This window comes from Bermanella marisrubri (genome assembly GCF_012295615.1).
GTDB classification, from domain to species: Bacteria; Pseudomonadota; Gammaproteobacteria; order Pseudomonadales; family Oceanobacteraceae; genus Bermanella; species Bermanella marisrubri.
In genome coordinates this window covers 1028700-1086370 of the sequence record NZ_CP051183.1, presented here as the reverse complement: position 1 = coordinate 1086370, position 57671 = coordinate 1028700, and the positions used below count along the sequence as shown (strand labels likewise).

49 protein-coding genes (2 of these 49 cut by a window edge) are annotated in these 57671 nt (G+C 44.1%); 25 read left to right on the top strand and 24 right to left on the bottom strand.

Annotated elements, in window-relative coordinates; all coding sequences use genetic code 11:
- Positions 1 to 1748 carry the 3' portion of a glycerol-3-phosphate 1-O-acyltransferase PlsB gene (plsB, locus tag HF888_RS04975; protein WP_165836993.1) on the top strand. It extends 742 nt beyond the left edge of the window, so only the last 1748 of its 2490 coding nucleotides appear in the window; its start codon lies beyond the left edge, outside the window; its stop codon occupies positions 1746 to 1748.
- A gap of 63 nt (positions 1749 to 1811) precedes the next feature.
- On the opposite strand, the gene HF888_RS04970 is transcribed toward plsB, so the two are convergent.
- Positions 1812 to 2159, bottom strand: coding sequence for a hypothetical protein (locus HF888_RS04970; protein ID WP_007016231.1), 348 nt, complete (start codon positions 2157 to 2159; stop codon positions 1812 to 1814).
- 283 nt (positions 2160 to 2442) lie between these two features.
- Here HF888_RS04970 and ppc point away from each other — a divergent pair, with 283 nt between their 5' ends.
- From ppc to HF888_RS04940, 6 genes are all read left to right on the top strand, one after another.
- Positions 2443 to 5076: a phosphoenolpyruvate carboxylase gene (gene ppc / locus HF888_RS04965; RefSeq protein ID WP_007016230.1), complete on the top strand. Its 2634-nt coding sequence runs from the start codon at positions 2443 to 2445 to the stop codon at positions 5074 to 5076.
- A 205-nt stretch (positions 5077 to 5281) separates the two neighbouring features.
- The gene (gene adk / locus HF888_RS04960; RefSeq protein ID WP_007016229.1) at positions 5282 to 5929 is read left to right on the top strand and encodes an adenylate kinase; all 648 of its coding nucleotides are present in this window, start codon (positions 5282 to 5284) and stop codon (positions 5927 to 5929) included.
- A gap of 605 nt (positions 5930 to 6534) precedes the next feature.
- Entirely contained in the window at positions 6535 to 7182 is a 648-nt protein-coding gene (locus HF888_RS04955) for a hypothetical protein (RefSeq protein WP_168367044.1), read from the top strand.
- 194 nt (positions 7183 to 7376) lie between these two features.
- Complete coding sequence (gene tsaB, locus HF888_RS04950) at positions 7377 to 8078, top strand: tRNA (adenosine(37)-N6)-threonylcarbamoyltransferase complex dimerization subunit type 1 TsaB (protein WP_007019124.1); 702 nt, start codon at positions 7377 to 7379, stop codon at positions 8076 to 8078.
- Between the two features lie 10 nt (positions 8079 to 8088).
- Positions 8089 to 8901, top strand: coding sequence for an undecaprenyl-diphosphate phosphatase (locus HF888_RS04945; protein ID WP_007019123.1), 813 nt, complete (start codon positions 8089 to 8091; stop codon positions 8899 to 8901).
- Positions 8901 to 9680 (top strand): class I SAM-dependent methyltransferase, encoded by a 780-nt coding sequence (locus tag HF888_RS04940; RefSeq protein ID WP_007019122.1) that lies wholly within the window; start codon positions 8901 to 8903, stop codon positions 9678 to 9680. The genes HF888_RS04945 and HF888_RS04940 overlap by 1 nt, the downstream gene beginning before the upstream one ends.
- Before the next feature lie 14 nt (positions 9681 to 9694).
- Here HF888_RS04940 and mazG read toward each other — a convergent pair whose 3' ends face one another.
- The 4 genes from mazG to cysM are packed head-to-tail and all read right to left on the bottom strand — an operon-like array spanning position 9695 to position 15038.
- The gene (gene mazG / locus HF888_RS04935) at positions 9695 to 10525 is read right to left on the bottom strand and encodes a nucleoside triphosphate pyrophosphohydrolase (RefSeq protein ID WP_007019121.1); all 831 of its coding nucleotides are present in this window, start codon (positions 10523 to 10525) and stop codon (positions 9695 to 9697) included.
- 8 nt (positions 10526 to 10533) lie between these two features.
- Positions 10534 to 12777, bottom strand: coding sequence for a GTP diphosphokinase (gene relA / locus HF888_RS04930; RefSeq protein WP_007019120.1), 2244 nt, complete (start codon positions 12775 to 12777; stop codon positions 10534 to 10536).
- Between the two features lie 9 nt (positions 12778 to 12786).
- The gene (gene rlmD / locus HF888_RS04925) at positions 12787 to 14133 is read right to left on the bottom strand and encodes a 23S rRNA (uracil(1939)-C(5))-methyltransferase RlmD (protein WP_007019119.1); all 1347 of its coding nucleotides are present in this window, start codon (positions 14131 to 14133) and stop codon (positions 12787 to 12789) included.
- 11 nt (positions 14134 to 14144) lie between these two features.
- Positions 14145 to 15038, bottom strand: a complete 894-nt coding sequence (gene cysM / locus HF888_RS04920) for a cysteine synthase CysM (RefSeq protein ID WP_007019118.1) — start codon at positions 15036 to 15038, stop codon at positions 14145 to 14147.
- Between the two features lie 175 nt (positions 15039 to 15213).
- Between cysM and HF888_RS04915 the strand changes: the two genes are divergently transcribed.
- A complete protein-coding gene (locus tag HF888_RS04915) occupies positions 15214 to 17892 on the top strand; it encodes a response regulator (protein WP_007019117.1) in 2679 nt (892 codons plus the stop codon).
- Here the strand turns inward: HF888_RS04915 and acpS are convergent.
- From acpS to rpoE, 12 genes are all read right to left on the bottom strand, one after another.
- Positions 17880 to 18263, bottom strand: coding sequence for a holo-ACP synthase (gene acpS, locus HF888_RS04910; protein ID WP_007019116.1), 384 nt, complete (start codon positions 18261 to 18263; stop codon positions 17880 to 17882). The genes HF888_RS04915 and acpS overlap by 13 nt on opposite strands.
- A gap of 1 nt (position 18264) precedes the next feature.
- Positions 18265 to 19005: a pyridoxine 5'-phosphate synthase gene (pdxJ, locus tag HF888_RS04905; protein WP_007019115.1), complete on the bottom strand. Its 741-nt coding sequence runs from the start codon at positions 19003 to 19005 to the stop codon at positions 18265 to 18267.
- A gap of 4 nt (positions 19006 to 19009) precedes the next feature.
- Positions 19010 to 19744, bottom strand: coding sequence for a DNA repair protein RecO (recO, locus tag HF888_RS04900; protein ID WP_007019114.1), 735 nt, complete (start codon positions 19742 to 19744; stop codon positions 19010 to 19012).
- 13 nt (positions 19745 to 19757) lie between these two features.
- The gene (era, locus tag HF888_RS04895; RefSeq protein WP_007019113.1) at positions 19758 to 20657 is read right to left on the bottom strand and encodes a GTPase Era; all 900 of its coding nucleotides are present in this window, start codon (positions 20655 to 20657) and stop codon (positions 19758 to 19760) included.
- The gene (gene rnc / locus HF888_RS04890; protein WP_007019112.1) at positions 20654 to 21334 is read right to left on the bottom strand and encodes a ribonuclease III; all 681 of its coding nucleotides are present in this window, start codon (positions 21332 to 21334) and stop codon (positions 20654 to 20656) included. The genes era and rnc overlap by 4 nt, the downstream gene beginning before the upstream one ends.
- The gene (locus HF888_RS04885) at positions 21327 to 21695 is read right to left on the bottom strand and encodes a DUF4845 domain-containing protein (RefSeq protein ID WP_007019111.1); all 369 of its coding nucleotides are present in this window, start codon (positions 21693 to 21695) and stop codon (positions 21327 to 21329) included. The genes rnc and HF888_RS04885 overlap by 8 nt, the downstream gene beginning before the upstream one ends.
- A 61-nt stretch (positions 21696 to 21756) precedes the next feature.
- Complete coding sequence (lepA, locus tag HF888_RS04880) at positions 21757 to 23559, bottom strand: translation elongation factor 4 (RefSeq protein ID WP_168367043.1); 1803 nt, start codon at positions 23557 to 23559, stop codon at positions 21757 to 21759.
- A 120-nt stretch (positions 23560 to 23679) separates the two neighbouring features.
- Complete coding sequence (locus tag HF888_RS04875; protein ID WP_007019091.1) at positions 23680 to 25068, bottom strand: DegQ family serine endoprotease; 1389 nt, start codon at positions 25066 to 25068, stop codon at positions 23680 to 23682.
- Between the two features lie 23 nt (positions 25069 to 25091).
- The gene (locus tag HF888_RS04870) at positions 25092 to 25559 is read right to left on the bottom strand and encodes a SoxR reducing system RseC family protein (protein ID WP_007019090.1); all 468 of its coding nucleotides are present in this window, start codon (positions 25557 to 25559) and stop codon (positions 25092 to 25094) included.
- 33 nt (positions 25560 to 25592) lie between these two features.
- Positions 25593 to 26612, bottom strand: a complete 1020-nt coding sequence (locus tag HF888_RS04865; protein ID WP_007019089.1) for a MucB/RseB C-terminal domain-containing protein — start codon at positions 26610 to 26612, stop codon at positions 25593 to 25595.
- A complete protein-coding gene (locus tag HF888_RS04860; RefSeq protein ID WP_007019088.1) occupies positions 26609 to 27187 on the bottom strand; it encodes a sigma-E factor negative regulatory protein in 579 nt (192 codons plus the stop codon). The genes HF888_RS04865 and HF888_RS04860 overlap by 4 nt, the downstream gene beginning before the upstream one ends.
- An 18-nt stretch (positions 27188 to 27205) precedes the next feature.
- Positions 27206 to 27790: an RNA polymerase sigma factor RpoE gene (gene rpoE / locus HF888_RS04855; RefSeq protein WP_007019087.1), complete on the bottom strand. Its 585-nt coding sequence runs from the start codon at positions 27788 to 27790 to the stop codon at positions 27206 to 27208.
- 229 nt (positions 27791 to 28019) lie between these two features.
- Between rpoE and nadB the strand changes: the two genes are divergently transcribed.
- Complete coding sequence (gene nadB / locus HF888_RS04850) at positions 28020 to 29597, top strand: L-aspartate oxidase (protein ID WP_007019086.1); 1578 nt, start codon at positions 28020 to 28022, stop codon at positions 29595 to 29597.
- Here the strand turns inward: nadB and HF888_RS04845 are convergent.
- Both HF888_RS04845 and HF888_RS04840 read right to left on the bottom strand, forming a co-directional pair.
- On the bottom strand, positions 29594 to 31645 hold the full coding sequence (locus tag HF888_RS04845) for a TonB-dependent receptor plug domain-containing protein (protein WP_007019085.1): 2052 nt from the start codon (positions 31643 to 31645) through the stop codon (positions 29594 to 29596). The genes nadB and HF888_RS04845 overlap by 4 nt on opposite strands.
- 180 nt (positions 31646 to 31825) lie before the next feature.
- Positions 31826 to 32836: a fasciclin domain-containing protein gene (locus HF888_RS04840; protein WP_007019084.1), complete on the bottom strand. Its 1011-nt coding sequence runs from the start codon at positions 32834 to 32836 to the stop codon at positions 31826 to 31828.
- Between the two features lie 299 nt (positions 32837 to 33135).
- On the opposite strand from HF888_RS04840, the gene HF888_RS04835 reads away from it, so the two are divergent.
- From HF888_RS04835 to HF888_RS04820, 4 genes are all read left to right on the top strand, one after another.
- A complete protein-coding gene (locus HF888_RS04835; protein WP_007019083.1) occupies positions 33136 to 33492 on the top strand; it encodes a hypothetical protein in 357 nt (118 codons plus the stop codon).
- 93 nt (positions 33493 to 33585) lie between these two features.
- Positions 33586 to 34599 carry a YjgN family protein gene (locus tag HF888_RS04830; protein ID WP_007019082.1) on the top strand — a complete coding sequence of 338 codons (1014 nt, stop codon included), beginning with the start codon at positions 33586 to 33588 and terminating at the stop codon, positions 34597 to 34599.
- Between the two features lie 5 nt (positions 34600 to 34604).
- A complete protein-coding gene (locus tag HF888_RS04825; RefSeq protein WP_007019081.1) occupies positions 34605 to 35687 on the top strand; it encodes a M48 family metallopeptidase in 1083 nt (360 codons plus the stop codon).
- Positions 35688 to 35843: 156 nt separating this feature from the next.
- Entirely contained in the window at positions 35844 to 36395 is a 552-nt protein-coding gene (locus tag HF888_RS04820) for a Tll0287-like domain-containing protein (RefSeq protein ID WP_007019080.1), read from the top strand.
- A gap of 92 nt (positions 36396 to 36487) precedes the next feature.
- On the opposite strand, the gene HF888_RS04815 is transcribed toward HF888_RS04820, so the two are convergent.
- Entirely contained in the window at positions 36488 to 37705 is a 1218-nt protein-coding gene (locus tag HF888_RS04815; RefSeq protein ID WP_007019079.1) for an argininosuccinate synthase, read from the bottom strand.
- A 152-nt stretch (positions 37706 to 37857) separates the two neighbouring features.
- Between HF888_RS04815 and HF888_RS04810 the strand changes: the two genes are divergently transcribed.
- From HF888_RS04810 to HF888_RS04790, 5 genes are all read left to right on the top strand, one after another.
- Positions 37858 to 38205, top strand: coding sequence for a hypothetical protein (locus tag HF888_RS04810; protein ID WP_007019078.1), 348 nt, complete (start codon positions 37858 to 37860; stop codon positions 38203 to 38205).
- Between the two features lie 93 nt (positions 38206 to 38298).
- On the top strand, positions 38299 to 39051 hold the full coding sequence (locus HF888_RS04805) for an SDR family NAD(P)-dependent oxidoreductase (RefSeq protein ID WP_007019077.1): 753 nt from the start codon (positions 38299 to 38301) through the stop codon (positions 39049 to 39051).
- A 142-nt stretch (positions 39052 to 39193) separates the two neighbouring features.
- A complete protein-coding gene (locus tag HF888_RS04800; RefSeq protein WP_007019076.1) occupies positions 39194 to 40348 on the top strand; it encodes an efflux RND transporter periplasmic adaptor subunit in 1155 nt (384 codons plus the stop codon).
- On the top strand, positions 40345 to 43497 hold the full coding sequence (locus HF888_RS04795) for an efflux RND transporter permease subunit (RefSeq protein WP_007019075.1): 3153 nt from the start codon (positions 40345 to 40347) through the stop codon (positions 43495 to 43497). The genes HF888_RS04800 and HF888_RS04795 overlap by 4 nt, the downstream gene beginning before the upstream one ends.
- Positions 43498 to 43656: 159 nt before the next feature.
- The gene (locus HF888_RS04790; protein WP_007019074.1) at positions 43657 to 44010 is read left to right on the top strand and encodes a hypothetical protein; all 354 of its coding nucleotides are present in this window, start codon (positions 43657 to 43659) and stop codon (positions 44008 to 44010) included.
- Here HF888_RS04790 and HF888_RS04785 read toward each other — a convergent pair.
- The 3 genes from HF888_RS04785 to HF888_RS04775 are packed head-to-tail and all read right to left on the bottom strand — an operon-like array spanning position 44003 to position 47897.
- Positions 44003 to 44659, bottom strand: a complete 657-nt coding sequence (locus tag HF888_RS04785) for an alpha/beta hydrolase (RefSeq protein ID WP_007019073.1) — start codon at positions 44657 to 44659, stop codon at positions 44003 to 44005. The genes HF888_RS04790 and HF888_RS04785 overlap by 8 nt on opposite strands.
- A gap of 49 nt (positions 44660 to 44708) precedes the next feature.
- Entirely contained in the window at positions 44709 to 47207 is a 2499-nt protein-coding gene (locus HF888_RS04780; protein ID WP_007019072.1) for an ABC transporter permease, read from the bottom strand.
- A gap of 9 nt (positions 47208 to 47216) precedes the next feature.
- The gene (locus tag HF888_RS04775; protein ID WP_007019071.1) at positions 47217 to 47897 is read right to left on the bottom strand and encodes an ABC transporter ATP-binding protein; all 681 of its coding nucleotides are present in this window, start codon (positions 47895 to 47897) and stop codon (positions 47217 to 47219) included.
- Positions 47898 to 48103: 206 nt separating this feature from the next.
- Between HF888_RS04775 and HF888_RS04770 the strand changes: the two genes are divergently transcribed.
- Positions 48104 to 49753 (top strand): FMN-binding glutamate synthase family protein, encoded by a 1650-nt coding sequence (locus HF888_RS04770; protein ID WP_007019070.1) that lies wholly within the window; start codon positions 48104 to 48106, stop codon positions 49751 to 49753.
- 55 nt (positions 49754 to 49808) lie between these two features.
- Here HF888_RS04770 and HF888_RS04765 read toward each other — a convergent pair whose 3' ends face one another.
- Entirely contained in the window at positions 49809 to 50354 is a 546-nt protein-coding gene (locus HF888_RS04765; protein ID WP_007019069.1) for a hypothetical protein, read from the bottom strand.
- Between the two features lie 276 nt (positions 50355 to 50630).
- On the opposite strand from HF888_RS04765, the gene HF888_RS04760 reads away from it, so the two are divergent.
- The 6 genes from HF888_RS04760 to HF888_RS04735 all read left to right on the top strand — a co-directional run.
- The gene (locus tag HF888_RS04760; RefSeq protein WP_007019068.1) at positions 50631 to 51320 is read left to right on the top strand and encodes a GntR family transcriptional regulator; all 690 of its coding nucleotides are present in this window, start codon (positions 50631 to 50633) and stop codon (positions 51318 to 51320) included.
- 11 nt (positions 51321 to 51331) lie between these two features.
- Entirely contained in the window at positions 51332 to 52219 is an 888-nt protein-coding gene (gene prpB / locus HF888_RS04755) for a methylisocitrate lyase (RefSeq protein ID WP_007019067.1), read from the top strand.
- 73 nt (positions 52220 to 52292) lie between these two features.
- Positions 52293 to 53417: a bifunctional 2-methylcitrate synthase/citrate synthase gene (gene prpC, locus HF888_RS04750; protein ID WP_007019066.1), complete on the top strand. Its 1125-nt coding sequence runs from the start codon at positions 52293 to 52295 to the stop codon at positions 53415 to 53417.
- A gap of 77 nt (positions 53418 to 53494) precedes the next feature.
- Entirely contained in the window at positions 53495 to 56077 is a 2583-nt protein-coding gene (gene acnD / locus HF888_RS04745) for a Fe/S-dependent 2-methylisocitrate dehydratase AcnD (RefSeq protein WP_007019065.1), read from the top strand.
- Positions 56078 to 56157: 80 nt separating this feature from the next.
- On the top strand, positions 56158 to 57336 hold the full coding sequence (prpF, locus tag HF888_RS04740) for a 2-methylaconitate cis-trans isomerase PrpF (protein WP_007019064.1): 1179 nt from the start codon (positions 56158 to 56160) through the stop codon (positions 57334 to 57336).
- Positions 57337 to 57535: 199 nt separating this feature from the next.
- A protein-coding gene (locus HF888_RS04735) for a PhzF family phenazine biosynthesis protein (protein WP_007019063.1) crosses the window boundary here: on the top strand, positions 57536 to 57671 show its beginning. Its footprint extends 644 nt past the window's final position; only the first 136 of its 780 coding nucleotides appear in the window; it begins with the start codon at positions 57536 to 57538; its stop codon lies off the right edge, out of view.

The following is a 57671-nucleotide window of genomic DNA, read 5'->3' as shown; positions in this document are numbered from 1 at the left end:
TTGAGAAGGAAATGCAAGACAAAGGCATTTCCCGAGAAAAAGCCAAGGCCCGCGCAATTAAATATGGCGATGAGATCGCTTCAAACCAAAGCCATAGTACTATCCGCTTTTTAGATATCTTGCTCACGTGGGTCTGGAACAAGCTCTACAACGGTGTCAATGTCCACAACCTTGATGGCTTGAAGAAAGTCTACAAAGATAATGAGATTATCTATGTGCCCTGCCACCGCAGCCACATTGATTATTTACTGTTGTCTTATGTGTTATTCAAAAACGGCATCGTACCACCTCAAATTGCCGCGGGTATTAACCTAAACCTACCAGTGGTTGGGCCAATACTGCGACGCGGTGGCGCTTTCTTCATGCGTCGCAGTTTCAAAGATAATCCACTTTATAGCGCCGTCTTCGATGAATATCTGCACGCCATATTTACTTCTGGCTACAGTACAGAGTATTTCGTGGAAGGTGGTCGGTCTCGAACGGGACGTACATTAAAACCACGAGCTGGCATGATCGCCATGACCGTGCGCAGCTTTCTTAGAGACAGTCATAAGCCAATTGTATTTATGCCAGTTTATATCGGTTATGAAAAAGTATTCGAGGGCGGTACTTATATTGGTGAACTTCGTGGCAAATCCAAGAAAAAAGAATCCTTATCTGGTGTATTTAAAACCATTAAAGATCTCAAGAAAAACTTTGGTAAGGTCAACCTAGCCTTTGGCGATCCTATTGATTTAAACAGCTACCTAGAGCAAGAAAATCCCGGCTGGAAACAACAGGATCATGGTGCTGACTATCGGCCAGATTGGGTACCTAAGGCAGTGAGCAACCTATCACTAGAGGTAGTCACGCAAATCAACAAAGCTGCTGTGTTGAACCCAATCAACATGGTTTCCTTGGCTCTACTTGCAACACCAAAGCAAAGTATGGATGAAAAGATCTTGAGCCAGACGCTGAATCTATACCGTGATTTGGCTCAAGACATGCCGTATAGCCACCTAACACAATTGCCAGAAGGTGATGGTCAGGATTGGATTCACTACGCTGAAGAAATGAATGCCATAGAGCGCTTGAAACACCCTCTGGGGGATATTATTCGGGTAGACGAAGAACAAGCGGTGATGCTGACGTATTATCGTAACAATGTGATCCATCTCTACGCGATTCCTTCTATGCTGGCATGTCTCTTCATTAACAACATGAAAATGAAGCGCCAGGATGCCATTCGCTTTGCCACCACCATTTACCCCTATTTAAAAGCCGAGCTATTTTTACATTGGCAAGAAGATGAGATTCAACCAGTGGTCGAACAATGGCTAGATCTATGTGTCGAGAAAGGTTATTTGAGCGCAGACGGTGAGTTTTTGGTGCGTCCGAGTGTCAGTTCCAATGACTACATCATTCTATCTGTATTGTCAGAGCAGGTGATACAGATACTAGAGCGCTACTATATCGCCATTGCTCTGTTGCAACGCTCGGGATCGGGCACGCTAACGAAAGATGAAATGGTACAAAACTGCTCGCTTATGGCTCAACGAATATCCATACTTCATGGTTTAAACGCACCTGAGTTCTTTGACAAAGCTCTTTTCAAAAATCTCATCGATGAATTATTGGAAAGACAAGTCTTAAGCCTAGATGACGAAAAAATCATTTTCGGTGACAGCATCAACATCATCGCAGAGGATGCCAGAATACTTCTCAATGCAGAATTACGCCGAAGCATCTTGCAGGTTACGCTGAACTAATGCACCACTAACAGACAAAAGTTAAACGAACGTTTGAAAAAAAACGGCCTTAGGGCCGTTTTTTTATTGGGTCTGTTGCTTGTGCTGTGATTTATCACTTTGCTTGGAGTATTGATGAAGCAACTTCAGGTATTTAGGCGTCAAACCAATATCTTCGTATAGCGGATCCCCCAATTCATCAAACGATACTACTTTCTTACCTGGTTTATAGGGCATTTGCCGCTCGACTTCATCTAACGCCGTTGTGATTAATTGCGATAGGATTTGATTTCGATCCATTCCAGGATAGAGGCCCACCAAAGCCTCCACTCTTGCAGCATCTTTTTTGGATAAGCCTAAGGTGAATTCAGTCTCGGACTGCTTGTCTGATCGAACCTTTTCCCACGACGCAATTAACTCTTTAACATTCATTATCAACCTCTACTTTTGTACAGACGGGCATGATCAAAAAAATTTCGATCCGCTGCCATTCAGCAGTAACTTCATCAATTTAAAGCACCACTAGACGGTCACCCTCCTCTCAATGAGTTTAGTCCAATGAGAATGAATTAACTTTGCAAAACTGTGTATTTTTGTATACACCACACCAAAATATTGGCATCGTTTCTGCTTGCAATAGATACTCATGCTCACTTTTTCCTATACTCTATAGTGGTATGATCGAATTTTCCTAATTCAACCCTAGGAGCCATAAATGAATACGTTGGATGACGCACTAAAAGAAAATGTTCGCCTACTTGGCAACTTGCTAGGGGATGTCATCGAGCAAGACTTGGGGCCTAATTTCATCGATAAGATTGTTACCATTCGCACACTTGCTAAAACGGCTAGAGCAAACAGCACGCAAGACGATGAACATTTTGGTGATGAACTTATACAATACCTAAATAACCTGCCTGATGATGAAGTTATTCCGATTACGCGCGCCTTCAATCAATTTTTAAATTTGGCCAATATTGCTGAACAATACCACGACGTGGTTCGACGCCGTCGACAAGACGAACATGATATGTTGCACAATCTGGATGAAGTTCTAGACGAGCTCAAGCAATCCAACAGCTCAACTGATCTTACTCATGCCATCGAGCAAATGGATATTCAATTAGTACTGACAGCACACCCCACTGAAGTGACCCGTCGAACACTGATTCAGAAATACGAGCATGTATTCAACAGTTTAAATCAACTGGATACTCAGCCCTATGAAGTCGAACGACATCAGATTTTGAACCGGCTAAAACAAATTATTACGCAAATTTGGTACACTGATGAAATTCGTCATCAGCGCCCAACGCCTGAAGACGAGGCCAAATGGGGATTTGCCGTTATAGAAGGCTCACTTTGGCAGGCTATTCCTAATTTTTATCGCCAATTGGATGAATTATTATTATCTAAAGATTTAGATCCTTTAAGTTTAGACATTGCCCCCATTCGTATTCATTCTTGGATGGGTGGAGATCGCGATGGCAACCCTAATGTTACTGCCAAAGTGACACAAAATGTGGTTTGGCTTGGACGCTGGATGGCAGCGGACCTTTACCTTCGAGATATTCATACTTTGGGTAGCGAATTATCCATGCAGCAGTGCAGTGAGTCCTTACGTAAAAAGGTGGGCGATGCCAATGAACCGTATCGAGCTTTATTGCATGAACTGCGCGAACAACTGAAGCAAACGCGAGCGTATGCAAAAATGCGCTTAGAGGGTAAAAAAGCCACTCGCCAAGGTATCTTTAGCGCAAATGATTTATTTTCTACATTAAAACATTGCTACGACTCTTTGATAGAGTGCAATATGCCGCTGGTAGCCAATGGCACTCTATTGGACACACTAAGACGTGTTAAAGCTTTTGGTATGACATTGTGCCCGTTAGATGTTCGCCAAGAAAGTGGTCGTCACGCACAGGTATTCAGTGAACTAACTGAATATTTAGAAATTGGCGACTATGCCCAATGGACTGAAGACCAAAAACAAGCTTTTTTAATAGCCGAGCTTGAAAATAAACGTCCGCTTCTGCCTCCTCATTGGCAGCCAAGCGCAGAAGTCCAAGAAGTTCTAGACACCGCCAGGGTTATCGCTCAAGAAGATGACGCATGCTTTTCCAATTATGTGATTTCCATGGCCACTAGCCCAAGTGACGTATTGGCAGTCGCGCTTATTTTAAAAATGTGTGGGCAACAGTCTCCTATGCCGATTGCTCCATTATTTGAAACACTCAGCGATTTAGATGGTGCGGCGCAAACCATCAATCGATTACTCTCGATCGACTGGTATCGAGCCTATAATGGCGGCAAACAAATGGTGATGATCGGTTACAGCGATAGCGCTAAAGATGCCGGACAGCTGGCGGCATCATGGGCCCAATACCGAGCTCAAGAAGAATTGGTCAAGGTATGTGATGAACATTCTACTGAATTAATGTTATTCCATGGCCGCGGCGGAACTGTCGGTCGAGGTGGCGGCCCCTCTTTGGGTGCTATTCTGTCTCAGCCTCCGGGAAGCGTTCGCGGACGTATTCGGGTTACCGAGCAAGGTGAGATGATTCGATTCAAGTTTGGTCACCCTGAATTAGCAGTGCGCTCATTGCAATTGTATGCTTCTGCAGTCTTAAAAGCCTCTTATCAACCGCCTCTTGCGCCGTCTGATCATTGGCGTGAGATTATGAACCAAATCAGTGATGAATCAGTTAAAAGCTATCGTCAAATAGTGAGAGAAAACCAAGAATTTGTCCCCTACTTTAGAGCGATAACACCAGAGCAAGAATTAGGCAAACTGGCTTTAGGCTCGCGCCCTGCAAAACGCAAAGCCAGTGGTGGCGTTGAAAGTTTACGCGCAATTCCTTGGATTTTCGCTTGGATGCAAATTCGATTAATGCTGCCCGCTTGGCTTGGCAGTGACGAAGCCCTAGATCATTACATGCGATCCGATTCTGGAAAAAAAGAACTGCAAAAAATGGCCAAGGAATGGCCTTTCTTTTCAACATTAACCGACATGCTTGAGATGGTGCTAAGCAAAACAGATAGTAACATCGCGCATTACTACGAACGCCGCCTAACCAATAAAGAACAACAAGGTTTGGGGCGTATTTTGCGCCAACGGTTACAGGTGGCCATTACTAACATCTGCCAAATTAAACAGGTCGACGAGTTGTTGGAAAACGCACCTATTATCGCTGAATCCATGGGTGTGAGAAATCCTTATACGGACCCATTACACTTCTTACAGGCAGAACTATTGAAACGAACCAGGGAACAAGAAACAGAAAATATCGACCATGCCTTAAAAGTAACCATGGCCGGCATTGCAGCCGGTATGCGGAACACAGGATAGACCTTAGTCTAAAGCTTGGTTTATCCCCCTTTGGAACCTCCCTGTAAAGCTTGCCGAAACCTGTTCGCTCAGGTAAGGTGAGCTTTTTTTGATCCTAAGTGTCTAATTTTTAACCTAAATCTCCACGGATATATGTCCCTATGGCCTAGTCATCATTTCTGGGCCATGGCGAGATAGATTCAAATGTAAATAAGGAAACACGTTCATGCGTATCATTTTGTTAGGTGCTCCTGGCGCGGGTAAAGGTACTCAAGCTCAATTTATTTGCGAAAAATACGAAATTCCACAAATTTCCACCGGTGACATGCTGCGTGCTGCAGTAAAAGCAGGTACAGAAGTCGGCAAACAAGTGGAACAAGTGATGCAATCTGGTGGCTTGGTGTCTGACGACCTAATCATTTCTCTAGTTAAAGAGCGTATTAAGGAAGATGACTGCGCTAACGGCTGCCTATTTGATGGTTTCCCTCGTACGATTCCACAAGCTCAAGCCATGATTGATGCTGGAGTAGATATCGATTATGTCGTTGAAATCGCAGTTGACGACGAAGAAATTGTAAAACGTATGAGTGGCCGTCGCGTTCATCCAGCGTCTGGCCGTACCTATCACATCGTTTACAATCCACCGAAAGTCGATGGAAAAGATGACGCCACTGGCGAAGATCTAGTTCAGCGTGAAGACGACGCAGAAGAAACCGTACGTAAGCGCCTTAAAATTTATCACGATCAAACCGCACCCTTGGTTGGCTTCTACAAAGAACTTAAAGATGAGAATGCACCAAAATATGTTCATATTCCTGGTGTTGGTGGATTAAACGATATCCGTGACAATATTTTTAAGGCCCTAGACAACTAAAACGCAAAAAACCTTGAAAATACGAAAGGCGATCAAATTGATCGCCTTTTTTTTGCAAAAAACGTCAATTTATAGACTTTTATTCCTTTCATTTCATATTTCAAGGCAAAACAATCCGAAAAACAGTCATACCTTAGTAATCAAAAAACTCTTATCCGAGTGAACGCTCTCAAAAATTAATCTTTGCTTGCTACGATCCACGAAATACACACCAAAAAACTAAAATTTGTTGTCAGTTACTCTATCAATAACATGAGAATGAAATATGTCATCTCAATAAAGGGTTTTGCATTCTTTTATGAAGCAATTTTCTTTTTCGAAATAACACGAAACAGCCTGCATTCCATTTCCGGTTTACCCACTTATTTTTATAAATTTGCAATTGCATCACTAAAAAATTTACACTGACGCTAACACGCAAAGTTGTAATTTTTTTGGTGATTCTCGTGAATAAAGGGAGTGTTTTACGCCAAATTGCGTGATTTCTTCATGATAAAGTGGTTTTTTTTAAAAAAATCCTTTATTTTTGGTCGTTAAGACGTTGCTCTTAACTTTTTTATGCTATTTTTCTATTGAATACCGTCCACAACCACAGGGAAAAAAGTATGGCTAGAGGTCGTAAAAAAACTGCAGCTAAAAAACGTGCAGCTAAAAAAACAACTGTTGCGGCAGTAGTATCGCCAGCAGTTAAGAAAGCTGAAAAAGCGAGTGAAAAGGCAAACGCCGCTGTTAAATCTGCCCAAACAAAAGTAGATGCAGCCAACAAGAAGTTAGCCGCCGCTCGTAAAAAGGCTCAATCAACTAAGACTGCTGCTGCCAAGCGTGCTGTTGAGACAGCTCGAAATGCAGTCGCTAAGCAGAAAGATTTACTGGCTAAGGCAAAAGACTCTGTTCGCGAAGCTAAGGCTCAGATGCAGAAAGCTAACATCGAAGCTAAGATGCAAGAAGCTAAAGCTAAAGCAGAAGAAACTGTCAAAGCATATGAATCTCAGCTAGCTGAGAAAGCAGACGCAGATCTAAGCAAAGCAGTTGCCGCATTTGAAACTAAATGGCGTGCAGCACGTGCGAAGAAAGACGCTGCCAAGGTAAAAGCTCGTGCTAAAAAAGCTGAGCAAAAGAACAAGCAAGCCGCAAAAAAAGCAAATGCTAAGCTAAAAGAGCTTGCCAAGCCTAAGGCTGCCAAGAAAACTGGCCGCAAAAAGACTGCAGCGAAGAAAAAGACAGCTCGTCGTAAGGCAGCCAAGAAGAAGTAATCCTTAGTTCATAAGAATTACTCAAAAAAAACCGAGGAAGTGGAAACGTTCTCGGTTTTTTTAGTTTCTCAACAAGCTTGTTGATTTATAACGACTTTTTCGTTGTGTGCCGTCACCAATTTTGCCCTTCATTGTGCCCTCCCCTGTGTATTCGTGATAAAATTACATTTCATTTAATTGTTGTGTTGTGAATTATGGCCATAATTCTTGCCATTGAAGCCGCTAGTGATTTTTGCAGTATCGCTCTTGATGATGGTACTGACTGTTTTCAGGAAGTACTTCCTGCTGCTCGTTCTCACAGTAAGCTGCTGTATCCCATGTTAAACCGACTGCTAAAAGAAGCCGGATATTCGCCAAAACAATTGGATGCTATTGCCTTTGCTAAGGGACCGGGTTCTTTTACTGGTCTTAGGATCGCTGCTGCAACAGCTCAAGGTATTGGTTTTGCGAACGACATACCTCTGCTGCCCGTTTCTACATTGCAAGCTATGGCGCAACAAGTGCACTCCTCTACTAATGCAGAGACATCCATTACATTAATGGATGCACGGATGAACGAATTCTATGGTGGTGAATACGCTTTAAAGGATGGCTTGATGTCACCTTTAATGGATGACTTCATTGCGTCGCTGAAAACGACACCAGAGCAATTAAATATGCAACCCGCAGATCGTTTGTGTTGTGCGCAGGATCTCTTGTCAGAACTGGACCCGGCATGGTCCAATATTGCTCTAGAAGCTCAACACCTGAATCTTGAAGCCAAGTACCTGCTTCCCAAAGCCAAAGCCATGTTTGCCAATCATGAAGGTTGTCAACCAGAGGATATTGAATTGGTTTACTTACGAGAACAGGACCATTGGAAAACCATCAAGCAGCAAAAAGAATTAAAACAATAGGCAGAACGATATGGAATGGTGGCAAGCGATCGTACTCGCAATTCTGCAGGGATTGACAGAGTTTTTACCCATATCAAGTTCTGCACATTTAATACTACCCTCACAATTATTAGGTTGGCCCGATCAAGGCTTGGCATTTGATGTGGCCGTACACGTGGGTACACTCATCGCAGTCATGAGTTATTTCCGAAAAGACATCAAACAAATACTCGTCGGTTTGTCTCAACAGCATATACACCACAAACCTAACAGTGATGCTCGTCTAGCTTGGTGGGTGGTCATAGCAACGATTCCTGCAGGGCTGCTGGGTATATGTTTTGATGGTTTAATTGAAGACTATTTACGTAATGCGCTTGTCATCGCCGCAACCACAATTATTTTCGGGCTTTTATTATGGTATGCCGATACACGCCAGCACTTGTTAAAACAAATCAATGACATGCCCGCAAAACATGCACTGTATATAGGTATAGCCCAAGCGTTAGCCCTCATTCCTGGCACCAGCCGTTCAGGTATTACAATTACCGCGGCCATGTTAATGGGATATTCTCGAAGTGCTGCTGCTCGCTTTAGCTTTTTAATATCTATGCCCTTGATTCTGCTGGCTGGAAGCTATAAATCGTATGAGTTACTCACTACCATTTCACCTATTCCTTGGTCCTTTATCTTCATGGGCGCACTGGTTAGCGCGATTAGCGCCTATATCTGTATCTATTTCTTCTTAAAACTCATTGAACAGCTTTCTATGAAGCCGTTCGTTATTTATCGCTTAATTTTAGGTTGTTTCCTCATCGCATTTGTTGCTTTAGGACTGGTTGAATAATGCAATATCCTATTGGTGTTATTTGCGCGGACGATACACTCATCAAAACGGCTAAGGAATACGCCAATGAATTAAACATTGGTGTTTTTCAACGGCCTAACCAAGATGGTTTATATCTGTTCTATGACATGGATGGATTAGCACTCAAGCAAGTGACCAAAAAACCCATGGGCGAACTTCGTATCGACTTTGCCGACGGCGGACTCACATGGAGACGCAATCATGGTGGTGGTAACGGTCAGGCTATTGCAAAAGCAATAGGTGTAAAACAAAAGGCACGTTTGTCCGTTCTAGACGCGACAGCAGGTACAGCCACAGACAGCTTTATTTTAGCTGCACTAGGTTGTAATGTGACCATGATTGAGCGCCATCCAGTGGTAGCATTACTACTTCAAGATGGACTAGAAAGAGCCGGACTCAATACCGACGTACGTGATATCACTCAGCGCATGTCGTTATTCAAAGGGGATGCTTTAGATTCTTTATCGCAACTGCAAGAGTCATTTGATGTGGTTTATCTGGACCCTATGTTCCCGCACAGTGAGAAAAAAAGCGCTCAGGTCAAAAAATCCATGCAATATTTTCGCGATATGGTGGGTAAAGATGAGGATGCTGATGGGTTGCTTGAGCCCGCTCTAGATCTCGCCCGCTATCGTGTGGTGGTTAAACGTCCACGTAAAAGTCCCTTCTTAAGCAATCGGCAGCCTACGATTAGCCATGAAGGAAAAGCCAATCGCTTTGATATATATGTAATTCAATCAATGAAAGACACTGAATAGGTGCCCACATAATATTAAAGGCCTCTTTTTTTGGCCTCATCCCACAATGCATCCATTTGCTGCAAACCCGCTTCACTTAATGTAATTCCTTGCTTCGCCAGCTCAGATTCAACAAATTGAAAACGTCGCGTAAACTTATTATTAGTACTACGTAAAGCTACTTCAGACTTAACCCCCAAATGACGACTTAAATTAGCCACGGCAAAAAACACGTCACCCAACTCGTCTTGTATATGCTCCTGCCGACCCGAATTAATTGCCTCACGAAGTTCTGAGATTTCTTCCTCTATTTTGTCTATAACAGGCATGGGGTCAGACCAATCGAATCCTTGAGTGGAAGCTCGCTTCTGAAGCTTTTCCGCGCGCTGCAATGCCGGTAACGCATGCGGAATATCATCTAAAACACTGGATTTGGATTGGGCCGCACTCAATTGAGCCTTTTCGTTACGCTCTTGCTGTTTGATCTTTTCCCAATTCGCCTTGATTTCAGCTTCGCCTAGTTCTGATTCACGATTCTCAGCATGCAAACTACCACTTGGAAAAACATGAGGATGGCGTCGAACCAACTTATCAACCAAGGTGTGAACAATATCTGTAAAAGCGAAATAATTTGATTCTTTACCAATTTGAGCGTAAAAAATAATTTGAAACAGCAAATCCCCCAGCTCTTCTTTCAAATGACCATAGTCTTTTGACTCGATAGCATCTACCACCTCATAAACCTCTTCTAAGGTATAAGGTACTATCGAGTCAAAGGTCTGCTTAATGTCCCAAGGGCAGCCCGTCTGAGGGTCACGCAGGCGCTCCATAAGATAAAGTAAATCGTCAACCGTGTACTGTGTCATATAAACCTTTAATGATGCTCACGACGAACATCAATGATATTTGGCAGCATCTGCAGTTTATTTAAGATCTTACCTAAACGCTGCAAGCTGTCGATTTCAATGGTCACTTTGAGATCCGCTGTTCCGTCATCTTGAGACAAGGTATTAAACGAAACTATATTTACCTCATCGTTGGCCAATGTCATACTGACATCTTTCACCAAACCTCTTCGATCGTAAGCTTTCAATACTACCTCGACCGGATACAAATTCTCGGGTTGCTGACCCCAGCTGACTTCAGTAATTCTGTTGCCGTGGTGGCGCTTTAAATTAAGCACATTAATACAATCGGCACGATGAATACTAATACCTCGACCCTGCGTCACATAACCTACAATAGGGTCACCAGGTACCGGCTGGCAACAAGGTGCAATACTCGTTAAAAGCTTGCCAACGCCATGAATGTAGACATCATCACTGCCTTCAATCTGCTGTGGCGTGCTAGTTTGGGGAAGTAGACTAAGTTGTGATTCCTTCTCTTGCTGTTGTGGTGCTATTTGACGCTGAGCATGACTGAGCACTTGGGAAACACGCAATGTTCCGGCCCCAACGGCGGCATACAGGTCTTCAACGCTGTGGAAATTACAATCTTGTGCTAATTCCTGTACGTTAATGTTGCGGAAACCAATGCGCTTCAGCTCTGGCAGTAATACGCCTTTTCCATCAATGATATTCTGATCACGTGCTTGCGACTTAAACCAAGCAGCGACTTTTGCCCTTGCACGACTGGTAGAGACATAACCGTTTTCAGGGTTTAACCAATCACGACTGGGATGTGCTTCTTTACTGGTTAATATCTCTACTTGATCTCCGGTTTTCACACGGTATGACAAAGGCACTATTCGTCCATTTATTTTCGCACCACGGCAACGATGACCAATCTCCGTATGCACTCTGTATGCAAAATCAATAGGGGTCGATTCCGGCGGTAAATCAACGACGTGGCCTTCAGGTGTGAAGACATAAACACGGTCAGGTGTGACATCTTGGCGAAGACTTCCCATCAATTCGCCCAAATCACCCAATTCATCATGCCACTCAAGTACTTGGCGTAGCCATGAGATCTTTTCCTCATAGCCGTTGTCTTTGCTACTGACGTCGGTGCCTTTATATAACCAGTGGGCGCACACACCTAATTCGGCATCTTCGTGCATATCGAATGTACGAATTTGTACTTCTAGCACCTTGCCCTCGGGGCCAATCACTGCTGTATGTAAGGAGCGATAACCGTTTTCTTTTGGGTTAGCGATGTAGTCATCAAATTCGTGGGGGATGTGTTTCCAGAAAGTGTGGGTTATACCCAATGCGGCATAACAATCTTTCACTTCTGGTACCAAAATACGTACCGCTCGAATGTCGTAAACTTGGCCAAAATCAATATTCTTGCGATTCATTTTTCGCCAAATACTATAGATATGCTTCGCTCGCCCTTGCACATCGCATTCAATCCCCGATGCTTCAATCGCGTTCTTCAATGTCTCAACCACATTGGCTACATATTCTTGGCGATCTAAACGCTTTTCATCGAGTAACTTTGCAATTTGTTTGTAGGCTTCGGGTTCTAGATAGCGAAAGCTAAGGTCCTCTAGCTCCCATTTTATGTGACCAATACCCAATCGATGAGCCAAAGGCGCATAAACATCGAAGACTTCTCTGGCCACCTTCATACGGCGCTCTTCTGGCGCATTTTTGACTACCCGAATAACACTCGTCCGTTCTGCAAGTTTGATCAATGCAACACGTACATCATCGATCATAGCCACCAGCATTTTGCGAATGTGCTCAACTTGCGCTTCGCTTTGACCTAAAACCTTTAATCGCGAAGCACTTTGCGCCTGTGTAATTGCCGCCATACGCAATACACCATCGATCAGTTTCGCAATTTCTTCGCCAAATTCTTTTTCGACCTTTTCTAAACTGAGTCTTCCCTCACGTACAGGTCGATAGATAATCGCGGCGATGACACTGGCTTGATCCATGTGCAATTCCGCCAGCACCTGTGTCATCTCAATACCAATCTGCAAACTCGACATATCCGAGTTCCATTGCGCATGATTACTGATGGCATCCATCTCAATGGTCTGAGCGAGATCGCATGCGCGCCGAAATATATCAGGATCACGAATTTCGACCTGTTGACTCAAGTCTTGTAACAACCTTTCCGTATCCAATACACCGTCGTTGATGTAGTGATCGTCGCGTACTTTTACCACTTTGTATCCTTAACTGGGCGGGCTGAATAATGCCATAGTCTCCACATGCTTGGTTTGCGGAAACATATCTAAGACTACGACCTTATCCAATTTAAAGCCGGACTCCACTAGAACAGCGGCATCCCTAATGAGAGATGAAGGTTCACATGCCACATACAAGACACGGCTCTTTTGTTTTGCTACCCAAGGCATAATTACCGCAGCCCCTGCTCTGGGTGGATCCAAGACAATGACATCTGCCGCTGATAAACGTTCAACAGCATCTAAATTGTCTAGATTTCCTAGCTGAACGTCCACATTGCTTAATTCATTGCGTTGCGCGTTGTGTTGCAAATCTGCAACCATTTTTTTGTCTAGCTCTACAGCACAGACTCGCTTAGCGTGTTGTGCCAGAGGTAGTGTGAAGTTGCCTAATCCTGCAAACAAATCCAGCACGGTCTCATGAGCTTTTACGTTCAACCATTGTAATGCAGTCTGTACCATCTGCTCATTGACCCGACCATTGGCTTGGATAAAACTATTGCTAGCAAAATGAATACGCATGCCTGCCACATTAAACCAAAGGGTCTTATCATTTGGCTGAAAAAGCGTTTCAATCGCATCGTCACCTTGTATATCTAGTTGCACAGCTTCGCTTTTGGCCCACTCTATAAGTATTTGCTTATCACTTTGCGGAAGTGACTTAATGGCCCGTAAACTCACCACACTAAGATCATCACCTGCCAATAATTGCGCTTGAGTAACGACCTCTACCTTTTGCACTTTTTTTAGTACCGATTTCAGAGAGGGAATGAGATTTTGAAGTTCGCTCACTAACACAGGACATTCGCTGATATCCGTAAGGTGGCTATTTTGCTGCTCACGAAAACCAACAATAACTTCTCCGGTTTTATGACGATAGCGAATACCAATACGCGCACGACGCCGATATCCGTACGCGTCTCCAGTGATTGGCGTCTGCCATGGCGCAGAATCAATTTTTAGCTTACTGGCAAACTCATGCTGTAAATTATTTTGCTTGTAGGGTATCTGATGTTGCGACGATAAATGCTGCAGCTGACAACCACCACATCGCTGGTAGTGCCGGCACAATGGCTCCACGCGATTAGCCGATGCTTCCACTATGCGTTTGATTTTTGCCAAGGCAAAACGTCGGCGTTGTTCGCTAATTAACGCCTCTACCTTTTCATCTGGTAAAGCCCCCTCGATAAAGACAACCCCATCGTCATCTCTAGCCACGCCCTGAGCTTCGTTACTCAAGTCATGCACAACTAAGGTCTTTAATTCACCTGGGCCACTAGATCGCTTGATATCTCGGCCACGCTTACTGCGTTTATTCGCGTTAAATATTGCCACTTAAAAAAACATCACTCTGTAGAAAAAACGCCAGTGGATAAATAACGGTCGCCTCTGTCACAAATAATGCAAACAATCACCGCATTTTCCAACTCTTCATCTAACTTTAATGCCGCTGCTACCGAACCACCAGAACTAACCCCGCAGAAAATACCTTCTTTCATGGCCAATTCTCGCATGGTGACTTCTGCTTCTTCTTGACCAATGTCTAACACTTGGTCAACACGGGTAGCGTCAAATATTTTTGGCAAATAAGCTTCTGGCCAACGACGAATACCAGGAATTGCAGCGCCTTCTTTTGGCTGCAAGCCGACAATCTGAATATTTGGGTTCTGTTCTTTCAAATAACGACTGGTGCCCATGATAGTGCCAGTTGTTCCCATGGAACTAACAAAGTGGGTAATAGTACCTTTTGTATCTCGCCAGATCTCGGGACCCGTGCCCTTATAATGGGCAAGCGGGTTATCTTGATTACCGAATTGATCCAACACCTTCCCCTTACCTTCCTCTTGCATCTTCAAGGCCAGGTCGCGAGCCCCCTCCATACCTTCGTCTTTGGTCACCAATATGAGCTCCGCTCCGTATGCTTCCATTGCCCAGCGTCTCTCCATGCTCAGGTTATCGGGCATGATCAATGTCATATTGTAACCTTTCATCGCTGCTGCCATGGCTAGCGCAATACCCGTATTACCACTAGTAGATTCTATTAGGTTATCGCCAGGTTGGATGTCTCCACGGGCTTCAGCTTCCGTGATCATACTTAACGCTGGTCTATCCTTAACTGAACCTGCCGGGTTATTACCCTCAAGCTTTAGAAGAATGGTATTGCTAGACTGACGCCCCAATCGCTGAAGCTTAACTAATGGGGTGTTGCCAACAAAGTCGGCAATAGTGGGATAATCCATAATCTTGACCGCTCAATATAACTATTTTCGCGAATAATACGCCTATTTTTTAGTGATTAGTAATATTAAATGGCAATTTGCTTATAGCAAGTCATGTATTCCGGCTATTAAGCAGCCATTGACTGTATTAACTGGTAAACTCTGGCTGCATTAAAACCTAGGGAAAGACACAAACATGCATTATTGGGGCATACAAAAGCGCATCGTATTAATGACGCTATTGCCATGTCTGATGACAATCGCACTGATGTCAGGCTACTTTGCATGGCAGCAGCAAACAACCACTTCGTTGCAGGCCCAAGCACACGCGATAGAGACGGGCCGTCAACTAGCGATTACCATCCAAAATGCCCAGCGTCCAATCCCAAGAGAGTACCTAGAACCCTATTTGGATCTTGAAGATATTCGTTCCATCGCTGTTCTTAACCTTGATCAAACACCACTTCTGCGGGTGGGTCCTAATATGTATCCGATTTCTGGTCCACGTATTATTCAAGGCGAGCTACACCGTTTCCAAACAGGTAAAAGTCAGCGTTTACGTTTTCCGCTCTACAACGTCGATAAAGAACAGCCTATTCAGAAGCAAATCACAGGCTGGATAGAAATTGAATACGGCTATTCCCAAGTGGCCTTGCTACAAAACAAGCAATTATTTCAAACCATACTACTTGTACTATTATTCGGTGCTTTAGCGCTTTTTCTCACGTGGCGATTCAGTCGTAGAATTACGCAGCCCCTTGGTAACGTTGCAAAAACGTTGGAGCATCTAGAATCGGGCAACTTGGATGCAAGAGTAAAATTGAGTAGGCAAGCCGAATTCAACGAATTAGCCGGTAGTATCAATACAATGGCGGCAAGTTTGCAGCGCGCTCAAACAGAACTGCAAGAAAATATAGAGCAAGCCACAGATGACTTAAAGCAAACTCTGGACGAATTGGAAGTTCAAAATATTGAATTGAATTTGGCCCGTCGTGAGGCCCTTGATGCTAGCCAAACAAAGTCCGACTTTTTGGCGAACATGAGCCATGAAATTCGCACGCCACTGAATGGTATTTTAGGCTTTACACGCTTACTTTCTGGCACGCGTTTGAATAAGCGACAACTCGAGTACTTACAGACGATCGAGAGTTCTTCCACCAGCCTACTTAGTATCATTAATGACATTCTCGATTTCTCCAAGATCGAGGCGGGTAAACTTGTTCTCGATCAGGCTCCCGTCAATGTGTCAGATATTATTGACGACGTGATTACCATGCTGGCACCAGAAGCTCATAAGAAACATATCGAGTTAGCAGCCTTGGTATATCAGGATGTTCCGCAAGAAATAATGGGCGACAGCCTGCGTCTAAAGCAAATACTGACAAACCTAATTAACAATGCCATTAAGTTCACACACACAGGTTCCGTGATTGTTCGTGTTATGCTCGAAGAACAAGAAGGCTCTGATGTCACTCTGAAATTTAGCGTGCAAGACACCGGCATTGGTATGACGGACGACCAGCAAAAGAATTTATTTAAGGCATTCTCTCAAGGTGATGAAAGCACATCACGACGCTATGGTGGTACTGGTCTCGGACTGGTCATTAGTCGCTATTTAGTTGAGCATATGCAAGGAGAACTTGGATTTGATAGTACCGCCCATGTCGGTTCAGAGTTCTTTTTTAGCGCCACGTTTGAAGTTTGCGAAAACGAAGACAACTCATGGAAGGATGCCCCCTGGTACGGATTAAGCGCCGGTATTTTCCACAGCCAAATCGCCAGCTCTCAGTCCTTGCAGGGATTAGTTCAACGCTTGGGTATCCACACAAAGCGCTACCAACATCTACCTGCAATGTTGCAAAATCAAACCATCACCAATCATGACATCCTATTCATTGAGATTACTGAAGACAGTAGCTACGACATGATCGAATCACTATCGAAAAAAAGCAATGTCATTGCACTGGTGCCCAACAATGAAAGCCGCAATCTCAAACTCATTGAACAACTAGGCTTAGATTCTCTGGTATTACCTGTAGCGTTTAGAAACATCAGTAAACTAATGTTAGAAATGTTTCTTGATGAACAACACGCTCCTGTCAACCAACAAGAAGAAACAGCCAGACCTGTGCGAGTGCTTGCAGTCGACGACAATCAACCCAACCTAGAGTTAGTGACGACCTGGCTTAAACAACTCGATGTACAGGTTGTGGCTGCACGTGGTGGATTAGAAGCTGTCGAATTGGCTACAGAGCAAAATTTTGATCTCATTTTCATGGACATACAGATGCCTGACTTAGATGGAGTCCAAGCAACACAGCGTATCCGACAAAATAATCCTGATAAAAAATGCGCAGTCGTGGCTCTCACAGCTCATGCCCTACCCAATGAGCGCAAAAAACTAATGAAAAAAGGGTTTGATGATTACCTCACTAAACCTTTAGATGAACAGCAACTGGAACACACTCTCAAAAAATGGACACACCATCAGGTGAAATTCATAGAGCGTGCAAGCCATGACGTTATCCCACAGGAAACCAACCCTATTCTTGATTGGCATATGAGTCTGAAACTAGCTGGCGGCAATAGTGAACTTGCTGAAAATATGCTGAATGGCTTGGTTTCAGAAATTCACACACTAAAACCCATGCTTGAACAAGCTCAAGCCGAAGCGCTCATTGAACCTATTCATAAATTACACGGTTTATGCCGTTACGTAGGAGCACAGGAATTACAACAAGCTCTACAATACGCAGAAACGCAGTTAAAAACAGAACCTCAATATTGGCAAGACGGGAAAGACAATTTATTACGAGCGATCGAGGATTTCTTAATAGCCACACAAACATTTAACGCTCATCATTATACTAGCTGACAAAAAGCTATTGCGTAGTGGCGCTCATCACTCAGACTAATCAAGATTTTTTGCGCGCCTAACGCATTTAATTTAATTTGCGCTGACTTGCTTAGTATCACCTGAGGTGCGCCAGATTCTGAATTTGTTACTTCTATATCTTGAAACCCTAGACCTTTAGCAATACCTGTTCCCATCGCTTTGCTGACCGCCTCTTTGGCACACCAGCGCTTGGCCAAATACGCCATCCGCACATCATCATTGATCATAGAATAAAAGCGTTCCTGCTCTGAAGGTGTCAGCACACGATTAACGAGCTTTTCACCTTGTCTTTGGTAGACCTGATAAATGCGCTCAATTTCGACGATATCTGTGCCAATGGCTATGGTCATATTACTGATTCACTGCAGTAATGAGATCTCGCATTTCTTTAACGGCTTGCTTAAGACCGACAAACGCCGCGTGGGCGATAATCGCGTGACCAATATTCAATTCGTTCATGCCCGATATCGCGGCGATTGCTTCGGTATTGTGATAATGTAAACCGTGACCGGCATTCACAATCAAACCTTGCTCCAGTGCATAGCTCGCACCGTCTTCAATTTTCTTCAATTCACGCTGCATCTCCGCCGCAGATTGAGCTTCAGCGTAGTGACCAGTATGAATCTCGATTACTGGTGCACCGCAGCGCACTGCCGCATCAATTTGTTTCGTGTCTGCATCTATAAACAGAGATACTTCGCTGCCAACAGACGCGAGATCATCACACGCCTGTTTAATTTTCGCCTCGTTACCAAGGACATCTAGCCCGCCCTCTGTCGTGAGTTCTTCGCGTTTTTCTGGGACTAAACATACAGCATGAGGTTTTACTTCTTTGGCGATGGCTACCATCTCATCTGTTACAGCCATTTCTAAATTCATGCGGGTATTCAGACGCTCTCTTAGGGCATAAACGTCAGCATCTTGAATGTGTCTGCGATCTTCGCGCAAGTGCAAAGTAATACCGTCAGCACCAGCTTCTTCAGCCACCAATGCCGCATATACTGGATCAGGATAACGGGTACCTCGCGCCTGACGTAAAGTAGCGATGTGGTCGATGTTGACACCAAGTAATACGCGTTTATTGACTTTCATACTATTACCGATTGTTGTTGATGGCATCCAACTGTTGGAATTGTTTGAGCAATTCGCGGGCTTGGATGGGTTTGTATCCAATTATGGGGCGCAAAGCCAGTCGAAACAAACGTTTGCACATTTTTAACACGTTTTGATCGAGTAACTCGCCATGACTGAGTGCTTTTAATTCATTTCCTCTAAATACTGCATTTGGGTTACTGTTCGCATATTTTTGACTGACTCGAGCCATACCTTGTTCGACAAAAAAGCCGTAAAACGCATTATCATCGACCATAGATTCCGTACGAAAATCTAATGCCCATTCATATTGCTGTCCCATATGCTCTAATAAACTCAGCTCAAACAGTCGCAGTGATAGCTCTAAACCTTCAGAATTTAAGCTAGCAAGTACATCTTCATAGGCATCAAATAACGATTGGGATTCTACCTCGGCATCACTACGTAAAGCCCTCAGTAAGACTTCGTTGATATAAAATCCACTGAATAACGGATTACCTGATAGATTCAAGGGTAAAGAGAAAATTTCAAATTTGTCGAGGTTTTTGAGGCCCGAATCGCCATGAAAGAAAATGGTATAAAGAGTGAAAGGCTGTAGCGGTTGCTGATATTTATTGGCTTTTTTGACACCTCGAGCCATACAGCGAATGTGGCCGTAATCCGGTGTAAAAAAATCTACCAGCGCACTTGTCTCTTTATAAGGGCGGGAATGTAAGAGATAAGCACGCTGTTTGATCATAGCGATCTCATAGTTAATCTAAGTCGTTGTAACCCAAGGATTTAAGTGCTCGCTCGTCATCAGACCAACCACTTTTCACCTTCACCCAAGTATGCAACATGACTTTCATACCAAACATGTCTTCCATATCTAGACGGGCAGCGCGACCAATTTGCTTGATACGCTCGCCTTTGTCACCAATCAGTATTTTCTTTTGACCATCGCGCTCAACCAAAATAAGGGCGTGTATGGTAATGAGGTTTTCGCTTTCCTCAAATTGTTCAATTTCGACCGTCATACTGTAAGGTAATTCGTCTCCCAATAAACGCATGATTTTTTCTCGCACCAATTCCGCAGCTAAGAATCGGGCACTTCGGTCCGTAAACTGATCTTCGTCATAAAAGTGCATACCTTCGGGCAACTGTCGGGCAATAGCAGCCTCAAGCTCTGCTACGTTATATCCAGTTTTAGCACTGATAGGAAACACTTCTTTGAAGTCGTGTCGTTGGGATACTTCTTCTAGATACGGAAGCAACGATTGCTTATCGGCCAAGTGATCCAGCTTGTTAATAACCAGAATACAAGGCACCTTACTCGCCTGTATCTTCTCTAACACGCTCTGATCTTCTGGCATCCATTTGGTGCGGTCAATCAGGAACACCACTAAATCAACATCATTAATGGCGGTGGTCGCGACCTTATTGATATATCGGTTCAGGGCTTTTTCTGAATAGCCCTCATGTAATCCTGGTGTGTCAACATATATAGCCTGCACATTGGCCGTGGTTTTCATGCCCAATATTTGGTGGCGTGTTGTTTGCGGTTTGCGAGAGGTAATACTGAGTTTTTGGCCCAATATATTATTCAATAAGGTAGATTTACCCACATTAGGACGACCTACTATGGCAATATAGCCGCACTTTTGCTCACTCATGATTCAACTCCCAAAGCATTAAGCGCTTTCTGCGCAGCACTTTGTTCAGCCAAACGTCTAGAACTTCCTAATCCAATCGTCACTTCAGGTAGAGTTTCGACCCAACAGCTCACCTTAAAGTTTTGATCATGAGCCTGCCCAGTGATTTCCATTACTTCGTATTTAGGCAAGCGACTTTGATTTTTTTGTAAGTGTTCTTGTAAGCGTGTCTTCGCGTCTTTTACAACGTCGTCTAACTGCAAATCATCAAGACGCTTTCCGTACCAAGTTAAAATACGCTCACGCACGGTATCAAGGCCACTGTCTAAATAAATAGCGCCAATAATCGCCTCAACAGCGTCAGCCAGTATGGACTCTCGATTAAATCCACCACTCTTCAATTCGCCTGAGCCTAAAAGTAAAAACTCACCTAGGTCAAAATCACGGGCTAATTCTGCTAGAGTAGTTCCTCGAACCAACCCTGCACGCAAACGCGATAATTTACCCTCTTTTGCTTGAGGGAATTTCTCAAATAAAGCTTCTGCAACCACGAAATTGACAATGGAGTCTCCTAGAAACTCCAGACGTTCGTTATTTTTTCCACCTTTACTGCGATGGGTCAACGCCAGCTCAAAGAAGCTGATGTCATTAAATGTGTAGCCAATACGCTGGCTTAATTTTATTAGAGGATTATTCACTGAGATCAATATAGTGGTTAAAGGTTGCTACAAGTTCCAAATTGGCCACCAACGGAACACGACGCTCGTAATTCATTTCTATAATAATAGTTGAGCCTTTGCCACCCACCTCTACATATTCCATTAAGTTACTGACGCCGTTGATATCCATGCGTTTTTGAATCTTATCGAATAATGCACTACGGGATGGCCTATCTTTGTCAGATAGTTCTTCTTGAATATTAGTAAAGATCGTTTCTACTGCCATATCATCTGTATAGACGGGAACCACTTTTAATAAGGTCACAAAACCAGAAAAAGCCAAGACCAATATAACCAACATCGTAATGGCGCTTGCACCATATTGCTTTTTCAATGTCATGGGTTCTACCTTTTTTATTGTTGTATTATTTATTCAAAAACAGATGAATCATTCGAAAAAATTAACTATCAACCGACAAAACCGCATGGAAAGCAGACTGAGGCACTTCAACATTGCCTAACTGTTTCATACGCTTCTTACCTTCTTTCTGCTTCTGCAACAGCTTTTTCTTACGACTTACATCACCGCCGTAACATTTCGCTGTCACGTTTTTACGCAGAGCCTTTACCGTTGAGCGACTCACAATCTGATTGCCAATAGCAGACTGAATGGCTACATCAAACATCTGGCGAGGAATCAACTCTGCTAACTTTTCGCAAAGAGCTCGACCATAGGTGCGGGTTTTATCTTTATGAATGATCACAGCAAGTGCATCCACTCGATCGCCATTAATCAGTACATCCATACGCACTAATGGTGCCGCCTGAAAGTGACTAAAACTGTAATCCAAAGACGCAAAGCCTTTAGAGCAAGATTTCAAGCGATCAAAGAAATCACCCACTACCTCACTCATCGGAATTTCATAATTCAAACTCACCTGAGAACCAGTAAAGTTCATGTCTTTTTGAATACCGCGCTTTTCAGCACATAAGGTAATGACATTACCTACCAAGTCTTGCGGGACCAGAATATTAGCTTGGCATACGGGTTCACGCATTTCTGCGATTTTACTTGGGTCTGGCAAACGTGAAGGGTTAGCGACTTCAATGACTTCGCCGTCCGAAAGTTCTAACTCATATACCACTGTCGGGGCAGTAGTAATAAGATCAATATTATATTCTCGCTCTAAACGTTCTTGTATGATCTCCATATGTAGCATACCCAAGAAACCACAGCGGAAACCAAAACCCAAAGCATCTGAGCTTTCTGGCTCAAAGAACAAAGACGCGTCATTTAATGATAGTTTGTCTAACGCATCGCGGAAGTCTTCATATTGATCGGAGGAAACAGGAAACAAACCCGCATAGACTTGCGGTTTTACCTTTTCAAAACCAGGTAGAGTAGGTGTTTCATCGGCCTTTTTACTCGCTACAATGGTATCACCCACAGGCGCACCATGGATGTCTTTAATACCGGCGCACATAAAACCTACTTCACCTGCCGCTAGCTCATTTGTCACCGTGCGCTTAGGTGTGAAGATTCCCAATGAATCGATAGACCAATCACGGCCAGTGCTCTTGATACGGATTTTATCGCCTTTTTTCAAGCGGCCATTTGTAATTCGAACTAAGGATACAACACCCAAATAGCTATCAAACCAAGAGTCAATAATTAACGCTTGAGGATCGCCATCTAAGTCACCCTCTGGTGGCGGAATGCGTTTAATCATGTCCTCAAGCACATCTTCAATACCAATGCCATTTTTGGCAGAGCATTGCACAGCCTCAGTGGCATCAATTCCGATAATGTCTTCGATTTCCTGAGAAACTTTTTCTGGATCGGCCTGAGGTAAGTCGATTTTGTTAAGAACCGGCACTACTTCCAAGTCTTGTTCAATAGCGGTATAGCAATTCGCTACAGACTGAGCTTCAACCCCTTGCGCCGCATCAACCACTAATAGAGCGCCTTCACAAGCAGCCAGAGAACGTGAAACCTCATAACTGAAGTCGACGTGTCCAGGAGTATCAATGAAGTTTAACTGGTAGGTTTTCCCATCTTTGGCTTTGTAGTTCAGAGTAACGCTTTGTGCCTTGATGGTAATGCCGCGCTCGCGCTCAAGATCCATGCTATCAAGCACTTGTTGCTGCATTTCACGATCACTTAAGCCTTCGCAATGCTGAATGAATCGGTCAGCCAAAGTGGATTTACCGTGATCAATATGGGCGATAATAGAAAAGTTACGTATGTGTTCGAGACTACTCACAAACAATCAACCTGATACTGGAAAAATGCCGAGATATTACACTAAATCCTAGAAACAGGATAGCGGAAGCTAGAAACAAAAGGGGCTGCAGGGCCGATAGCCCTGCTGTTTACAGTTCGATTACTGATTTATGCGCAATGGAATGAACATAGGAGCCCCTCGACGCACGATGCGCATAGGAACACTTCGCCCAGCGGGTAGTTGTTCAGCGATTCGGTTAAAATCACTCATGTCTCGAATAATTTCACCATAAATCATGGTGATAACATCACCATTGATCAAACCAGCATTGGCACCCGGCCCTTGTTTAACAGACTTAACCATTACACCAGTAGCATCCCATTTTTTACGCTGTTCTTGGGTTAGCTCAACTACCTCTATACCCAAGCGATTACTCTTACTTTGCTGCGGCATATTGCTATTGCTGGCGATGACATCGCCACCATTGGGGAGGGCTCCGATTTCTACGTTCAATGTTTTCGCTTTACCATGGCGAATAATGCGAAGCTTCGCCTTCGTACCTGGACGCACGCGACCGACAAGATGTGGCAAATCAGAACTCAATGTGACTTTTTTACCATTGAACTCAGTGATGATATCACCATATTTCACGCCAGCTGCATCTGCAGGGCCATTTTCAACGACTTGGCTAACTAAAGCACCTGCCGCTTTGTCTAAGCCAAAACTCTCTGCCAGCTCTTTATCGACTTCTTGAATAGCCACTCCAAGCCAACCGCGGGTCACTGTTCCTGTTTCTTTTAATTGATCCACCACTTCCATGGCAACATTCATGGGAATAGCGAAACTTAACCCCATAAAACCACCACTTCGTGTATAAATCTGGGAATTAATTCCAACGACTTCGCCGTCTAAGTTGAATAGGGGGCCGCCTGAGTTGCCCGGATTAATGGCTACGTCTGTTTGGATAAAGGGTACATAGTTTTCATTCGGCAAGCTCCTACCTTTAGCACTGACAATACCTGCTGTCACGCTATAATCGAAACCAAACGGGCTACCTATGGCAACGACCCATTCACCCACTTTTAGATTTTCGCTGTCGCCTATTTCAACCGTCGGTAGATTGTCTGCGTCGACTTTCAATAATGCTAAATCTGAACTTGGATCGGAACCGATTAGTTTTGCTTCCAACTCTCGGCGATCATTTAATCGAACGAAAATCTGATCCGCCCCGTCTATGACATGATTGTTAGTCAAGACATAACCATCTTCACTGACGATAAAGCCCGAGCCCAAAGATGATCGTTCTTGCTGACTTCGAGGCGCAGGATTTCCCCGCGGCGCTTGCGGCGGCACACCAAAGAAATGACGAAAAATGTCGGGGACACCCTGAGGTAAATCGAACTGATGATAACGATTGCTGGCTTTCTGTGTTGTACTGATATTAACCACAGCAGGACTAGACTCTTGCACCAGCTCTGTAAAATCTGGCAATTTGGACCAAGCCTGCGTTGCCATCAACAGTAAAACCAGTGTCATCAACCACTTCATAGAAACTCCGTCTTTTATCACAGTTATTCTTTGATTTCACATATGGGGATAAGCGTTTCTTGATTCAAGGCTTTGCGAATAATTCGCGGGTGCCATTCCTCTATTCTCGCGGTATTGCTCCACCGGCTAACATAGAAAAAACCCGATATCAGTGCGAGGAATGCAAGTAGTATCACTGCGCCTTCGGCCAAGGACATAACACTGGCCAACCCTGCTACCACCAACATCAGTAACAAAGGCACACCATACATTAGCAAGGATGAGCGCAACACCGCCTGTTCAGGTACTCCGATGATGACGTCGTCATTGACGGAAAGCTCATAGTCTTGGCGAGGCAGCTGTATATCTATCTGTCGCTGCCCAACCTTTGCCAGCAGGCTATGACCACATCCTTTCTGAGCCTGACAGCTACCACAGGCAGATTGAGCGATGGCACGGACCCATACCCAATTGTCATCTACTCGAATTACCTTCGCCGTCTCTTCAATCATAGTTCACTGCCAAGCAATTAAAAACGCGACTTTTTACAACAACTCTACACTTTCGGCAATGCGCTTTGCTGTAGCCGCAGGAATCTCACCCACAACCGTGATGCGATGTGTTTGATCCTGCCAATCTTTGTGCATAACCGATAAGACGGTGGGGCCGACCCTAGCAAAACCTTGATCTTTAATTTCATCAACGGCTTCAACAAATACTGAAAACATAACGATGCCGTCACTATATATACGTCTCGCTGATAGCTTTGGTGCATAACCTTTGGCTCCTTGGTCTGCGAAACCGACTGGTAACCAATTCAAACGCCATTCAATCACATCTTCTGGCGTTGACTTCAATACTTCATCCTGTGGTGCCTCTGCTAGCTCAACACCTGGGGTCTTTGGAGCAAACGCGTCAACCGATAATGTTTCGACTGGACTAAAATACGCAAATTGATAACGCTCCAAAATCTCACCCTTCAAAGTCATTAACTCGGTACGCAGGGGTACAAAAGTCTGCTGATCAATCCACATTTGGTATACATGGCGAGCTTTATCTCGTGGCACTAATTGAATACCCATAGCCAAACGCCCGACGATTCTCTCTTGACCCAACATTCGAAAACCATATGCAGTCTGAAGTTGATTCAACTGGCCTAAAGAATTACTTCCAAAGGGCGTACTGTCTTTTTGCTGGATTTGCTCAACGCTTCGATCGGGGTAAATGCAATACACAGCGTCTCCCTGTCGAATCACTTCACGAACCGGTCCATCCAAATGAAGAAGACGCTCCCAAATAGCGTCTTGGTGCGTACCATGTACAATTTCTACAGTTTGACTCTCGTTACCCGCCTGATGCACAAAAATGCCCTGATAATGGGCCTCGGGAGCGCGCTCCCGCATGGTTTGATACCAACCTTCAGCAGTCAGTGACTGCCGAAGATCGTTCGATGAGGTGTCTTCTTGCTGCGTTACTTCTGCATGTGCTTGGGAAAACGCTGTCAGCGTAACCACCATGCACATAGTCTTCAGAGCTTTAACCACAGAACCGAAAGAGGAAATCATTCACGACCTTTTTTGTTGTTCTCGAAATTCACCACTCGGGCGAACGGCATCGCTGTTTGACCTTGTCCTAGTGCGCTATCTTGAGCGTGTTGCTTCAAGTAATCGTTTAAACGATTTTGCGCTTGTCTTAGTTCTTCTTCGTTCAAACTATCTGATTGCTGAGCGATCATGGTTTCACTGCGCACGACATCAGCAGGTTTGACAATTTCTTCACTAGGCTTAGATGCCACTTGGAATGAAGAGTCTTGGGCCCCTGGCAGTGCAAACTGCGTCCCTACCACAACCGCGAAAGCTACACTGGCTGCAATTGACATACCGCCAATCGCTTTCAACCAAGGACGCTCAGACTTTGGCGTGGACTCTCCTGCAATTGCACTTGAAACCAAACCACTAACATCTAGCTCACTGTGTTCAGAGCTCTGGCCTTTCAATATGTCCTGCGCAAGGTGATAACGGCTCCATTTCGCTTTCAGCTCTGGATTCTTATCAACCTTACCCAACAGACGATGCACACTCATCTCATCCGCTTCGCCGTCCATCAAGGAGGATAGGGATTCGTATTCTTTTTCACTCATAATCACCTCTCTACAGCACTATGCTGTTTTCTCGGTTTGTTCCATTAACGGCGTGATGGCTTTATCAATCGCCTCACGTGCTCGGAAAATACGTGAGCGCACCGTTCCGATGGGACAGTCCATAACCTCACTGATCTCTTCGTAACTCATTCCTTCTAGCTCACGAAGATTGATTGCAGTCCTTAGCTCATCCGGCAAAGCCTCCATGGCTTCAAAGACTTTAGCTTTCAGCTCATCTCTCGCTAACAACCGATCAGGGCTAGCTACATCCTTTAGAGACGCACTTGGGTTAAATTGTTCCGCATCATCCACATCAATATCTTGTTGAGGCGGACGACGTCCCTGACTTACCAAGTAATTCTTCGCAGTGTTCACCGCAATTCGGTATAGCCAAGTATAAAATTGACTGTCTCCACGGAAATTCTTCAATGCGCGATAAGCTTTAATGAAAGCTTCTTGCGCCACATCTTGTATCTCCGCTGAGTCCTGCACGTAGCGAGAAATCAGAGACATTATTTTGTGCTGATACTTTAAAACCAGTAAGTCAAAAGCGCGCTTATCGCCCTTTTTTACTCTGGCTACCAATTGGTCGTCAGAATCCATCACTCCCCCGTGCATGGCACGTTTACCCCTGTTCCGTATTAGATTTGTGTGTCGCTATAGGTAGAACAAGTGGTGAACGTTATAATCATTGCGTTCAATAAGGTTATTGGAATCAAGGATGAGTTAAAAGTTCATCACATGAGCGAAAATATTTGCCCTCATTCTATCAGGCCGATGACGTCTTTGCTTTATGGCAGTATAGTACTGGCCACTTATCAGGTGAGAATCTATGGATCAACGACAAGTATTCGATGTTTTGGTCATTGGCAGCGGCGCTGCCGGCCTATCTGTGGCACTGAATGTGGCCGAGCACGCAAAAGTTGCCGTCTTGAGCAAAGACACGTTACAAAGTGGAAGCACACGCTGGGCGCAAGGCGGTATTGCCGCTGTGTTAGATGACGAAGACACAAGCCAAGCACATATCGAAGATACGCTTAATGCCGGCGCTGGGCTTTGCAATTACAATGCAGTGAAACATACGGTTGAAAACGGTCGTGACGCCATTAAATGGTTGATTGACCAACAGGTACAATTCAGCAAAGAAAATGGTGAATACCATCTGACTAAAGAAGGCGGGCATAGTCACAGGCGCATCATTCATGCTGCTGATGCCACAGGGGTCGCAGTAAGCGAAGCGTTAATTGGTCAAGCTAAAAGCCATAGCAATATCACGCTTTTTGAACATCGCGTAGCTATTGATCTCATTACTTGTGAGAAATTCAACTTGCCAGGCAAAGGCGTCATTGGCGCATATGTTCTCAATGAAGACTCAGGTCATGTGGAAACCTATCGCGCTCGTACCGTCGTCATTGCCTCAGGAGGAGCGAGTAAATCCTATTTATATACCAGCAACCCCGATGGGACTTCCGGAGATGGTATTGCCATGGCTTGGCGCGCAGGCTGTCGCGTAGCCAATATGGAATTCAACCAGTTCCATCCCACTTGTTTATATCACCCACAGGCAAAAAGCTTTTTAATAACCGAAGCGGTACGCGGTGAAGGCGGCTACCTGCTACTTCCTGACGGCTCACGCTTCATGCATAACTTTGATGAGCGAGCTGAGCTAGCGCCACGGGATATTGTGGCTCGCGCCATAGACCATGAAATGAAACGCCTGGGGGCTGATTGCCTGTACCTTGATATCAGCCATAAACCCAAAGAATTCATCATCGAACATTTCCCTACAATTTATGAACGCTGCCTCGAATTTGGGATTGATATGAGTAAACAGCCCATTCCCGTTGTACCTGCCGCTCACTACACCTGCGGAGGCATTGTTACGGATGAAATGGGCCGCACAGACATTCCCAATCTATACGCAGTGGGAGAATGCGCCCATACCGGATTACACGGTGCCAATCGCTTGGCGAGCAACTCCTTGCTTGAGTGTGTGGTTTATGGCCGCAGTGCAGCACAGCACATAGAGAACATTATTAAACAAAAATTAGACGTACCTTTTGCGCCTGACTGGGATGAAAGCCAAGTGACTGACAGTGATGAAGACGTGGTTATTAGTCACAACTGGGAGGAACTGCGCCGCTTCATGTGGGACTATGTGGGCATCGTGCGCACAGACAAGCGCCTATTGCGAGCGCAACACCGTGTCGATCTATTAAAAAATGAAATCAAAGAGTTTTACACTAATCACAAGGTAACTAGCGACTTATTGGAGCTGCGTAACTTGGTTGAGGTGTCCGGCTTAATCATTCAATGTGCCATGCTACGCAAAGAAAGCCGTGGCTTACATTTTTCATTGAGCCATCCAGACTTACTGCCCGTGGCCTATGATACTGTGCTAACACCTTAGAATCTGTAGGCGATGGATCCGTAAAATAAATAATCGTCTGCGTAATTGTTTTTGGGGCGGTTCAAAGGATCATCGTCCAGACGGTATTGCATGTTCAGCTTTAGTTCAACACCCTGCTCAGCCATTAACCTAATTTGATCTGTGTAGGCCAAATCTAACCGAGAGAATTGAAAGCCATAAGTAATGGGGTTCCAGTTATCTACGTGATAATAAGTCGCCGCGAACGAAGCATCCGTATTGAAACTGTGAATCCAACTCAATGACCCACTAATATCCGCAGACAGTGTTGTTTCACGCTCAGAATCTCGGGTGAAAACACCATCATCATAGTTTTGAGGAAAGTCATCCTCAGTATCAATATAGGCAAAACTCACTAAGAGTGTATTAAAGGTCGAAGGATTCCATTTAAACTGACCCTCTATCCCAGACATCTGCAACTTTCGTCCATTTGACAAGGGATTCGACGGTGAGTGATCTAAAGACTCCGATATTAGCCCATTTAAGCGGTCATAAAACAGCTTAATATCTAACTGAGCATGAATACTTGGCAACAAGCCAAAGTAACTAATTTCATGGCTATAGATGGTTTCATTGTCAATTTCCCCAGTGGCTGTACCAAATGGTAAAACAACTGGCACTAAAGGCTCTCCCCCCGGAGTATATCCATTCTCTAAAGTGAACTGCAGCCGCCCTTGTTTTTCATAAAGATCTGGAGAGCGAATGGCCTCAGAATAAATAAAACGTAAAGTCTGCGATGTACCGATTAAATAATTTAACGCCAACCGCGGCGAGAAATCATATCCATTTAACTCATCTTCCTCGTACATTGCCCCAAGATTCGTAATCCAGTTTTCTGATAAGCGATACTCCACATTCAAAAACGCGCTTATATTCTCATTACTAGAGTAACCATCATTAACGGTGTCGGACTCCAACTCATCAAGACGATATCTGAACCCTGCTACCGAGCGAGCATCAGTATTCCATACACTCGTATGCTGAAACTCCAACTCAGATTTTGTTTCATACATATTTTTATTGAGCTCACCACATTTCATTGGTAAACCAAAAATGTCCTCTCGTAAACAGGCCGCCCACTCTTCGACTCGATCAAAGTCCTGCCAATAGACTTGTAAATGCGATATTTGATTCTGAGAGAATTCATGAACCCCCTTCAACCACGCAAACGTATCTTTTGCTTCAATATCAACCTGCTCAAGATAATCGACATAATCGCCATAGATTTCCCTTTGACCATTCACGCTGTCCTTATAGCCCAACTGGGTTTCTAATTTGGTCTGTGAAGAAATTGGGGTGTGGGTGCGCAGCATAAAATGCCAGCCTGTATGATCGTCTGGGTTCTCTTCTTTGCCGTCATTTAAGTAGTCAAAACCAGACTCTTGTTTGGACGCCAGGGTAAATCGGATATCCGTATCTGCTACGCGGTTATTAAAATTAAAGTAAGAGTCCTGTGTATTTCTGCCGCCCAATCTAACTTTTGCTGTATTACCACCGGTTACTTCGGGGTGCTTAGTCAAAATGTTAATGACCCCCAAATAGGAGTTCGCGCCATAGGCTGCAGAGTTGGGACCGCGAATGACTTCGATACGATCAATATCTTCTATTGCTAGTGGAATATCGAGCCACTCTACTCTGGCCAAACCCGGTTTAAAAACACTACGGCCATCAATCAATACCTGAAGGCGACGATGCTCTGGCAATAACGTGCCGTGATAAGAAACACTAGGGGCTTTTTCACCTACCCCACTGTGGTAGCCCACCAACATACCTGGCACTAAGCGAAATATTTCTTCGATGTCCTTAAATCCTAGAGCAGCGATGGTCTCGGATTCAATAACGGTCACGGAAGCAGGGGTATCCAATTGCGATTGACGAAGGCGGGCAGCGGTGAGAACGACCGGGATTTCATCTGTAGGAGACAAGGTATCCAAGTCAAAACTATCGAGCTCAGCTAATTGTAAAGCGTTTACTTGACATATGAAGGTACTCAACAAGGCGCTATATAGAAGTGGCACCATCTTCGGCATGAAATCACTACCCTAAAAATCAACTATTCAATAAGCATAGTCCATTATTTGGTCACGAATTAGTCAGTGTGCGCTCACATTCCGTGTTTGATTTCATTATGCCAAAAAATTTAGAAATGTCAGGATAAAACAAAAAAACCCTCCAATATTGGAGGGTTTTTTTCAGCTCTTAAAGAAAAACTATTGTGCTGATGGGTTATCGTCCGTAGTAATCACGGTGTCGATAACGTGGATAATACCATTTGACGCATAAACATCTGTGACTGAAACATTTGATCCATCAGCCGTCACCGAACCATTCGACACGCCAATGGTAATGCTTTGCTCATCATTTAATGTCGCGAGAGACACACCATCAGCCAATACAACAACGTTACTGTTTACTTTGGCCGATACCACGTGCTGAAGAAGGATATCCGTTACCGCCTCAAGTCCGAGTGCATTCACTAGATCGTTCAAATCATCATAAGGGCCGCCTTGAGCATTTTGCAACAGGTCAGCAAATGCCGCATCAGTTGGCGCGAATACAGTAAACGGGCCTTCACCGCCTAAATCGTCATCAAGACCTGCCGCAACAACAGCGTCTTTAAGGACAGTAAACTCAGCTCCTGTCTGCGCTCCAGCCAAAGCAACAACCAGTTCAGTGATTGTTTTGTTCTCGTCAGATAACGCATTTTTTTCAGGGATCTCTAAAACAGAATCGATGGCATGAATCACACCGTTGTCAGCTTGCACATCTGCCTGAACAACCGTGGCATCGTTAACTAATAAATCTGAACCGCTCAATGATAGTAGAACGTCGTCACCGTAAACAGTTTCAACTAACTGGTCGTTAGCGCTTTCTGAACCTGCAATGCTTGCAGCCGCTGTAGAATCGGCTTCAACAGGCAATACGTGGTAGGTCAGGATATCGGCAAGGCTGTCGGCAGCAAGCAAATCTGTCGCTTCCAACCCATTGTCAGTTAGGTACTCTGCAAAAGCTTCGTTAGTAGGAGCAAAAACAGTAAATGGACCGTCTCCTTCTAAGGTAGCGGCAAGACCGGCGGTTTCAATCGCGGTAACGAGCGTCGTAAAGCGGTCGTCACCCTGAGCAACATCAACAACCGTTGTTCGGCTGTCATCGTCATCACTACCACAGCCAGCCAGAATGACTGAGGAAACAAGTGTTAGCGGTAAAAGTAGTTTTTTCATTGTGGTTCTCCTTCCTGTTTAGTAGGTGCTGAGAACTACGGAATGGACTCTTCTTTTGGATTGATAAAATAAACAACAAGATTTCGTTCTTATTTATAAGTAATTTAGATCTATTTATGTAAACACTTGTTTTCACTTGGTCTGAATCAAGTCCATTAACAAAAAATTCTTTAAAACAATTTTTATGATATAAACCGTTAGTGAAAACTCCACGTAATGAAAAGATTTTTCACATGGAAATTATGTGTGACATTGATCACACTTGGGATTAATGACTTATTTTTCGATACATCGATATTATGCAAATTCAACACAAAGCCCTTCTTTACTCAGCCTTTATCTTTCCAGGTTCCGGTTATTTCCTTACTAAGAATAAAGTACTAGGCTCAATCTTCATCCTAGTGACCGCGCTTTTATTTATTCCGCTTTTGATAGAAGCCAATTACAAAGCACAAATCATTGCCCAACAAATCGTCTACGGGGACTTGTCACTTAATATTCTGCAAATTCGAGAGCAGATTCAGCAAACACCAGGATTATTATCGGACCGACAAATCAATTTTATTTATGGCGGATTATTACTACTCTGGTCTATTGGAATGCTCGATAGCTATCGCCGAGCCAAAAGAAATAGCCTACAGAAAAACATTGATTAAAGTACGGCTTTTTTCTAATATCTGCGCCCTTCAAGGAAGACGTTATACACGCTTGCTTAATCATACTAAAATCATAATAAGGCAATCTATTCAATGGACGAACTTACGACTCCAGCTGCTGAGCAAAGTGGCTCAATCCAATCGTGCCAATTCCAATTCAAAGGCGATGGCACAGAATATTTTAAAATTTGGATTGTTAATATCCTATTAACCATAGTGACCTTTGGTATTTACAGCGCTTGGGCGACGGTCCGCAACAAACGCTACTTTTATTCAAATCTTTATATTGATAACCACAATTTTCGATATCTAGCGAGCCCCATAACTATCTTAAAAGGCCGACTCATTGCGATCGCAATTTTCATTGCTTATTCAGTGATATCTCAAATGAGTCCAGTGCTCGGCTTAGGCCTTGCCATTTGTTTTTTGATTGCAGTGCCTTGGATTATCTGTCGTGCCCAAACATTTGATCGTAACATGAGTGCATACCGCAATATTCGCTTTGGCTTCCACGGCAACTATTTAGAAGCTCTCATGGCCTATATTGTATGGCCTATTTTAGGCGTTTTATCCTTGGGCATACTTATGCCGATGGCCATTCTAAAATCACATCAATTCACTATTGCGAATACAAGCTATGGAACAAGTCGCTTCGACTACAAAGCTACCTACGGAGACTACGGTATCATCATGTTGACACTTATTGGTGCTGGTTTGATGCTTTGGTTTGTCGTATGGGCACTTCAATTTATGTCACTTGCTCCCGTTTCAATTCTTGTCATGATCGTAGGTTACTTTGCGCTAATGGTTTACATGAGTACAAGTATTCTTAACTTAATGTTTAATCAAACCGAAATTGAAGAGCATCGCTTTGTCGCTCAAGTGCCTGCTGTTGGTTTCGCCAAAGTACTCATCATCAACACCTTTTTAACCATGATCACACTAGGCCTTTACTTGCCTGCAGCGCAAGTTCGAATGGCTAAGTTCGTGAGTGAGAACGTTGAGCTAAATGTCGTCGGAAGTCTAGAGAATTTCACAGCTGCACAAGCACAAGACAGCAACGCGCTGGGCGATGAACTCGGTAACGTGTTTGATCTAGGCGTATAACCCAAATGAGCGAACGTCAGTTTACGATCGAGGGTGAGTTTTTTAGCGGAGAATGCAGCAAAGGCATTCCCGCTCGGCTAGTTGCCCACAGCAATACTAGCGACTCAGAGCACCACTTCTTCATTCAAATCGAAGAAGTTTCGAAAGATGGCTCGATACTAAAACGCCACCAGTATCGCAGCCATCAACTGACGTTCGAATCACCTCTTGGCGATACACCTCGAGAAATTAGCATTGATGAGGGAAGCCTTTTTGTAAGTTCTGCTCTTTCTGAAATGGACTCATTACGTTCTAGCATTTCTAAGAGTAAACATAACAACATCCTACATAAACTAGAAAGCAATTCGTCTATGATCTTTGCTTCTATCATTTTTACAATGCTATTTTGCTGGGGCTTTTTTATTTATGGCATTCCGGCTATCGCCAACGCCGCCGCTCATCAATTACCTATCGATTCTCTAGAAGAAGGTGACAGCGCACTTTACGTGCTCGACACAACACTTTTTACTCCCAGCCAATTAACGAATACGAAACAAGAAGAAATTAAACAATTACTTACGCCATACTTAGAGCAGTATGCGGATCAGGAGTTAAAGATTCATTTTCGAAGATTTACCTCTGACAAGTCGAGTGATGGTGAACTAGAATCCATAGCCAACGCATTTGCGCTCCCTGATGGCAATATTGTTTTTACCGATGGGCTAATCGAAATTATTGAACACGATCACGAATTATTGGCCATCGCATTTCATGAGCTGGGACACTTACAACATAAGCATATACTGCGACGATCCATTCAAGGCGCAGTTACTTGGGTTATATTACTACTCATGACGGGTGATCTGGAAAGCGCGGAACTTATCGCGGGCTTACCCGTTCTATTGTTGGATTTACAATATTCTCGTGATTTTGAGATAGAAGCGGACCAATACGCGATTAGTGCTTTGAAGGATCAAGGTATTAGCCCTCAATATTTTGCCGATATTATGAAACGGCTAGCAGGTGATGAATCTAACCCTGAGAATAAGTGGAGCAAATACTTCTCGACACACCCGATGACGCAAGAACGAATCAAGCTCGCTCAGTAGCCGACACGTCATCGGAGATGGCTAAACGGTATACTGTTCTGCCATCACCCCACTCCCTGTTGTACCGAATGTAGATAACAATCTGGGCATGGTTGTATCTGTCGCACTTATATTCTATATTCCTTAATTAGAAAAATCTAATACAAGGATAACCCTATGATCCGATTTAACCTTGCAACCACGCTTTCAGGTTTGTTGTTTTTAATGGGTGCCAGCCTAAGTACAGCAACGCCCTCTCAAGATGAGGCTAAACAGACAATTAAAGCGTTTGCCAATGATTTAAAAACAACGCTTGTTACAACAATGAAAAGCCAAGGGCCTGTTGCGGCCATAAACGTGTGCAATGTCAGCGCCCCTGCAATTGCACAACAACACAGTAATGGTGCTTATGTTATTAGTCGCACGGCTCTAAAGATTAGGAATCCTCAGAATCAAGCAAGCTCATGGCAAAAAGAAATATTAAAAGAATTTGAACAACGTCTGGCCGAGGGCGAAAAGATAGACAGCTTAGACAAAGTAGAAGAAAGAGATGACGGCTGGTATTACATCAAAGCCATCGGTACAGGAAAGCCTTGTTTAACTTGTCATGGCAACGAATTAAATCCAGCGGTCAAAACAAAGCTGACTGAGCTATACCCCAATGACCAAGCAACGGGTTTCAAGCAAGGAGACCTACGTGGGGCATTTATTGTCAAATATCAACACTAAGACAAGTATCAAAATAAAGATCAGCAACAAACGTAACATATAAAAAAGGGGCCAGAGCCCCTTTTTTATTACGCTAACATGTCGACTAAAACTTATAGTAGTTTGCGGCCCTTCTTAGCAGCAACACGCAAACGCAATGCGTTTAACTTGATAAAGCCCGCAGCGTCTTTTTGATCATAAGAACCTGCATCATCTTCAAACGTTGCAATCTTCTCATCAAATAAAGACTCGTCACTGGTACGACCCACAACAATGATATTGCCTTTGTACAGCTTCAAACGAACTTTACCGTTAACGTTTTCCTGGGTTTGATCGATTGCCGCTTGAAGCATCTTGCGCTCAGGGCTCCACCAGTAACCGTTGTAGATCAACTCTGCATAGCGAGGCATCATTTCATCTTTCAAGTGCGCGGCATCTCGGTCCAGAGTAATCGACTCGATAGCACGGTGTGCTTTAAGCATTACAAAACCCGCTGGCGTCTCGTAACAACCACGCGCTTTCATACCCACATAGCGATTTTCTACAATATCGGTACGACCGATACCATTTTCACCCGCCACTTTGTTTAAGTGTTCCATGACTTCCGCTGGGGACATGGCTTTATCATCAATCGCCACGATATCGCCCTGCTTGTATGTCAATTCAATGTAAGTTGGCTCATCTGGCGCCGCCTCTGGCGACTTGGTCCATAACCACATATCTTCCTCAGGCTCAGCCCAAGGATCTTCAATTAAATCACCCTCATAGGAGATATGAAGCAGGTTCGCGTCCATGGAATACGGCGACTTTTTACCTTGCTTGTTCTCAACTGGAATATTGTGCTCTTCACAATAGGCCATGAGTTTTTCACGGGAATTCAAATCCCACTCGCGCCAAGGCGCAATTACCTGGATGTTAGGTGACAATGCATACGCACCCAGCTCGAAACGCACTTGGTCATTACCTTTACCAGTAGCACCGTGAGCGATGGCATCCGCACCCGTTTCATTTGCGATTTCAATTAAACGCTTCGCAATTAAAGGGCGAGCAATAGAAGTACCTAAGTAATACTCACCTTCATAGATTGCGTTTGCGCGGAACATTGGAAATACGAAGTCACGTGCGAATTCTTCTCGCAAGTCATCAATAAAGATCTCTTTAATGCCCATGGCTTCGGCTTTTTTGCGGGCTGGCTCCAACTCTTCACCCTGACCAAGGTCTGCGGTAAAAGTAACAATCTCGGCGTTGTACTCTTCTTGTAGCCATTTCGCGATGACCGAAGTGTCCAATCCACCAGAGTAAGCCAATACGATCTTATTGATGTCTGACATCAGTAGCTCCTAAACAAAATTTTATCCGTTAATTCGAATAAAAACGGTAGATAAATCTTAAGGGCGCATATTCTACCGATTTCGCAGCAACTCCGCTACTAACGGGTTTATGGACTATATTTAATTAGATCAATTAACCAACAGGTCTTCCCATGCTCAAGCGCTCCATAGTTTACGTGTGCTTTATCTTGGCTTTAGGTCTTGCCACTGGCTGCGGCGAGGGCAGCACAGAGCTAAACGCATCAAATATCGGCTCCTACCCGTTCGACTTTCTTGATATAGAACAAAGCTGTGAAATCGTCCGAGAATCCGGAAACCAGCTCGGGTTTTCTTGTAAACAGGATAAGCTTAAGCCCGTGGAGCGAGGATGCGCTGCCTACATCAATAGCGGATTAAGAGATGTCAGTATCAGCTGCGGCGGTGAACTTTGGGAAATTAATGATCGCTGCTCTATCCTGATGACCAGTGCTGACAAAGGCGAGCTTAACTGCAAAATATAGCATCACCAATCAAATATTGATAAAAATATCAATAAGATCTAGCATGCTTTATCCCTCGTTACTCGGAACATTGGGAATAAAAAGGATAAAGACATGCACTACAATAATAAAAACATCGTGATCACAGGTGCTGCATCGGGGATTGGCTTAGCTCTCACGCAAAAACTAGCGGAATTCCAAGGCGTCAAAATCTTAGCCACTGATATCAACCCAATAAGCACAGAACTGCCCAATAGTGTCATATGTCATCAGGGAGATATCTCAAAACCCGAACAAATCGATGGCCTGTTAGACTTAGCTGAAGGCGAATTAGGCCAGATTGACATCTTCATTGCTAATGCGGGATTTGCCTATTACGAGAAGCAACAAGCAAGTTGGCAACGTATTCACGACATATTCTCATGCAATACTTTTAGCCCGATTTACACCGCACAAGTCATGGCCGAGCGCTACTCCACGCCTTTTCAGATTCTAATAACCGCCAGTTTCATGGGCTATCATAGTCTCGCTGGATACGCTCTTTACAGCGCAACCAAATCCGCGTTAATTGCCTGGGCAGACTCGTATCGCTGGGAAAAACCTGACAACGCTAGCGTCAGCGTACTATGTCCGGTAGCGACAAAAACTGAGTTTTTTCAAACCAAAGCGCCTGTTCCTTGGCCTGCTCAAACCGCTGAACAAGTTGCTAATGCCGCGCTGAAAGGCTTAGCCAAATATCAGCGTATCATCTTTCCTAGTCAATTGAGTCAAATCTCGCGTTTGATAAACTGGTTGCTGCCAATCACACTTCCTTTTTATCAACATATTGAAGCCCTGAAATTTAAAAACTGGCTAAAATCCAATTAACCTCTATTAGCTTAATCATCTTAAAAACTGCAACAAAGAATTCTTAAGCGACTCATCCAATCACTACAAAAATCAGGTATGATCAATGCCTGATTTCGCACAAGCATTTCTCATTAGACAATAAGAAAAATAGGACGAAAGAATGAAACGTCTGTTCCAAAAAAAGACGGCAATTCCATTAGGGATCTTGGTTGCCGGCTTACTTACGATGATCGGTCTGTCAGCCCTTAAAAAAGCGCCAGAAGAGAAGAACGATGGAGACAATATTCCGATCGCCGATGTACAGTTACTTGAATTACGCGACATAAAGCTCTCGGTCAAAGCATATGGACAAGTAGAACCCAAACACACCACAGAACTCATCTCACAAGTGACGGGTGAGATCGTCGCGATCAACCCCGCTTTCAATCGCGGCGGGCGAGTTGAGAAAGGGGACATGCTTGTCCAAATTGATCCACGAGATTACGAATCAGCGCTGCTTCAAGCGGAAGCTCAATATGCTAGCGCGAAAGCTGCACTTGAAACGGAAGTCGCACAAAGCGAAGTCGCCAAAGAACAGTGGGCGGACCAATCAAGCCCTACTGTTTTGGCTTTAAGAAAACCTCAGTTGACACAAGCGAAAGCGGCAGTAAAAGCGGCTCTTGCCGCGGTCCAAAATGCTAAGCGCAATCTAGAAAGAACAAAGATTAAAAGTCCTTACCATTCTCTGATTAAGGCTCGCCATATTTCATTGGGCAGCAACGTCACTCCGGGCACACCTATCGGCACCGTATTAGATATTTCTGTTGCACAGATCCGCCTGCCCATCCCTGCCAATGATTTTCAATTCCTAGAGCGCGGTAACAACATCGGCGTAGAGTTAATTAGTCAACAAGGCAATAAGACCCATACTTGGTCAGCGACCATTACAAGAGATGAAGGCATCATAGAGGAGCGCAGTCGAATGCGCTTTTTAGTAGCCGAGCTAGAACAACCTTACGAATTAAAAAATCCATTATTGTTTGGCACATACGTAAATGCCGAGATCAGCGGCATCACACTCAAAAACGCTGCCCGCGTTCCTTATAATTGGTTATCAGATGAAAAACTCATCACAATAAAAGACGAAAGTATTTCCTTCGCTGATGTTTCCATCGTTCGTAAAAATGAAGACCATGTCATTATTCAAGGAAGCTTTTCAAAACCCCAAACAGTCGTCACCTCCGCTTTAGAATATCCCGTAGAAGGTATGAAAGTAAAAACTAAACCGACACAGGAACCAATGAGCGCAGTTGTTGATTCGGAGAATGCTTTATGAGCATAGATCCTCCACAACAAAAAGGTATTATTGCCTGGTTCGCCAGTAATCCTGTAGCAGCCAACCTTCTTATGATATTTATCATTATCGGTGGCCTTTTTTCTGCTTTAACAATCCAAAAGCAAATGTTTCCACAGCTTGAGTTTAATTGGATATCCATTAACGTGGCATACCCTGGAGCAGGACCTCAAGAAGTAGAAATAGGAATTACTGAAAAAGTAGAAGAGTCTTTACAAGGTGTCCAAGGCATTGATCGACTGATTACTTACAGCTACCGTAACCTATCTCAAGCGTGGATAAAGGTTGACGATGATTTCGATACGAGAGAAGTATTGGACGAAGTCAAAGTCAATGTGGAAGGCATCCAAACACTTCCTGATCGCGCCGAAAGACCGCTTATTATACAAGAGAAGTATACTCAAGAAGTCATGTATATTGCTCTCTATGGTGAACTACCTTTTGCGAAGATCAAACAGCTCGGCGAAGAAATACATACCGAAATACAAGACTTACCTATCGTTCAAGTGAGTGAATATTTTTCTGGACCTGATTACGAAATATCTATTGAGTTAAGTCGAGATAAAATACGCGAATACGATTTAAGTTTTTCTGAAGTCGCCGATCGCATTCAGCGGTTTAGCGCAAATTTAAGTGCGGGCGAGATTCGAACTGACAATGGCTATATCGGTATTCGCGTCGAAAACCAAGGTTATAATCAACTTGATTTTGAGCGTATTCCATTGCGAACAAATCCTGACGGCAGCCAATTGTTTGTAGCCGACGTGGCTGAGGTTAAGGATGGATTCACTGAAGGACTTCGCTACGGTAAATTTAACGGCCAAGAAGCAGTGATTATATTCATTGGTGCCTCCAATAATCAGTCAACCCCTGATGTGGCTAAAGCAGTGAAAAAGTATATCGCTGATAAGCAAAGCGAGCTGCCTCCAACAATGAAGCTAGAATCATGGGTTGATCTCACCTACTACCTTGAAGGCCGTTTAGACATGATGATGGAGAACATGTGGACGGCTGCCATATTGGTTTTCATCATGCTGGCATTATTTCTTCGCTTAAAGTTGGCGATGTGGGTGATGGTCGGCTTGCCCGTGTGTTTCTTAGGCACACTGATGCTGATGCCCATATCTATGATAGATGTCACGATCAGTTTAACCAGTCTATTTGGTTTTATATTAGTGCTCGGCATCGTCGTCGACGACGCCATCGTGATTGGCGAAAGTGTTCATACCCAAGTAGAAAAGCATGGGCAATCATTGCAATCGGTCGTCAGCGGTGCACAAAAAGTCGCTATGCCAGCAACCTTTGGTGTCCTTACCACGGTCGCTGCGTTTTTGCCTATGCTGTTTGGCGATGGTCCTGAAGCCGCTATCGCCAAGTCCATTGGTGTCGTTGTTATACTTTGCCTTTTATTCTCTCTGGTGGAATCGAAATTCATTTTGCCAGCTCATCTTGCTTCCATGAAGCCAAAAGACAAAACGAAAAAAAGCCGTATTTATCAAATACAAGATAAAGTTGATACTTCATTAAAAAACTTTATCGATAACCGCTATGCACCCGCTTTGGGTCAATCAATCAAACACCGCTATATAGTATTGGCGTCATTCTTAGCATTACTTCTTATTACCATCGGCTTAGTGAGAGGTGATTTTGTCAAAGTCATTGGCACACCTAAAGTGCCTCATGATTTTCCAGAAATTATGTTAACCATGACGCCAGATACAGGTGAACAAGCAACACTTAATGCAGCTCTTGCTATCGAGCGCATGATCAAACAAGAGGATCAACGAATTCAAGACGAATTTGGTCAATCCATGATTCGTAGCCTATATGTCGAATTAAGCAGTCGAACAGAAGCAAAGCTCATGATTACACTGGTTGAGCCAGAACAACGAGTCATGGACACCTTTGCCCTATCGGACCGTTGGCGCAAACATATGCCATCTATTTCGGGACTGAAATCACTAAAAATTAATGACCAAATTATGGGCGGACAAAGAGAAGATGGCGATATTAGCTTCCAATTAATGGGTAAAAATGAAGAAACACTTTCCAAAGCCAAACAAGCCCTGAAAGACAAGCTGAACAGCATTAAAGGTGTTGGAGATGTCAATGATAGTGAGCAGTCTAATCGTCAAGAAATACAACTAGAACTCAAGCCTATTGCTTACAGCCTAAGCCTGGATTTGGCTACCGTTGCCAGTCAAGTTAATTCAAGTTTTTATGGCTTAGAAGTACAACGTATTTTACGCGATGGTGAAGAAGTTAAAGTCATGGTTCGCTACCCGAAGAATCAACGTAGCGATATTGGTCATGTCGCTAAAACCATGATCAGATTGCCAAACGGTGCAGAGGTCCCACTATCTGAAATTGCTAACCTAACCATCACTACGAGTAAAGAAGCCATTCGCCGAGAAGATGGTCAACCCACAACTAATGTCTGGGCTAGTGTGAACAGTGCCATTGCTGAGCCGCAAAAAATTGCTAAAGATATAGAAGATAATTTTATTCCTGAGCTGACGGAAAAGTACCCAGATGTTTCCAGTAACCTCGCAGGAAAAATCCAAGACGAACTGGATTCACAAACCGAACAGCTACGTAATTTTGTGCTATCCATGTTAATCGTATACGCATTGCTCGCAATACCGCTGAGATCTTACGCTCAGCCACTTATGATAATGTCAGTGATTCCGTTCAGTATTCTTGGTGCGATCTACGGTCACATTATCCTTGGCATGGATGTTAGTTCATTCTCCTTATTCGGCATCATTGCCGCAGCAGGTGTAGTGATCAATGATAGCCTTGTCATGGTGGATTATATTAACAAGGCCAAAGATTCGGGGATGAAGGTACTCGATGCTGTAATGGAAGCAGGCCAAAAACGTTTCCGGGCAATACTGCTTACCTCGTTAACCACCTTTATTGGCCTAACACCGATAATGCTGGAAACCAGTTTACAAGCCAAAATTGTTATACCTATGGCAGTATCACTGGCCTTCGGAGTGTTGTTTGCCACCGTCATAACATTAATCATGATTCCATGTCTGTATATGATGGGAGAGGATATCCAACAACGACGCGCTCGAAAAAAACAAGAGAAGTTAGAGAAAAAAGCGCAAGCTAGCACTTCCTAACCGAACATCAATTGAGATTAGGGGTTGTTACAGAATAACAGCAACCCCTTTACGTCAGTGTTACAAATATTACATTTGCTTACTCATTAAACCGCCAACTCGATTTATACTGTGAACTGATAGACATTGGGACACATGGATTTTATAAGTAGGTGGTATATGGAACAACTTCAACCAAACACTCAGATTCAAACCAAGACAATTAAGAAAACGGTTAATAAACCTCTTATTACCCCAGTTCTAACCTGCTTCATGTTATTCATTCACATGCTGTTAGCATTTGCCAACTTTGGTCTAGATACAGCAGTCCGCGGTGTTCAGCAACAAGTCGATAAGTTAGATGAGCTGGCCATAACGATTTTACTACCTATCGTCATGGCCCTTTTGATTGCGCCCTTGTTAGCAGCTGGAAAGCACTCTAAATTCAGTGTTGAGTTCAACTTTATGCTGTTTTGTTTTGTCTGCTTGAATTTAGTGGTTGATCTATTCCGAATGAGCCGCGGCCTTATTTAGCTAACAATTCGTTGATGGTTTGATTGATATCTTCAATCTGCTGTAGACACATCTCATGCGCCATATCATATTCCGACCATGATGGGGTATAGCCGGCGTCATTTAACTTCTTCAAACTATCTTGACCAAGTGCTGCTGGCACTACATCATCCTCTCTACCATGAAAAACATGAATATCTAAATCTCGGTTTTTGTCTTGGATCGCATCTGGGATGTAAGTACTCATGGCCAGTAAACCTGCCAAATCAAAGTCATAGTTTAATGCAACATCATAGGCAATAGCGCCGCCTTGGGAAAAGCCTGCCAAAATAATGCGCTTTGAATCTATGCCTTGTTCTATTTGTCCTTGAATGACCGCAGCAACGGCATCAGAGCTTTCTTTCAAATGTGCTTGATTCACATCACGAACATCACCATTTAAGGCAAAGTCATACCAAGCTGGCATCTCGATACCTTGATTAATGGTAACAGCGCGTTTAGGAGAATTAGGGAAGATGCAGCGTAGAGGATGGGAGATTCCATGACGAAAATAAGGCAAGACCGCCTCAAAATCATGACCACTGGCACCTAATCCATGCAGAAGAATCAAGCAGCTATCAGCTTCTTGTTCTGGTTCAGACAAAATACCTTGTAACTGTAAAGTGCTCATACTACTGCCACCTCAATAAGTTTGTTTTATAAGGTGGCAGCGTAAACAGTCAGGCAATATCTTGCAATAGCTGCCTTGGCGAGGCTTTAAGTACATCACGATTGGCGTAAAAACCACTGCTTAATATACTAAGCAATGCCAACGCTGGTACGCCTATCCATAAAGCAAAATGTGGTGCCCAGCCTACGTTGAACACAAAGAGATACAAAGCATAACTAATCGATTCAAAAGAGATCAACGCCAATATGCTTGATAACATTGCTAAGGTCACATACTCCGCTCGAATACGACGACGAATCATAGCTTCATTGGCACCAAAAGTTCGATAAAGCGCGGCTTCATGTTTTCTTAAACCTAGGGTACTTAATAGAGTTGCAAACATCAGCACGAGCGCACATAACAGTACCAACATAAGAATCGCTTCAACCGCGATTGTAGTTTGCGCCAAAATATCACGTACTTGGTTTAGTATTTGTTCAATCTCAATCACAGTTACTGCCTTAAATTTTTGATTCAGCTGAACTAACCATTTCCCTTCCGTTGGAGGCAGGTAAAAACTATTAATATAAGTATGATGGAAATCGTTTAATACACCGTCTGCGAATACCACATAGAAGTTCGGTCGAAAGTTCTCCCACTTTACACTTCGCAAACTTTCAATAGTGGTTTCTACTTCTTGACCTGCGATGTTGAATCGAACCTTATCGCCCACATTGACGTCGAGTCGGCGCGCCAGTTCCTCTTCTATGGAGATCCCATTATTTTGCACACTGGTATCGTCAAACCAGTCTCCAGATTGGATTGACTCGTCTTTACGCAGTTCGCTACTCCAGGTTAGGTTTAACTCGCGGCGCAACGCATTAGGACCTTCATCGTCTGGATAAATATCACTGACGTTTTCACCATTAATATGTGTGAGACGACCGCGGACCATTGGATAGAAAGCACTTTTTGCTAAACCTTTGTTATCAAGCGCTTCTGCGAACGCGTCTTTACGGTCAGGTAATATATTAATAGCAAAATGATTTGGAGTACCTTCTGGAACTTGCGCTTGCCAGTTATCAAACAAATCTCCCCGTACAATCCATATCAGCGCAACTGAGGTGAAAATAAAAGCAAATGCGGCGACTTGTGAGCGCGCATAATATTGGTGACGGGTCAATTGTGTTAGACCTAATTGCACAAAGCTTGGCAGCTTGTGTTGAATCTTATTCAAAGCAGACAGCATCAGTGTAGACAGAATTCCATACACTAAAAGCAATAGTGCCAAGCCAACGACGAAAACGATCGCCAGCTTAATACTGCCACTTAATAAGTAGGCAAGCCCCACCATAATGGCAACGGCAATAATAAAGAACACATTAGCTCGCACGCTTTGAGGCGCCAGCTCTCTACGTAATACTCGCACCGGGCTGACTTTATTTAGGTTTAAAATAGGTGCTAAAGCGATAAGCATTAATACTGCGACAGCACTTAACATGCTGAGTAAAACAGGTAACCAACGCGCATCCATCAGATCTTTCGGTAAGATGTCTTTTACCACTTCAAGCAGTGCAAAGTGTAGGACATAGCCGATGAGTGCACCTAAAACGGCTCCCAACAAAGCTGTTAACGCTAATTTAACAATGAAAATGGTGCGTACCTGCGCACTGCTTGCGCCCAAGCAACGTAACAAAGCCGCAGTGTTAAAATGTCTTTCACTGTATTGCTTCGCGCAAAGAGCTATAGCTACTGCAGCCAGCAATACACTAATCAAACTCGAAAGAGATAAATATTGCTGAGCTTTTGCTAAAGCACCACCAACATTATCTTGACTCTCGGTTATCCCCCGCAAACGTTCTTGTTTTTCCAGTTTTGGTTGTAACCATTCATCTAATGAAGAAATGGCCGATTCAGAGCCAGTGAAATATTGCTTGTACCACAGACGACTACCCTCTGAAACGACACCAGTAGCAGGTACATCAGCCTTGGACATAAGTAATCGGCCAAATGGGCTGAACAAGCTGCCACTTCGATCCGCATCTTGCTGCAAAATACGCTCGACCAAAAATTCGCTTTCACCAATTTCAATCGTATCGCCAATATCAATACTCAGCTTTTGTAAAATGCGCTCTTCCGCCCATACGTTTCCTTTTTCAGGCCCTTGCGCTAACAAAGTACCTTGCCCATAAAATTCATCGGCCACCTGATTGTAGCCCTTCAATGGATAACGCTCATCGACTGCTCGAACTCGAACTAACTGCAATTTGTCGTTAGCGAACGCCATGGTAGAGAAACCCATAGCTTTAGAGACTTCCATGCCAAGCTCCTGCGCTTTGCTGGCATACTCAGGATTTATTTCTCGCGAACTGAAAATAGTCAGATCACCAGCGATAAGTTCACTGGCACGGTATTCCATAGTGCGCGTCAGACGATCACTAAAGCTAGAAATCATAGCCATACTAAGTGCGGCTAATAAGGTAGCCAAGACCAATAGACGCTTTTCACTACTGCGCAAATCATTGCGCCAATGCTTAAAGCTCAACTTACATAATTGTAAATACGACATGATTACCCCTTAACTGGCTTTCGCCATTTCCGCGAGTTTGCCGTCTTCAAGATGCACTTGACGATCACATTTCTTGGCGAGCTGTTCATCATGAGTTACAAGAATCAACGTGGTTTTAAGTTGGCTATTCAAATCAAACAACAGGTTTTCAATTTTTTCTCCAGTATGTTCGTCTAGATTTCCCGTTGGCTCGTCGGCAAATAGAACATCAGGTTCGCAGGCAAACGCACGGGCTATCGCCACGCGTTGTTGTTCACCACCACTAAGCTGATTGGGTTGGTGATCCAAGCGATCGGCTAAGCCCACTTTGTCCAACCACTCACGGGCTTTTTCTTCGGCATGATTATGCCCTTTCAGCTCAAGAGGAAGCATGACATTATCGAGTGCAGATAGATGTGGTAACAGTTGAAAATTTTGGAACACAAAACCCACATGATCACTGCGAATGGCAGCGCGCCCATCTTCATCCAAGCCAGCTAGGTCTTGATCGGCTAAAAAAATATGACCCGTAGACACGCTATCAAGGCCCGCTAACAAACTGAGTAATGTAGACTTTCCGCTGCCGCTCTTCCCCACAATGGCTAGAGATTCACCTGCTTCTACTTTCAGATCAACGCCAGTGAGAATGTCCAGTTGTGTATCCGCTAATGTCAGAGATTTGCAAACCGATTGCGCATCAATAATTGCCATAATAGTGCCAACCCTTGAGTATTTAGTCTTTATAGGGAGATTTAGATTAATCAGATCATATAGCCATAGATTGGTTCACAGTTGCAAGGCATCTCAGTCACATTTCAGAAGCTCGCTGAGTTCTGAACATGGAATAGACAGTTCACTATGACTAGGTGGCTTGCTACTATCCGACAACTTACAATAAACCGTCATAAGGAGCCTCCATGACGATTATGCAATCGGTATTATTTGTGATTGCCACATTGGGAAATAGCGCCAGCTTTACCCTTTATTACGCGCACCCAAGTATTACCACAGGATTTCTCGTTTTATTTACCAGCCTCTATACACTGATTGGTCTACATGATTTATTCATCAGTAAACACTCTCTCAACCGCTTGTATCCAGTGGTGGCATACATTCGATATTTTCTAGAAAACTTTCGGACAGAAATCCAACAATATTTTATCGCTAACAATACCGAAGAATTGCCATTTAATCGGGAGCAGAGATCGTTGGTTTATCAACGTGCAAAAAACCAACGGGATACCATTGCATTTGGAACACAGCACAACTTACTAGAAGATAACTACTTAAGCCTATGGCCAAGCCTTTCGCCGAAAAAAGTCGAGCATGAGAACAAGCGCATCACTATTGGTGGCACTCAATGCGACCGACCTTATGACGCATCGATACTTAACATTAGTGCCATGAGCTTTGGTGCACTTAGCGCACAAGCCATCGAAGCATTAAATCTTGGAGCCAAAAAAGGCGGCTTTTATCACAACACAGGCGAAGGCGGCATCAGCCCTTACCATTTAAAGCATGGAGGAGATCTTGTATGGCAAATCGGCTCTGGGCTATTTGGATGCCGTGATCTAGATGGCAATTTTGATCCAAGCCTGTTCACTCAAAATGCTCGCCGCGACAACGTAAAAATGATTGAATTAAAGCTATCTCAAGGGGCTAAACCAGGACATGGAGGGGTATTACCCAAATCAAAAATAAGCGAAGAAATTGCCCGCATTCGTAACGTGCCTATGGATCAGGATTGTATTAGCCCCGCCAGCCACCCGCTTGCACAAACTCCCATTGATTTACTCAACAATATCACACAACTTCGCCAGTTAAGTGGTGGTAAACCGGTTGGTTTTAAAATGTGTGTGGGCAACCCAGCAGAGTTTTTAAGCATCTGTAAAGCCATGCTCGAAACCAATCAATATCCGGACTTTATTACCATTGATGGTGCCGAAGGCGGAACCGGGGCAGCCCCTGTCGAGTTCAGTAATCGCTTGGGAATGACCTGTTTAGACGCTGTTTATTTGGTAAATAGCGCCCTCATCGGATGTGGTATTCGCGACAAAATTACTTTAATCGCCTCCGGCAAAACCGCATCCGCTTTTGACATTTTGACGAAAATGGCCGCTGGTGCAAACATCATCAACGCTGCACGCACCATGATGTTTGCCGTAGGTTGTATCCAAAGCCGTAGTTGTAACACCAATCACTGTCCAACAGGTGTGGCAACACAAGATCCTGCTCGTGGTAAAGCCATTGATATCACCGCGAAAAGCGAACGCGTCAAAAACTTTCAACGCAATACTTTGCACGCTCTATTTGAATTGGTAGGCAGCATGGGGTTGGATGACCCACAAGCCGTCACCGCGAATATGGTAAAACGCCGAACTCCTTATGGTTTATCCATCTCCCTAGGAGCAATTGTGCCAACGCTAAAACCCAATAGCCTGTTACAAAAACTCAATACAGTTGACGACCCATGGCAACGCTGGTGGCAACAAGCTAATAGTGAATCGTTTTACGTACATGACGACTGTGTCCTATATTCACCAGAGCTTAAAATGCGGGAAGTGTGACAACACCATAGCGCTTTGAATAAAGGTAGCTGTTGTAAAATAGCTGCTTGTTTCGTTAGTCTACTTTGTTACCTACTACACACTGCTTAGGTTTTTTAGTTAGGTGGATAAATAGACCCAGGGCAATCAACAAAAAGGCGGTTGATGAGATGATAGCCACCGGATAATAAAGATTGCCCGCCATTTCTAACTGACTGTACTTGATCACCATAATCAACCCTTCCAGCGATAGTGCGACACAAACAGTACCTATAAACCGAGGCACCGTACGCCTCAGTCCGTCAACTGCATCTTCTTCATGTTCTTCTACGGAATATTCTTTGTTAATAACGAGTGCTAACTCGAATACCGCTAGAGCAATAATCCCAGTATTAATACTCGACAAAAATATTCCCATGACATCTTTACCGCCTAATATACCAACCACGACCGTACTAAACAGTGAATATAAAATAGCAACGGCTAGCCCTAAAAACAGCAGTGCGAACAAACGTGCAAAATACACCCTAACCCGAGAAAAAAACTGCTCGATCTCTATCAGGCCCTTATTGTCACTTTCAAGGGGCTTTGTTTCACGCCCTGCTTTAACATCGAATTGCATACAACACTCTCGTCACTTTTACTCTTGGATCAATGTCGGATCTACATCTAGATCAACCAAATACGACAACCTACATATTTATTAGGTGACGCTGGTGTAAATGGGTTCCTGTGGAGCTCATCCTTATAGTGTCGAATAACCCAATTCGTGACAAAGCTAACATTTAGAAATGGCTTTCATCTGATCTAGATTTCATATTTTGTCTACAATTCTATTGCATAAAAGACATATACTGCCTATATTATGCTCAACTATTCAGAATTGTAGACAATAATCATGGATATAGAGGAAAATGCAGGCACTCAGACACTCTCTGATCGAGTGTTTGAGCAGATCCAAGAGGCCATCGTCTCAGGTGAGATCCCACAAGGGGAAAAGGTCAGTGAGAGCGGAATTGGCCAACGCTATGGGGTCAGCCGTGGCCCCTTGCGTGAGGCCATCAGACGTTTAGAAGGTCGAAAGCTGCTCGTGCGTATTCCTCACTCGGGAGTTCGCGTTGTCACCCTGACCCATGAAGAACTTATCGAGATCTATCAGATTCGTGAAAGCCTCGAAGCCCTCGCCTGTGAACTTGCTGCTGAGAATATGAGTGACAATGAAATTGAAGAGCTGGGCGCCCTGCTGCAGCAACACCAAGACTACATTCACGCTCATGGTGGCAAGCGCTATTACCAGCAAGAAGGAGATTGGGATTTCCACTACCGCATCATCCACGCCAGCGGTAATAAGCGCCTCATTGACCTACTGTGCGGTGAACTCTATCAGTTAATTCGTATGTACCGAAATAAAGGTAGCCAATCCACTTCACGTCCCTTGAAAGCGTTTGAAGAGCATCAACAGATTTTCAATGCACTGAAACAAAGAGATGGTGAACTAGCGGGCATTCTCATGGGACGACACATACGCGCTTCCCGCCGCAACATTCAAGACCAAATTGCTGAACAAATAAATGACCAACAAAAATAGGTATAGAGAATATGTCTAAAGTGAGCCCAGGCAAACGCTTTCGCGATGCCATAAAAAACAACAACCCACTGCAAATCGTTGGCACTATCAATGCCTATTCCGCGCTCATGGCCGATAAAATTGGTCACCAAGCCATTTACCTATCAGGTGGTGGCGTCGCCAATGCCTCTCATGGTTTACCTGACTTGGGCATGACCTCCATGAACGACGTGGTGGAAGATGCCCGCCGCATTACATCTGTTACTGACCTACCTTTATTGGTGGACATCGATACCGGCTGGGGTGGTGCCTTCAATATTACACGCACGATCAAAGAAATGATTCGTGCCGACGTGGCGGCGATTCACATTGAAGACCAAGTTGCACAAAAACGCTGCGGCCACCGTCCTAATAAAGAAATTGTTAGCAAAGCAGAAATGGTCGATCGTATTAAAGCCGCCGTTGATGCCCGTACTGATGAAGACTTTTTCATTATGGCGCGAACGGACGCATTCGCTCAAGAAGGTTTAGACGCAGCCATCGAACGCGCACAAGCCTGTGTAGAAGCTGGCGCAGACGGTATTTTTGCTGAAGCCGTGAACGAACCAGAACACTACAAAGCCTTCAGCGAGGCGCTGGATGTCCCTATCTTGGCTAACATCACGGAATTTGGTCAAACCCCGCTATACAACAAACAAGAATTGGCGGAATGGGGAGCGAGTATGGTGCTCTATCCGCTAAGTGCGTTCCGCGCTATGAATAAAGCAGCTGAACTGGTTTATCAAAATATCCTAGAAAAAGGCGATCAAAAAGATGTCGTCGATATCATGCAAACCCGTATGGATTTATATGATTATCTTGGCTATCACGAATTCGAACAAAAATTAGATGCCTTGTTTGCAGAAGGCAAAAATAAGTAAGCAATACTCGTAAAATATAAATAGTTTCACTAAAACAAAAATAAAAAATATTCCCTTAACGGAGGAACGAATTATGGTCGATAAAGCTTTGAGTGGTGCAGGTTTACGTGGTCAGGTAGCGGGTGAAACCTCTTTATGTACAGTAGGTAAATCCGGAACGGGCTTAACCTATTGTGGTTATGACATTACCGATCTTGCTGAAAACGCAAAATTTGAAGAAGTCTCTTATTTATTTAGCCGTGGTCACTTGCCAAATCAAAGTGAGCTGAATGAATACTTGAGCAAGCTGAAAAAACTGCGTGGATTACCGCAAGCGTTGAAAGAGGTGCTAGAGCGCATCCCGAAAGAAGCCCATCCAATGGATGTCATGCGTACTGGTGCCTCTATGCTGGGTAATCTAGAAACTGAAGAAAGCTTCGATGAAGCCAACGATCATATTGATAGACTGGTAGCGGTTTTTCCTAGCATCATCTGCTATTGGTATAAGTTTAGCCATGAAGGTAAACGCATCGAAACAGAAACCGACGACGCTTCTGTTGGCGCCCACTTCTTGCATATGCTTACCGATAAAAAGCCAAATGAACTGCATGAGCAAGTGATGAATGTCTCATTGATTCTATATGCTGAGCATGAATTCAACGCCTCTACATTTACCGCCCGTGTCTGTGCTTCTACTTTATCGGACATTCATTCCTGCGTAACCGGTGCCATTGGTTCTTTGCGTGGCCCACTTCATGGCGGGGCGAACGAAGCAGCCATGGAATTGATCGAAAATATGAAAGACCCAGAGGATGCTGAAACGACCTTAATGGGCATGCTAGAGCGTAAAGAAAAGATTATGGGCTTTGGCCATGCCATTTACCGTGAATCTGATCCACGCAATACCATCATTAAAAAATGGTCGGAAAAACTGGCAGCGGATGTAGGCGATAATCGTTTATACCCAGTATCGGTTCGCTGTGAAGAAGTGATGTGGCGCGAAAAGAAACTGTTCTGTAACGCAGACTTTTTCCACGCGTCGGCTTATCACTTTATGGGCATCCCGACAAAACTGTTTACCCCTATTTTTGTCATGTCTCGCGTAACAGGTTGGACGGCTCATGTTAAAGAGCAGCGTGCAAATAACCGTATTATTCGCCCAAGCGCCGGTTATATTGGTCCTGAGTCGCGTCCAGTACCGCCAATTAGTGAACGTTAATAGCAATACCAAGACATTTGATTCCTTTGTTAGACACTTAAAACAAAGGAATCAACTTATAGATTGATGAGAGCATTATGAACACCCAATACCGTAAACCCTTTAAAGATTTTGGTATCGACTTTTACGATACTCGCGAGGCCGTTGAAGCCATTCAACCGGGTTCCTACGATACACTGCCCTACACCTCGAAAATTTTAGCCGAGCAATTGGTGCGCAAGTGCGAGCCTGAAGCTCTGGCCGATTCTCTTAAGCAATTAATCGAACGCAAGCAGGACTTGGATTTTCCTTGGTACCCTGCTCGCGTGGTATGTCACGATATCCTTGGTCAAACTGCACTTGTAGACTTAGCCGGTTTACGCGATGCCATTGCAGAGAAAGGCGGCGATCCAGCACAAGTTAATCCTGTTGTACCCACGCAGTTAATCGTCGATCACTCTTTGGCTGTTGAGCACGCTGGTTTTGAAAAAGATGCATTTGATAAAAACCGTGAAATCGAAAACCGTCGTAACGAAGATCGCTTTCATTTTATTGAGTGGACCAAGACTGCGTTTGAAAACGTGGATGTAATTCCTGCCGGTAACGGCATCATGCACCAAATCAATTTAGAAAAGATGTCTCCTGTCATTCAAAGCCGTGACGGTGTGGCCTACCCAGATACCTGTGTCGGGACCGATAGCCATACCCCGCACGTAGATGCATTAGGTGTTATTGCCATTGGTGTAGGTGGCCTAGAGGCAGAAAATGTAATGCTAGGTCGTCCTTCCATGATGCGCCTTCCAGACATTGTCGGTGTCGAGCTCATCGGCGAACGTCAGCCCGGTATTACCGCAACAGATATCGTGTTATCACTCACGGAATTTTTACGAAAAGAGCGTGTTGTATCCTCTTATCTTGAATTTTTTGGTGAAGGTACCAAGGGTCTCACCATTGGTGATCGCGCCACTATCTCGAACATGACACCCGAATACGGTGCCACTGCGGCGATGTTCTACATTGATGAGCAAACCATTGATTATTTAAAACTCACAGGTCGTGAACCAGAGCAAATAAAATTGGTTGAAGAATACGCCAAGGAAACAGGACTGTGGGCAGACGCCATGACGGAAGCCAAATACGAACGTGTATTGCAGTTCGATTTAAGCAAAGTCACTCGCACCATGGCGGGCCCCTCTAACCCACATCGCAAAGTAGAAACAACTGATCTTGCAAAAAATGGTATTGCCGGTAAATGGGAAGAAACGGAAGGCGAAATGCCAGATGGCGCCGTGATCATTGCGGCCATTACTTCCTGTACTAATACCAGTAACCCGCGCAATGTCGTTGCGGCCGGATTATTAGCGAAAAAAGCCAATGAGCTTGGTTTGATTCGTAAGCCTTGGGTGAAATCGTCATTCGCCCCCGGTTCAAAAGTGGCTCGTCTTTATCTTGAAGAGGCAGGCCTGCTTCCCGAACTGGAAAAACTGGGTTTTGGTATTGTCGCCTATGCTTGCACAACATGTAACGGCATGAGTGGTGCATTGGACCCTAAGATTCAGCAAGAAATCATTGATCGCGACTTGTATTCAACCGCCGTTTTATCCGGCAACCGTAACTTTGACGGTCGAATTCACCCTTATGCCAAGCAAGCATTCTTAGCCTCACCGCCGTTAGTTGTGGCTTACGCTATTGCTGGTACCGTGCGCTTTGATATCGAGAAAGATGTACTTGGCAAAGACCAAAACGGTAATGACATTACCTTAAAAGATCTTTGGCCAAGTGATGAAGAAATCGATGCTATTGTTGGCGAGCATGTAAAGCCTGAACAATTTAAACAGGTTTATATTCCAATGTTTGATTTGGATAAAGGTCAAGCGGCAGAAAGCCCGCTTTACGAATGGCGTCCGCAGAGTACCTATATTCGTCGTCCACCTTATTGGGAAGGTGCATTGGCAACTGAACCAACATTAAAAGGTATGCGCCCGTTAGCTGTACTGGGTGATAACATCACCACGGATCACTTATCGCCTTCCAATGCGATCATGGCATCCAGTGCCGCCGGGGAATATCTTGCCAAAATGGGGGTTCCGGAAGAGGACTTTAACTCCTACGCAACCCACCGTGGTGATCACTTAACCGCACAGCGTGCAACGTTTGCCAATCCAAAACTATTGAATGAAATGGTTCAAGAAAATGGTGAAGTAAAACAAGGTTCCCTCGCACGCATTGAGCCTGAAGGCAAAGAAACCCGTATGTGGGAAGCCATTGAAACCTATATGGAACGCAAGCAGCCTTTAATCATTGTGGCAGGTGCGGATTATGGTCAAGGCTCCAGCCGTGACTGGGCAGCTAAAGGTGTTCGCCTAGCTGGTGTTGAAGCCATTGTCGCAGAAGGTTTTGAACGTATTCACCGCACCAATCTAATTGGAATGGGCGTATTACCCCTTGAATTTAAACCTGGTGTAACACGCAAAACATTAGAGATAGATGGAACAGAAACCTTTGATGTTGTAGGCACACCATCACCTCGCTCCGACTTAACATTGATTATTCATCGCAAAGATGGCTCAAGTGTTGAAACTACAGTGACGTGTCGCTTGGATACGCAAGCAGAGGTGGATGTGTATGGTGCAGGCGGCGTGCTACAAAAGTTTGCCCAAGACTTCTTAGCTGCTAACTAATGCAACACTTTGATCAAGGCTCAATATCGCTATTGAGTCTTGATTTGTTTCTAATGTTTCTTGATGAGTGATAGTCAATCATGAGTTATCAACCACAAATAAAAGTACCGGCTACCTATATGCGTGGCGGTACCAGTAAAGGTGTGTTCTTTTTAAAAGACGAATTGCCTGAAGCAGCGCAGCAACCGGGCGAAGCACGGGATAAATTATTGCTACGAGTGATCGGTTCCCCCGATCCCTATGAGAAACAAATCGATGGCATGGGTGGCGCGACCTCTAGCACAAGTAAAACCGTGATTATCAGTAAAAGTGAGCAATCTGATCACGATGTGGATTATTTATTTGGTCAAGTCAGTATCGATAAACCTTTTGTTGATTGGAGCGGAAACTGCGGCAACCTATCCGCTGCTGTCGGCCCCTTCGCCATTAATAATGGATTGATCCCGGCTGAACGTATTCCAGAAAACGGCATTGTCGAAGTGAAAATTTGGCAAGCCAATATCACAAAAACCATCATTGCCCATGTCCCTATTAAAAATGGTCAAGTTCAAGAGATGGGCGATTTTGAGTTGGATGGTGTTACCTTCCCTGCCGCTGAAGTACGTGTAGATTTTGTTGCCCCTGCCGACGGTGAAGGTGCGCTCTTCCCTACAGGCAATTTAATCGATCAATTAGATGTACCAGACATTGGTACTTTTGAAGCCACCATGATCAATGCTGGTATTCCTACCGTGTTTATCAAAGCAGAATCACTTGGTTACACAGGTACTGAATTACAAGCGGATATCAATAACGATAAAAAAGCACTGGAAACCTTTGAAACCATTCGCGCCTATGGTGCGGTAAAAATGGGGTTAATTGAAAATATTACAGAAGCCGCCAACCGCCAACATACTCCAAAGATAGCCATTGTCGCAGGCCCAAAAACCTATACTGCCTCCAGCGGTAAAGTCGTAGAAGCGGATTCCGTGGATGTATTAATTCGCGCTCTTTCTATGGGAAAATTGCATCATGCTATGATGGGCACCGCAGCTGTGGCCATTAGTGCTGCAGCAGCGATTCCTGGTACTTTGGTAAATATCGCAGCAGGTGGAAAAGAACGAAATTCTGTCACCTTTGGTCATCCGTCTGGCACCTTAAAAGTGGGAGCCGAAGCCAGCAAAGTGGGCGAGCAATGGTCCATCGATAAGGCAATCATGAGCCGAAGTGCGCGCATTATCATGCAAGGCTGGGTACATGTGCCGGCGGAGACATTTTAATCTCGCCGGATAACATAATCTTATTGATAAAGCGCTATCCATAATTTTCTCTATAGATAGCGCTTTTTCGCAATGAAACAAACTATTCATACAATCGGCTGGTTACTCTTTAGGTCTAGTCTGTTAATTTAAACGCCTGCCAAATGTCCCTTAAAACTGGGAACTCAAAAACAAACCAACACTACACGGATTAATGAAAATGGAATTAGATATTTATCAGGTCGATGCTTTCGCAAAAAAAGTATTTGAAGGGAATCCTGCAGCGGTATGTCCACTAGAGGAATGGCTCACAGACGATATAATGCAGTCCATAGCTGCTGAAAATAATCTTGCCG

Bases quoted from the DNA above. Each gene is read 5' to 3' on its own strand.
- HF888_RS04970 (WP_007016231.1), bottom strand. From the start codon at position 2,159: ATGAATGTTAAAGAGTTAATTGCGTCGTGGGAAAAGGTTCGATCAGAC.
- ppc (WP_007016230.1), top strand. From the start codon at position 2,443: ATGAATACGTTGGATGACGCACTAAAAGAAAATGTTCGCCTACTTGGC.
- adk (WP_007016229.1), top strand. From the start codon at position 5,282: ATGCGTATCATTTTGTTAGGTGCTCCTGGCGCGGGTAAAGGTACTCAA.
- HF888_RS04955 (WP_168367044.1), top strand. From the start codon at position 6,535: ATGGCTAGAGGTCGTAAAAAAACTGCAGCTAAAAAACGTGCAGCTAAA.
- tsaB (WP_007019124.1), top strand. From the start codon at position 7,377: ATGGCCATAATTCTTGCCATTGAAGCCGCTAGTGATTTTTGCAGTATC.
- HF888_RS04945 (WP_007019123.1), top strand. From the start codon at position 8,089: ATGGAATGGTGGCAAGCGATCGTACTCGCAATTCTGCAGGGATTGACA.
- HF888_RS04940 (WP_007019122.1), top strand. From the start codon at position 8,901: ATGCAATATCCTATTGGTGTTATTTGCGCGGACGATACACTCATCAAA.
- mazG (WP_007019121.1), bottom strand. From the start codon at position 10,525: ATGACACAGTACACGGTTGACGATTTACTTTATCTTATGGAGCGCCTG.
- cysM (WP_007019118.1), bottom strand. From the start codon at position 15,038: ATGGATTATCCCACTATTGCCGACTTTGTTGGCAACACCCCATTAGTT.
- HF888_RS04915 (WP_007019117.1), top strand. From the start codon at position 15,214: ATGCATTATTGGGGCATACAAAAGCGCATCGTATTAATGACGCTATTG.
- acpS (WP_007019116.1), bottom strand. From the start codon at position 18,263: ATGACCATAGCCATTGGCACAGATATCGTCGAAATTGAGCGCATTTAT.
- pdxJ (WP_007019115.1), bottom strand. From the start codon at position 19,005: ATGAAAGTCAATAAACGCGTATTACTTGGTGTCAACATCGACCACATC.
- recO (WP_007019114.1), bottom strand. From the start codon at position 19,744: ATGATCAAACAGCGTGCTTATCTCTTACATTCCCGCCCTTATAAAGAG.
- era (WP_007019113.1), bottom strand. From the start codon at position 20,657: ATGAGTGAGCAAAAGTGCGGCTATATTGCCATAGTAGGTCGTCCTAAT.
- HF888_RS04885 (WP_007019111.1), bottom strand. From the start codon at position 21,695: ATGACATTGAAAAAGCAATATGGTGCAAGCGCCATTACGATGTTGGTT.
- HF888_RS04875 (WP_007019091.1), bottom strand. From the start codon at position 25,068: ATGAAGTGGTTGATGACACTGGTTTTACTGTTGATGGCAACGCAGGCT.
- HF888_RS04870 (WP_007019090.1), bottom strand. From the start codon at position 25,559: ATGATTGAAGAGACGGCGAAGGTAATTCGAGTAGATGACAATTGGGTA.
- HF888_RS04865 (WP_007019089.1), bottom strand. From the start codon at position 26,612: ATGATTTCCTCTTTCGGTTCTGTGGTTAAAGCTCTGAAGACTATGTGC.
- HF888_RS04860 (WP_007019088.1), bottom strand. From the start codon at position 27,187: ATGAGTGAAAAAGAATACGAATCCCTATCCTCCTTGATGGACGGCGAA.
- rpoE (WP_007019087.1), bottom strand. From the start codon at position 27,790: ATGGATTCTGACGACCAATTGGTAGCCAGAGTAAAAAAGGGCGATAAG.
- nadB (WP_007019086.1), top strand. From the start codon at position 28,020: ATGGATCAACGACAAGTATTCGATGTTTTGGTCATTGGCAGCGGCGCT.
- HF888_RS04845 (WP_007019085.1), bottom strand. From the start codon at position 31,645: ATGCCGAAGATGGTGCCACTTCTATATAGCGCCTTGTTGAGTACCTTC.
- HF888_RS04840 (WP_007019084.1), bottom strand. From the start codon at position 32,836: ATGAAAAAACTACTTTTACCGCTAACACTTGTTTCCTCAGTCATTCTG.
- HF888_RS04835 (WP_007019083.1), top strand. From the start codon at position 33,136: ATGCAAATTCAACACAAAGCCCTTCTTTACTCAGCCTTTATCTTTCCA.
- HF888_RS04830 (WP_007019082.1), top strand. From the start codon at position 33,586: ATGGACGAACTTACGACTCCAGCTGCTGAGCAAAGTGGCTCAATCCAA.
- HF888_RS04825 (WP_007019081.1), top strand. From the start codon at position 34,605: ATGAGCGAACGTCAGTTTACGATCGAGGGTGAGTTTTTTAGCGGAGAA.
- HF888_RS04820 (WP_007019080.1), top strand. From the start codon at position 35,844: ATGATCCGATTTAACCTTGCAACCACGCTTTCAGGTTTGTTGTTTTTA.
- HF888_RS04815 (WP_007019079.1), bottom strand. From the start codon at position 37,705: ATGTCAGACATCAATAAGATCGTATTGGCTTACTCTGGTGGATTGGAC.
- HF888_RS04810 (WP_007019078.1), top strand. From the start codon at position 37,858: ATGCTCAAGCGCTCCATAGTTTACGTGTGCTTTATCTTGGCTTTAGGT.
- HF888_RS04805 (WP_007019077.1), top strand. From the start codon at position 38,299: ATGCACTACAATAATAAAAACATCGTGATCACAGGTGCTGCATCGGGG.
- HF888_RS04800 (WP_007019076.1), top strand. From the start codon at position 39,194: ATGAAACGTCTGTTCCAAAAAAAGACGGCAATTCCATTAGGGATCTTG.
- HF888_RS04795 (WP_007019075.1), top strand. From the start codon at position 40,345: ATGAGCATAGATCCTCCACAACAAAAAGGTATTATTGCCTGGTTCGCC.
- HF888_RS04790 (WP_007019074.1), top strand. From the start codon at position 43,657: ATGGAACAACTTCAACCAAACACTCAGATTCAAACCAAGACAATTAAG.
- HF888_RS04785 (WP_007019073.1), bottom strand. From the start codon at position 44,659: ATGAGCACTTTACAGTTACAAGGTATTTTGTCTGAACCAGAACAAGAA.
- HF888_RS04780 (WP_007019072.1), bottom strand. From the start codon at position 47,207: ATGTCGTATTTACAATTATGTAAGTTGAGCTTTAAGCATTGGCGCAAT.
- HF888_RS04775 (WP_007019071.1), bottom strand. From the start codon at position 47,897: ATGGCAATTATTGATGCGCAATCGGTTTGCAAATCTCTGACATTAGCG.
- HF888_RS04770 (WP_007019070.1), top strand. From the start codon at position 48,104: ATGACGATTATGCAATCGGTATTATTTGTGATTGCCACATTGGGAAAT.
- HF888_RS04765 (WP_007019069.1), bottom strand. From the start codon at position 50,354: ATGCAATTCGATGTTAAAGCAGGGCGTGAAACAAAGCCCCTTGAAAGT.
- HF888_RS04760 (WP_007019068.1), top strand. From the start codon at position 50,631: ATGGATATAGAGGAAAATGCAGGCACTCAGACACTCTCTGATCGAGTG.
- prpB (WP_007019067.1), top strand. From the start codon at position 51,332: ATGTCTAAAGTGAGCCCAGGCAAACGCTTTCGCGATGCCATAAAAAAC.
- prpC (WP_007019066.1), top strand. From the start codon at position 52,293: ATGGTCGATAAAGCTTTGAGTGGTGCAGGTTTACGTGGTCAGGTAGCG.
- acnD (WP_007019065.1), top strand. From the start codon at position 53,495: ATGAACACCCAATACCGTAAACCCTTTAAAGATTTTGGTATCGACTTT.
- prpF (WP_007019064.1), top strand. From the start codon at position 56,158: ATGAGTTATCAACCACAAATAAAAGTACCGGCTACCTATATGCGTGGC.